The 57,395-nt window shown below is 70.4% G+C and carries 54 protein-coding genes (1 of these 54 running past the window's edge); 22 read left to right on the forward strand and 32 right to left on the reverse strand.

Features of this window, described 5'->3' with window-relative positions; translation table 11 throughout:
* Positions 1-399 precede the first annotated feature (399 nt).
* The 3 genes from Q7W02_14970 to Q7W02_14980 all read right to left on the reverse strand — a co-directional run bounded on the left by Q7W02_14970 (position 400) and on the right by Q7W02_14980 (position 2,222).
* The gene (locus Q7W02_14970) at positions 400-777 is read right to left on the reverse strand and encodes a copper resistance protein CopC (protein MDO8477468.1); all 378 of its coding nucleotides are present in this window, start codon (positions 775-777) and stop codon (positions 400-402) included.
* Positions 771-1,736, reverse strand: a complete 966-nt coding sequence (locus tag Q7W02_14975; protein MDO8477469.1) for a hypothetical protein — start codon at positions 1,734-1,736, stop codon at positions 771-773. Before Q7W02_14975 ends, Q7W02_14970 begins: the two co-directional genes overlap by 7 nt.
* A gap of 90 nt (positions 1,737-1,826) precedes the next feature.
* A complete protein-coding gene (locus Q7W02_14980) occupies positions 1,827-2,222 on the reverse strand; it encodes a hypothetical protein (GenBank protein ID MDO8477470.1) in 396 nt (131 codons plus the stop codon).
* A gap of 98 nt (positions 2,223-2,320) precedes the next feature.
* Between Q7W02_14980 and rimO the strand changes: the two genes are divergently transcribed.
* From rimO to Q7W02_15060, 16 genes are all read left to right on the forward strand, one after another.
* The gene (gene rimO, locus Q7W02_14985) at positions 2,321-3,631 is read left to right on the forward strand and encodes a 30S ribosomal protein S12 methylthiotransferase RimO (protein MDO8477471.1); all 1,311 of its coding nucleotides are present in this window, start codon (positions 2,321-2,323) and stop codon (positions 3,629-3,631) included.
* A 33-nt stretch (positions 3,632-3,664) separates the two neighbouring features.
* Complete coding sequence (locus Q7W02_14990) at positions 3,665-4,099, forward strand: phosphatidylglycerophosphatase A (protein MDO8477472.1); 435 nt, start codon at positions 3,665-3,667, stop codon at positions 4,097-4,099.
* Positions 4,096-5,319, forward strand: a complete 1,224-nt coding sequence (locus Q7W02_14995) for a nicotinamide-nucleotide amidohydrolase family protein (GenBank protein MDO8477473.1) — start codon at positions 4,096-4,098, stop codon at positions 5,317-5,319. The genes Q7W02_14990 and Q7W02_14995 overlap by 4 nt, the downstream gene beginning before the upstream one ends.
* The gene (gene thpR / locus Q7W02_15000; GenBank protein ID MDO8477474.1) at positions 5,319-5,909 is read left to right on the forward strand and encodes an RNA 2',3'-cyclic phosphodiesterase; all 591 of its coding nucleotides are present in this window, start codon (positions 5,319-5,321) and stop codon (positions 5,907-5,909) included. The genes Q7W02_14995 and thpR overlap by 1 nt, the downstream gene beginning before the upstream one ends.
* Positions 5,910-6,065: 156 nt before the next feature.
* Positions 6,066-8,195 (forward strand): recombinase RecA, encoded by a 2,130-nt coding sequence (recA, locus tag Q7W02_15005; protein MDO8477475.1) that lies wholly within the window; start codon positions 6,066-6,068, stop codon positions 8,193-8,195.
* Between the two features lie 8 nt (positions 8,196-8,203).
* Positions 8,204-9,364 (forward strand): type IV pilus twitching motility protein PilT, encoded by a 1,161-nt coding sequence (locus tag Q7W02_15010; GenBank protein MDO8477476.1) that lies wholly within the window; start codon positions 8,204-8,206, stop codon positions 9,362-9,364.
* Positions 9,365-9,366: 2 nt separating this feature from the next.
* The gene (locus Q7W02_15015) at positions 9,367-9,906 is read left to right on the forward strand and encodes a regulatory protein RecX (GenBank protein MDO8477477.1); all 540 of its coding nucleotides are present in this window, start codon (positions 9,367-9,369) and stop codon (positions 9,904-9,906) included.
* 25 nt (positions 9,907-9,931) lie between these two features.
* Entirely contained in the window at positions 9,932-12,613 is a 2,682-nt protein-coding gene (gene alaS / locus Q7W02_15020) for an alanine--tRNA ligase (protein MDO8477478.1), read from the forward strand.
* Between the two features lie 29 nt (positions 12,614-12,642).
* Positions 12,643-13,347 carry a response regulator gene (locus tag Q7W02_15025; GenBank protein MDO8477479.1) on the forward strand — a complete coding sequence of 235 codons (705 nt, stop codon included), beginning with the start codon at positions 12,643-12,645 and terminating at the stop codon, positions 13,345-13,347.
* Between the two features lie 44 nt (positions 13,348-13,391).
* Positions 13,392-14,066, forward strand: a complete 675-nt coding sequence (locus tag Q7W02_15030) for an HAD family hydrolase (GenBank protein MDO8477480.1) — start codon at positions 13,392-13,394, stop codon at positions 14,064-14,066.
* On the forward strand, positions 14,063-14,785 hold the full coding sequence (locus Q7W02_15035) for an NTP transferase domain-containing protein (GenBank protein ID MDO8477481.1): 723 nt from the start codon (positions 14,063-14,065) through the stop codon (positions 14,783-14,785). The genes Q7W02_15030 and Q7W02_15035 overlap by 4 nt, the downstream gene beginning before the upstream one ends.
* A 19-nt stretch (positions 14,786-14,804) precedes the next feature.
* The gene (locus Q7W02_15040) at positions 14,805-15,644 is read left to right on the forward strand and encodes a hypothetical protein (protein ID MDO8477482.1); all 840 of its coding nucleotides are present in this window, start codon (positions 14,805-14,807) and stop codon (positions 15,642-15,644) included.
* Between the two features lie 5 nt (positions 15,645-15,649).
* Positions 15,650-16,984, forward strand: coding sequence for an aspartate aminotransferase family protein (locus Q7W02_15045; GenBank protein ID MDO8477483.1), 1,335 nt, complete (start codon positions 15,650-15,652; stop codon positions 16,982-16,984).
* A gap of 1 nt (position 16,985) precedes the next feature.
* A complete protein-coding gene (locus Q7W02_15050) occupies positions 16,986-18,020 on the forward strand; it encodes a Gfo/Idh/MocA family oxidoreductase (protein MDO8477484.1) in 1,035 nt (344 codons plus the stop codon).
* Positions 18,017-19,099, forward strand: a complete 1,083-nt coding sequence (locus tag Q7W02_15055) for a CDP-alcohol phosphatidyltransferase family protein (GenBank protein ID MDO8477485.1) — start codon at positions 18,017-18,019, stop codon at positions 19,097-19,099. The genes Q7W02_15050 and Q7W02_15055 overlap by 4 nt, the downstream gene beginning before the upstream one ends.
* 3 nt (positions 19,100-19,102) lie before the next feature.
* Complete coding sequence (locus Q7W02_15060) at positions 19,103-20,674, forward strand: CopD family protein (GenBank protein MDO8477486.1); 1,572 nt, start codon at positions 19,103-19,105, stop codon at positions 20,672-20,674.
* A gap of 142 nt (positions 20,675-20,816) precedes the next feature.
* Here Q7W02_15060 and Q7W02_15065 read toward each other — a convergent pair whose 3' ends face one another.
* The 4 genes from Q7W02_15065 to Q7W02_15080 all read right to left on the reverse strand — a co-directional run bounded on the left by Q7W02_15065 (position 20,817) and on the right by Q7W02_15080 (position 24,317).
* The gene (locus Q7W02_15065) at positions 20,817-21,977 is read right to left on the reverse strand and encodes a class I SAM-dependent rRNA methyltransferase (protein MDO8477487.1); all 1,161 of its coding nucleotides are present in this window, start codon (positions 21,975-21,977) and stop codon (positions 20,817-20,819) included.
* Between the two features lie 155 nt (positions 21,978-22,132).
* Positions 22,133-22,906, reverse strand: coding sequence for a class I SAM-dependent methyltransferase (locus tag Q7W02_15070; GenBank protein ID MDO8477488.1), 774 nt, complete (start codon positions 22,904-22,906; stop codon positions 22,133-22,135).
* A gap of 4 nt (positions 22,907-22,910) precedes the next feature.
* Positions 22,911-23,768, reverse strand: coding sequence for an agmatinase (gene speB, locus Q7W02_15075; protein MDO8477489.1), 858 nt, complete (start codon positions 23,766-23,768; stop codon positions 22,911-22,913).
* A 66-nt stretch (positions 23,769-23,834) separates the two neighbouring features.
* Positions 23,835-24,317 (reverse strand): arginine decarboxylase, pyruvoyl-dependent, encoded by a 483-nt coding sequence (locus tag Q7W02_15080; protein ID MDO8477490.1) that lies wholly within the window; start codon positions 24,315-24,317, stop codon positions 23,835-23,837.
* Between the two features lie 314 nt (positions 24,318-24,631).
* Here Q7W02_15080 and speD point away from each other — a divergent pair, with 314 nt between their 5' ends.
* From speD to Q7W02_15095, 3 genes are read left to right on the forward strand one after another with little or no spacing between them, the layout of a single operon-like run.
* Complete coding sequence (gene speD, locus Q7W02_15085) at positions 24,632-25,096, forward strand: adenosylmethionine decarboxylase (protein ID MDO8477491.1); 465 nt, start codon at positions 24,632-24,634, stop codon at positions 25,094-25,096.
* Positions 25,093-26,013: a polyamine aminopropyltransferase gene (speE, locus tag Q7W02_15090; protein ID MDO8477492.1), complete on the forward strand. Its 921-nt coding sequence runs from the start codon at positions 25,093-25,095 to the stop codon at positions 26,011-26,013. The genes speD and speE overlap by 4 nt, the downstream gene beginning before the upstream one ends.
* Positions 26,010-26,591, forward strand: coding sequence for a Maf family protein (locus Q7W02_15095; protein ID MDO8477493.1), 582 nt, complete (start codon positions 26,010-26,012; stop codon positions 26,589-26,591). Before speE ends, Q7W02_15095 begins: the two co-directional genes overlap by 4 nt.
* Here Q7W02_15095 and Q7W02_15100 read toward each other — a convergent pair.
* Entirely contained in the window at positions 26,588-27,661 is a 1,074-nt protein-coding gene (locus Q7W02_15100) for an ABC transporter substrate-binding protein (GenBank protein ID MDO8477494.1), read from the reverse strand. The two genes, Q7W02_15095 and Q7W02_15100, sit on opposite strands and share 4 nt — an antisense overlap.
* 11 nt (positions 27,662-27,672) lie before the next feature.
* On the opposite strand from Q7W02_15100, the gene Q7W02_15105 reads away from it, so the two are divergent.
* The gene (locus Q7W02_15105; GenBank protein MDO8477495.1) at positions 27,673-28,338 is read left to right on the forward strand and encodes an endonuclease III domain-containing protein; all 666 of its coding nucleotides are present in this window, start codon (positions 27,673-27,675) and stop codon (positions 28,336-28,338) included.
* Here Q7W02_15105 and murG read toward each other — a convergent pair.
* From murG to mgtE, 9 genes are all read right to left on the reverse strand, one after another.
* Entirely contained in the window at positions 28,313-29,434 is a 1,122-nt protein-coding gene (murG, locus tag Q7W02_15110; GenBank protein ID MDO8477496.1) for an undecaprenyldiphospho-muramoylpentapeptide beta-N-acetylglucosaminyltransferase, read from the reverse strand. The two genes, Q7W02_15105 and murG, sit on opposite strands and share 26 nt — an antisense overlap.
* A gap of 22 nt (positions 29,435-29,456) precedes the next feature.
* The gene (locus tag Q7W02_15115; GenBank protein MDO8477497.1) at positions 29,457-29,960 is read right to left on the reverse strand and encodes a hypothetical protein; all 504 of its coding nucleotides are present in this window, start codon (positions 29,958-29,960) and stop codon (positions 29,457-29,459) included.
* Between the two features lie 4 nt (positions 29,961-29,964).
* Complete coding sequence (locus Q7W02_15120) at positions 29,965-31,074, reverse strand: D-alanine--D-alanine ligase family protein (GenBank protein ID MDO8477498.1); 1,110 nt, start codon at positions 31,072-31,074, stop codon at positions 29,965-29,967.
* Positions 31,075-31,221: 147 nt separating this feature from the next.
* A complete protein-coding gene (locus tag Q7W02_15125) occupies positions 31,222-32,544 on the reverse strand; it encodes an MFS transporter (protein ID MDO8477499.1) in 1,323 nt (440 codons plus the stop codon).
* Positions 32,541-33,863, reverse strand: coding sequence for a replication-associated recombination protein A (locus Q7W02_15130; protein MDO8477500.1), 1,323 nt, complete (start codon positions 33,861-33,863; stop codon positions 32,541-32,543). The genes Q7W02_15125 and Q7W02_15130 overlap by 4 nt, the downstream gene beginning before the upstream one ends.
* 125 nt (positions 33,864-33,988) lie before the next feature.
* Positions 33,989-34,624: an HAD-IA family hydrolase gene (locus tag Q7W02_15135; protein ID MDO8477501.1), complete on the reverse strand. Its 636-nt coding sequence runs from the start codon at positions 34,622-34,624 to the stop codon at positions 33,989-33,991.
* Between the two features lie 4 nt (positions 34,625-34,628).
* The gene (locus tag Q7W02_15140) at positions 34,629-35,654 is read right to left on the reverse strand and encodes a GntR family transcriptional regulator (GenBank protein MDO8477502.1); all 1,026 of its coding nucleotides are present in this window, start codon (positions 35,652-35,654) and stop codon (positions 34,629-34,631) included.
* Between the two features lie 10 nt (positions 35,655-35,664).
* Positions 35,665-35,874, reverse strand: a complete 210-nt coding sequence (locus Q7W02_15145; protein MDO8477503.1) for a hypothetical protein — start codon at positions 35,872-35,874, stop codon at positions 35,665-35,667.
* Between the two features lie 279 nt (positions 35,875-36,153).
* Entirely contained in the window at positions 36,154-37,500 is a 1,347-nt protein-coding gene (mgtE, locus tag Q7W02_15150; protein ID MDO8477504.1) for a magnesium transporter, read from the reverse strand.
* Positions 37,501-37,606: 106 nt separating this feature from the next.
* Between mgtE and Q7W02_15155 the strand changes: the two genes are divergently transcribed.
* Both Q7W02_15155 and Q7W02_15160 read left to right on the forward strand, forming a co-directional pair.
* Entirely contained in the window at positions 37,607-39,001 is a 1,395-nt protein-coding gene (locus tag Q7W02_15155) for a tetratricopeptide repeat protein (GenBank protein MDO8477505.1), read from the forward strand.
* Positions 38,998-41,976, forward strand: a complete 2,979-nt coding sequence (locus tag Q7W02_15160) for a tetratricopeptide repeat protein (protein ID MDO8477506.1) — start codon at positions 38,998-39,000, stop codon at positions 41,974-41,976. Before Q7W02_15155 ends, Q7W02_15160 begins: the two co-directional genes overlap by 4 nt.
* On the opposite strand, the gene Q7W02_15165 is transcribed toward Q7W02_15160, so the two are convergent.
* From Q7W02_15165 to fusA, 15 genes are all read right to left on the reverse strand, one after another.
* Positions 41,973-42,347 (reverse strand): peroxiredoxin-like family protein, encoded by a 375-nt coding sequence (locus tag Q7W02_15165; GenBank protein ID MDO8477507.1) that lies wholly within the window; start codon positions 42,345-42,347, stop codon positions 41,973-41,975. The two genes, Q7W02_15160 and Q7W02_15165, sit on opposite strands and share 4 nt — an antisense overlap.
* A 27-nt stretch (positions 42,348-42,374) precedes the next feature.
* Positions 42,375-42,503, reverse strand: coding sequence for a hypothetical protein (locus Q7W02_15170; GenBank protein ID MDO8477508.1), 129 nt, complete (start codon positions 42,501-42,503; stop codon positions 42,375-42,377).
* Between the two features lie 221 nt (positions 42,504-42,724).
* Positions 42,725-43,441, reverse strand: a complete 717-nt coding sequence (locus Q7W02_15175; protein MDO8477509.1) for a succinate dehydrogenase/fumarate reductase iron-sulfur subunit — start codon at positions 43,439-43,441, stop codon at positions 42,725-42,727.
* Positions 43,432-43,779, reverse strand: a complete 348-nt coding sequence (locus Q7W02_15180; protein MDO8477510.1) for a succinate dehydrogenase — start codon at positions 43,777-43,779, stop codon at positions 43,432-43,434. The genes Q7W02_15175 and Q7W02_15180 overlap by 10 nt, the downstream gene beginning before the upstream one ends.
* A complete protein-coding gene (locus tag Q7W02_15185; protein ID MDO8477511.1) occupies positions 43,776-45,479 on the reverse strand; it encodes an FAD-binding protein in 1,704 nt (567 codons plus the stop codon). The genes Q7W02_15180 and Q7W02_15185 overlap by 4 nt, the downstream gene beginning before the upstream one ends.
* A gap of 85 nt (positions 45,480-45,564) precedes the next feature.
* Positions 45,565-46,248 carry a TlpA disulfide reductase family protein gene (locus Q7W02_15190; GenBank protein MDO8477512.1) on the reverse strand — a complete coding sequence of 228 codons (684 nt, stop codon included), beginning with the start codon at positions 46,246-46,248 and terminating at the stop codon, positions 45,565-45,567.
* The gene (locus Q7W02_15195) at positions 46,245-46,565 is read right to left on the reverse strand and encodes a thiosulfate oxidation carrier complex protein SoxZ (protein ID MDO8477513.1); all 321 of its coding nucleotides are present in this window, start codon (positions 46,563-46,565) and stop codon (positions 46,245-46,247) included. Before Q7W02_15195 ends, Q7W02_15190 begins: the two co-directional genes overlap by 4 nt.
* Before the next feature lie 5 nt (positions 46,566-46,570).
* Entirely contained in the window at positions 46,571-47,023 is a 453-nt protein-coding gene (locus Q7W02_15200; GenBank protein ID MDO8477514.1) for a thiosulfate oxidation carrier protein SoxY, read from the reverse strand.
* A 92-nt stretch (positions 47,024-47,115) separates the two neighbouring features.
* The gene (locus Q7W02_15205; protein ID MDO8477515.1) at positions 47,116-49,944 is read right to left on the reverse strand and encodes a molybdopterin-dependent oxidoreductase; all 2,829 of its coding nucleotides are present in this window, start codon (positions 49,942-49,944) and stop codon (positions 47,116-47,118) included.
* Between the two features lie 43 nt (positions 49,945-49,987).
* Complete coding sequence (gene nrfD / locus Q7W02_15210) at positions 49,988-51,535, reverse strand: NrfD/PsrC family molybdoenzyme membrane anchor subunit (GenBank protein MDO8477516.1); 1,548 nt, start codon at positions 51,533-51,535, stop codon at positions 49,988-49,990.
* An 18-nt stretch (positions 51,536-51,553) separates the two neighbouring features.
* Positions 51,554-52,336: a sulfite exporter TauE/SafE family protein gene (locus Q7W02_15215; protein MDO8477517.1), complete on the reverse strand. Its 783-nt coding sequence runs from the start codon at positions 52,334-52,336 to the stop codon at positions 51,554-51,556.
* 202 nt (positions 52,337-52,538) lie between these two features.
* Complete coding sequence (locus Q7W02_15220; GenBank protein ID MDO8477518.1) at positions 52,539-53,147, reverse strand: c-type cytochrome; 609 nt, start codon at positions 53,145-53,147, stop codon at positions 52,539-52,541.
* 15 nt (positions 53,148-53,162) lie between these two features.
* Positions 53,163-54,440 carry an FCSD flavin-binding domain-containing protein gene (locus tag Q7W02_15225; GenBank protein ID MDO8477519.1) on the reverse strand — a complete coding sequence of 426 codons (1,278 nt, stop codon included), beginning with the start codon at positions 54,438-54,440 and terminating at the stop codon, positions 53,163-53,165.
* 92 nt (positions 54,441-54,532) lie between these two features.
* Positions 54,533-55,774, reverse strand: coding sequence for a threonine synthase (locus Q7W02_15230; protein MDO8477520.1), 1,242 nt, complete (start codon positions 55,772-55,774; stop codon positions 54,533-54,535).
* Positions 55,770-57,395: the 3' portion of an elongation factor G gene (gene fusA, locus Q7W02_15235; protein ID MDO8477521.1), read on the reverse strand. The gene runs 453 nt beyond the window's last position; the window shows 1,626 of its 2,079 coding nt (coding positions 454-2,079); its start codon lies off the right edge, out of view — the gene reads right to left on this strand; it ends in the stop codon at positions 55,770-55,772. The genes Q7W02_15230 and fusA overlap by 5 nt, the downstream gene beginning before the upstream one ends.

Raw genomic sequence — 57,395 nt, forward strand, 5'->3', positions numbered from 1 at the left:
GGAATCGTCGGGGCTTCGGCTGGAAGAGGTGGAGTACGGCGGGGCTCTATGACTCGCTCGGGTTGTTTGCAGATTACCGAGTGCGGTACCTGAGCCAGGCCTGAAAGTGCTCCCAGCCGATAGGTCGCATAACCCATGACGCGAAACGACCAGGAAAGCCCGGTGCCGGAAATCGGCACGCCGGGTTTGAGGTGGCGGGGGCTGGAAACGGCTTACGGCGAACCTACACGGGCACGAAGCTGGAAACGGTGGACACAGCCAAGGGGAGCCTACGGAGTTTTGCGCCAGTCCTCGACCCTACTCAAGACCGCCAAGGCGCTCAGGCTGGCGATCCCGCAGTCGCTGCTGGGGCGGGCGGATCAGGTGATCGAGTGACTGAACGAATTGGCTGGGCCGCCGCTACCGGCCCTCGCTCACCCGGAAGGTGAAGTCGCCTTCCGTGACGTGGGTGTCCACCGAGAGCACGCGCCACTTGACGCGGTAGGTGCCGGGCGCGAGCGGCTTGAGCGACACCTGGAGCAGGACCGGGCTCGCCGCGTCCACCCGGGCGGGGCCCCGGTCCACGCGGTCACCGGATTGGTTCACCACCTCGAGGGTGCTGAAGGCGGGCTCGAGCGCCTCGGTAAACCACACCCGCACCTGAGACGGCGCCGCCTTGACGGTGCTGCCCACGCGCGGGTCGGCCCGCTCGAGGAAGGCGTGCCCCCACGCCACGCCCGCCCCGAGCAGGAGCGCCGTCAGAGCGACAGCTGCGCCGAGCTCCCTCACGCTCACCATTTGAAGAGCGGCCGCCCGATCGTCGTGGGGAAGAGATCGTCGAGGAAGAAGTGGATCTGCCCGCGGATGCCCACGTTCTTGCCCGTGCGCTCGTTGATCGGCACGACAGCCTCCAGCCCGAGCTGAAAGTACTTGCCCGCCCAGATGATGCCGGGGTTGACCGTGCCCGTGGTCTTGCCGGCGAACCCGCGGTCGAGCGGGTTGTTGATGTCGATCTCGACCAGCGGGATCAGCCGGTTGATGACGGCCGGCAGCCCGATGTCCTTCACGAAGGACTGAAGATACGGCAGGCTGTACATGACGGCGAAGCCCCAGTGTAAGACGTTGGGGTTCTTCTCGATCTCGACCTCGAGATCGCCGTTGTCGTTGATCACGAAGGTCTTGTTGCCGCTGCGGGTCGGCAGGACGCCCTCGACGACGCCGGTGACCGCGAAGGGCCTGAGCCACCGGAGCGCCTCGGGCAGGTCGCCCATGCCCTTGCCGAAGAGGATGGCGGGCTTGAAGACGTCGAAGGATTCGGCGCCGGCCTTCCTCCTGCCCGTACCGCCCGCCTCCCAGCCGAAGGCTACCGAGAGGATCGCCTCGTGGACGGCGCTGGTGAAGAACTGGTACTTGAGCGACACCTCGAGGTTGCCGAAGCCGCTTTCGGTCCTGCGGTTATCCGCGGGGTCGAGGAGGTTCCATTCCCCCTCGAGCGTCAAGCCGAGGTTGGGGAAGATGCGCTTCGAGAACTCGCCCGAGATGTTGGTGAACTGGCTGGACGGTACGTCGCCCTCCCCGGGCTGCTTGAGGTGCAGGAAGGTCGGCAGCGAGAGCTCGTCGGCGACGAAGGGGTCCTCGATCGTGAGCGTGGACGGGAAGAAGCGCTTGCCGGCCAGGCCGTGCGCGGAAGCGAGCGCGGGCCAGGCGCAGAGGGCCAGCGCGGCGGCTAGCGCGGCCGCTAAGTACGGTGATGCCATGGGTTCCTCCAGTCGCTGAAAGGGAGACTCAGCCGCTGCGCCGAGTCGGGCGGCTGACGTCTGCCGGAGGATCCTTGGCGAAGCGGCGGGTTAGCTGGCGAGCGAGCGGAGGGAGGGAGGCGCTCGTCCGGAGCCGGGCTGTCTCCGGGCCAGGCGCGGCTTATCCTGCTGTCTGGGTGCCACCAGCTCGGCCTCGGCCGGCGAGGGGTCCAGGGCGGGGAGCGCTGCCACCTCGGTTGCGGCGAGGTGCAGCGCGGCGGCCGCCACCGGACAGCTCGGGTCGGGCGCGCCGGCGGGCGCCGGGTCTGGCTCGCCGTGTCCCCGGTCGTGTCCCTGATCGTGCGCGCCGTGCGCGTGGGTCTCCACGGGCGCGGGCAGGTGGTGGACCGAGTGGATCGCGCCCACGAAACCGTTGATCCCCAGCACGAGTGCCGTGGTCAGGAGCGCTACGACGCAGGGCCGGGGCGATCGGAGCAGGCCTGACATTGCCGGTACCATACACCTCTAACCCCCGGCGCCAAAACTTGTTCCGTGGAGCGCACGTTGACTCACCATGACGCCCTGTGGGATCATAAAGTCGCGTCATGAAAGTCCATTTCACCACTCTCGGCTGCCCCAAGAACCAGGTCGACTCCGAGCTGATGCTGGGTATGCTAGCCCGGTCCGGCCACGAGATCACGGATACCGCCGAGACGGCCGACTGCCTCGTCGTCAATACCTGCGCCTTCATCGACCGGGCGCGCGAGGAATCGATCCAGACGATTCTCGAGCTGGCGCGCGTGAAAGAGGCGGGCCGCGCGCGGGCGCTCATCGTGACCGGGTGTCTCACCCAGCGCTACGGCGGCGAGATCCTGAGCGAGATCCCCGAGGTCACGGCCATCCTCGGCACATCCGAGCTCGACCGGATCGTGGATCTCGTCAACCAGGCGGATGGCCGGCAGGACTGGGTCACGAGCGCGCCGCCGGGCTATCTCTACGACTCGAAGACTCCGCGGCTGCTGACGTCGAGGGTACCTTACGCGTACGTGAAGATCGCCGAAGGCTGCGACATGGGCTGCACCTTCTGCGCCATCCCCCAATTCCGGGGCGCGCACAGGAGCCGGAAGCTCCCGGACATCGTGGCCGAGGTCGAGGGGCTCTGCAGGCAGGGCATCCAGGAGGCCATCCTCGTTTCCCAGGACACGCTCGCCTATGGCAGGGAGCTGCCCGGAAACGGCGACATCGGCGATTTGCTCCTCGCGCTCTCTGAGACGCGCATGCCGTGGATCAGGCCCATGTACGTCCACCCAGCGCACGTAAACGATCGCCTGGTGGACAAGTGGCGGCGCGCGCGCGTCGTGCCGTATCTCGACATGCCGGTGCAGCACGGCGACGATGCGATCCTCCGGGCCATGCGCCGCGCCGTCACCGCGCGACGGATGAGAGAGATCGTGGCGCAGTTCCGCGAAGCCATCCCGGGCGTCACGATCCGCACGACGGTCCTCGTGGGCTTTCCCGGCGAGACGGACGCCGCTTTCGACAACCTCCTGTCTTTCGTCGAGGACACGGCCTTCGACCGCCTGGGCGTCTTCACCTACTCGGTCGAGGAGGGCACGCCTGCGGCAACCATGCCTGACCAGGTGCCCGCGGACGTGATGGCGGCGCGCGCGCACCAGGTCCAGGACCTTCAGGATAGCCTCGCCTGGGAGCGTCAGAAGGCGCTCTACGGCACGAAGCAGACCGTCCTGGTGGACGGCGCGAGCGCCGATCCCGCCTTCCCCTTCGAGGGGAGGACGGCGGGACAGGCGCCGGAAATCGACGGCGTCGTCTACCTCCGCGATCCCGAGCTCAGCCCCGGACGCTTCGCAGAGGTCCGCATCGTCGAAGTGGACGGCTACGAGCTCGTGGGGGAATAGCCGATCCGCATCGCGGACCGCCTGGCCTTCGTTATCGCCAGCGGCGCGGGCGCGGGCTACTTCCCCGTTGCGCCCGGCACCGCCGGCAGCCTGGTGGCGGCCGTCGGGCTCTGGCTCATCCCGTTCTCCCGCGTCGGCCTCTGGGCCGCGCTGGCGGCGGTCGTCGTCGTCGGGATCTGGGCCTCGCACCGCGTCGAGGCCGTGCTCGAGCGCAAGGATCCCGGCGTGATCGTCATCGACGAGGTGGCGGGTATGATGGTGGCGGTCCTGCTCCTGCCCCGCACCCTCGGTGTCCTCCTCTGCGCATTCCTCCTCTTCCGGCTCTTCGACATCTGGAAGCCCTTCCCGGCGCGCGAGGTCGAGGCCCTGCGCGGCGGCTTCGGCGTCGTGGCGGACGACCTGATCGCGGGCGTCTACGCCCTCGTGCTGATCATGGGCGCGCGGATGCTCTTCGGAGTGCCTCGGTGAGCCCGGCTCATGTGCTCACGGTGGCGGACGGCGCGGCCGACGACAGGGCGGCCCGTGACGTGGCGCGCGCGCTGGCCGCAGCGGGCACCCTGGTCGCGTCGCGCCAGGTGGTGGACCCGAGCGAGGCGGCGCTCGAGCCCGCGCTGCGCGGACCGCTCGAGGGCGGCGGGCTCACGGTCGTGCTCGCAGAGCCCGGTGGCTCGGCGGGTGAGTTGGTGCCCCGCGTGGTCGCGCGCCTCACTGGCGCGCGGCTCGTCCTCAACGAGCGGCGCCTGGCGCTGCTCGAGGCCTCGTTTGCCCAGCGCGGCCAGGCCATGCCGAGGCGGCTCGACAGGCTCGGACTCTTGCCCAAGGGCGCCCTACTTCTGCCGTCGGCGCCCGACGGCTGGGATGGCTGGTCGCTCGCGGGGAAGAACGGAGTCCTCGTCGTCCTGCCCCTGGGCTCTCCACACCTCGGGAGCATGGTGAGCGACTTTCTCAAGGCGCCGGCCGGACTCGAAGCGGCGGAGGCGCTCGTCCAGCGCGTGCTCCTGACGACCGGACTCGAAGCGGCGGATGCCGAGGCGCGCGTCGGTGCATGGCTCGGCAAGGAGGGCGACGTCACGGTCTCCTGCGTGCCCGTCGAGGGCGACGTCCATGTGCGCCTGCTCGGGCGCGGCGCCACTCGCGCGCTGGCCGAGTCCGCGCTGGCGCCGGTCGAGGCCGAGGTGCGCGCGGCGCTCGGCGCCGACTGCTACGGCCGGGACGACGACCTCCTCGAGGAGGTTGTCGGGCGGCTCCTCTTGGAGCGCGCGTGGACCGTGTCGGTCGCCGAGTCGTGCACGGGCGGCCTCCTCGGCCACCGGCTGACCAATATCGCGGGTTCGTCGCGTTACGTCGAGCGCGGGGTCATCGTTTACTCGAACCGCGCCAAGGAAGACCTCCTCGGCGTCCCCGAGCCGCTCCTGCGCGCCCACGGCGCCGTCAGCGCGCCCGTCGCCCAGGCGATGGCGGCGGGCGTCTGCCGCATCTCGGGCTCGCCCTGCGGCTTGGCCGTCACGGGCATCGCCGGCCCGGACGGCGGCAGCGCGGAGAAGCCGGTCGGCACGGTCTACATCGGCTGCGCGACGCCGGCCGGCGTTGAGACGCGCCGCTGTCGCTTCGCCGGCGACCGCGTGGCCATCAAGTGGCAGTCCTCCCAAGCGGCGCTCGACATGCTTCGCCGCCGGCTGGTGCCCTGATGCCGCGCGCCTTCGTCGCCGTCGTGCTGGACGAGCAGACGAGGCGGACCGTCGCTGCGCAGATCGACCGTCTGCGCCCGCTCTCCAAGACCGTCGCCTGGGTGCCGCCCCACAACCTCCACCTGACGCTCCGATTCCTCGGCGACCAGACAGAGGAGCAGCTGGCGGACGTGGTGCCGGCTCTCGAGGAGGCTGCCTCGGGCGTGCCGACCTTCACGCTGAGTCTCAAGGGGTTGGGCGCCTTCCCCGCCCTCGACCATCCGCGCACCCTCTGGGTCGGTGTCTCCGAGGGCGTGCAGGACGTGCAACGGCTGCAGGCCCGCGTGGCCGAGGCGCTCGAGAGGCGGGGCGTCCCGATCGAAGCGCGCGCCTGGCAGGCGCACGTCACCATCGGCCGCGTCACCGACGAGAAGCGCTGGCGGCGCGAGGGCATGCCGGAGCTCCGCTCGGCGGTGGTGCGCGGGGCCGCCACGCCCTTCGGCTCGATGCCCGTCGCCTCGATCGCGCTCATGCGGAGCGACCTCTACACTTCGGGGGCTCGCTACACGGGCATCGCCTCCGTGCCGCTGTCCTCCGAGTACGACGTCTGACTCCCCGCCGCGTATCGCTTTCGGGACATTGACACGCCGGAAGAGCGCGTCAGGATGGATGTGTCGGACGCGCTGATTGACTTTGGGGTCCACGGGCCCCTACAATGATGAAACTGCTCGTCGAATTGGGCGTTTACGCGCCTCGGAGGAGAACCCATGGCTGAAGTAGCGAAGAGCGATCGGCGGCAGGCCCTCGACCTGGCCATCGCGTCCATCGACCGTCAGTTCGGCAAGGGTGCCATCATGCGCCTGGGCCAGGGGGGCGTGTTCGACGAGATCTCGGTCATCCCGACCGGGGCGCTCTCCCTCGACGTCGCGCTCGGCATCGGCGGCATCCCGCGCGGTCGCGTCACCGAGATCTACGGGCCGGAGTCCTCCGGCAAGACGACGCTGGCGCTGCACATCATCGCGGAAGCCCAGCACATGGGCGGCACGGCCGCCTTCATCGACGCCGAGCACGCCCTCGACCCGAAGTACGCCAAGAACCTCGGCGTCAATACCGACGAGCTCCTGATCTCCCAGCCGGACACCGGGGAGCAGGCGCTCGAGATCGCCGAGACGCTCGTGCGCTCGAACGCCGTGGACGCGATCGTGATCGACTCGGTCGCGGCGCTCGTGCCGCGGGCCGAGCTCGACGGCGACATGGGCGACTCGCTGCCGGGCCTGCAGGCGCGGCTCATGTCCCAGGCGCTCCGCAAGCTCACGGCGGCCATCGCGCGCTCCGGCGGCGCCGTGATCTTCATCAACCAGATCCGCGAAAAAATAGGCGTCATGTTCGGCTGTTTCCACTACACGACGCGAGTCGTCCTGGCCGATGGAAGCACGGAGAAGATCGGCAAGCTGGTGAACCAGCGTCGAGCCGTGGAAGTCCTCTCGTACGATTCCGCCACGGGTCGGATCGAGCCGCGCCGCGTGGTGAACTGGTTCGACAACGGCCGTGTCGATCATTTCCTCCAGTTCGAGGTCGAAGGGGGACGGTCCGGTCGCCGCCATTTTGGAGCCACGGAGAGCCACGTCATCTTCACTCCTAACGGACCGACCGCGGCCGCCGATCTGGAGGTTGGTGATGAGGTGCTCGTCTCGGTACGAGACTACGACCTCACGGCCGGCCAGTGGCAGGTGATCCTCGGCGGCAGCTTCGGGGACGGTTCCCTCCGGAAGGTGGGCACGCACGCGGCGTCGTTCCGGGTAGGGCACAGCGAAGCGCAGAAGGACTATCTGCGCTGGAAACACTCGATGCTGGCGCCGTTCTCGAGTCCCATTCGCCGCACGGGCAATGGGTTCGGCTTTGACACGCTGGCAATTCCGGCGCTCGCCGATCTGCGGAGCCACTACTACGGCACCGGCCGCGAGCGTCTCGCTGCCCAGGCCGTTCTCGACCGGCTCGATACGCGGGGGCTGGCCGTTTGGTACGCCGATGACGGGTCATTCATGGGGTCCTATGCCCGCTGGGGCAAGGGCAAAGCCGTGCTCTACAACACGGCCCTCTCAGCGGAATCCCGCGCTCGTGTGGTGGGTCTCTTTGAGCGCCTCGGTATCGGGCACCCCCGCGATGACGGCCGGGGTTTCTGGCTCTCCTCGGAGCAGACCGCCACATTCCACCGGATGATCGCGCCGTATGTGCATCCCTCGATGGACTTCAAGCTCCATCCGAGCGAGCGAGGCCGGTTCGAGTGGCAGCCCGAGCTCGACGGATCCGTGGCGCCCCTGGCGAATCGTGCCCGCTTGCGCGCAGTGCCGGCCCGTATCCTGAAGCGGTACGTCAAGCCCGCAACCCGTTCGACCCACCGCTTCGATCTGGAAATTGAAGGGAATCACACCTACCTCGTGGACGGCGTGGTCGTGCACAACTCGCCCGAGACGACCACGGGAGGCCGGGCTCTCAAGTTCTACTCGTCCATCCGCCTCGACATCCGGCGGCAGGAGGCGATCAAGAACGGCACCGAGTCGATCGGCGTGCACACCAAGGTCAAGGTCGTGAAGAACAAGCTCGCGCCGCCGTTCCGCGAGGCGGAGTTCGACGTCATCTACGGCGAGGGCATCTCCAAGGAAGGTTCCGTCCTCGATGCCGCGGTCGAGCAGAACCTCGTCGAGAAGTCCGGCACCTGGCACACGTACGGGACAGAGCGGATCGGCCAGGGCCGCGAGAACGCCAAGAAGTACCTCAAGGACAACCCCAAGATTCTGGCGGACCTCGAGGTCAAGGTGCGCGCGGCGCTGGGCCTCAAGCCGGTCGGTGGCGGGCCGGCGCCGGTGCGCGCCGAGCCCCAGAAAGCGGCCAAGTAGGAGCGACCATGGACTTCCACCAGCTCCTGAGCGAGTGCGTGAAGCGCAGCGCCTCCGACCTGCACCTCAAGTCTGGCTCGCGCCCCATCGTGCGCGTGCACGGCCACCTCGAGACGCAGGACGACCTTCCGGCGGTGACGCGCGACTTCATGCGCAAGACGGCCATGACGCTGCTGGGCGAGATCCGCTACAACGCGCTGATGGAGGGCGAGGAGATGGACCTCGCCCACAGCGTCCCGAGCGTCGGGCGCTTCCGCATCAACGTCTTCCTCTGCCAGGGCGACGTGCGCGCCGTGCTCCGCCACATCCCCGAGCGCATCCCGCCCTTCGAGGAGCTGCACCTGCCCAAGGTGCTGGAGCGCCTCTGCCTGGAGCGCCGCGGCATGGTGCTGGTCACCGGCATCACCGGTTCCGGCAAGACCACGACGCTCGCGGCCATGCTCGACTTCATGAACCGGACGCGCAACGACCACATCGTCACCATCGAGGACCCGGTCGAGTTCGTCCACGAGGACAAGAAGTGCGTCATCAGCCAGCGCGAGATCGGGCAGGACTCGACGAGCTTCGCGCAGGCGCTGCGCGCCGCCCTCCGCCAGGACCCGGACATTATCCTCGTCGGCGAGATGCGCGACGCCGAGACGATGGAAGTGGCGCTGCACGCCGCGGAGACGGGCCACCTCGTGCTCTCGACCCTCCACACGCTGAACGCGACCGAGACGATCAACCGCATCATCTCGATCTTCCCGCCGCACCAGGAGGACCAGATCCGCGCCCAGCTCTCCGCCGTCATCCAGGGCGTCGTCTCCCAGCGCCTGGTGGTCCGCGCCGACGGCAAGGGGCGCGTGCCGGCGGTCGAGGTGATGATGATGACCGGTCTCATCCGCGAGTCCATCCGCGAGAGGCTCAAGACGCCGCAGATCCCCACCGTCATCGCGGCGGGCCAGGCGCAGTACGGCATGCAGACCTTCGACCAGTCCCTGCTCGGCCTCTACCGCCAGGAGCTCGTGACGTACGAGACGGCGCGGGACGCCGCGACCAACCCCGACGACTTCGATCTCAAGATCAAGGGCATCTTCTCCACCGGTGAGATGACCTGGGACGCGAGCAGCCCCGGCTTCGTGGGCGCCCCCAGCGTCGGCAGGCTGCCGGGCCCCGCCAAGCGGAACTAGCCGTGGCGTCGCGGGGCCGCCGCCCGGCGCGCGGGCCCCGGGAGCGGCGGGAGCTGGACGCGAAGGCCGCCAAGCTGGCGGCCTTCGACCTTCTCGCCCGCAAGTCCTGGAGCGCCCGCGAGCTGACGAGCCGGCTGAAGCGCCGCGGCGCGCCCGACGAGATCGCGCGTGCGGTGGTCGCCGAGCTCTGCTCCCGAGGCTACGTGGACGACGCCTCGTTCGCGCGCTTCTGGGCCGAGTCGCGCGCGCGCGGGCGGCGCGTCGGCAGCCGCCGTCTCCGCCAGGAGCTTCTCCAGAAGGGCATTCCGCGCGACGTGGCCGCCGCGGCGATCGCCGCCGCCTTCGAGGAGGCGCCCGAGGCTCTGCGGTGCCTCGAGGCGGGACGCCGCCGGCTGCCGGCCCTCCTGCGGGCCGGCCTCCCACGGGCGGCGCCGCGGCTGCGCGACTACCTCGTGCGCCGCGGATACCCCCTAGCGGTCGTCATGCGGACGGTCGCGGCGCTCACCGGGACGCGCCCCGACGGAGACGCACCGTCCGACTGACCCCCGGTATAATGACGCCATGGCCATGACCGGTAGCGAGCTCCGCCAGCGCTTCCTGGAGTACTTCAGCCGCCACGGGCACACCGTGGTGCGCTCGTCGCCCCTCGTGCCCGCCCACGACCCGACGCTCCTCTTCACCAACGCCGGGATGGTCCAGTTCAAGAGCGTGTTCCTGGGCGAGGAGCGGCGGGAGTACAAGCGCGCGGCCACCGTGCAGAAGTGCGTGCGGGCGGGCGGCAAACACAACGACCTGGAGAACGTGGGCCGCACGGCCCGGCACCACACCTTCTTCGAGATGCTGGGCAATTTCTCCTTCGGGGACTACTTCAAGGCCGAGGCCGTGGCCTTCTGCTGGGAGCTCCTGACCGGGGAGCTGGGGCTGCCGAAGGACCGGCTCAAGGCGACCGTCTTCACCGACGACGACGACGCGTTCGCGCTGTGGAAGAAAGTCGCCGGCTTGGGCGACGAGCGCATCCTGCGCCTGGGCGAGAAGGACAATTTCTGGGCCATGGGTGACACCGGCCCCTGCGGGCCGTGCTCCGAGGTGCACTTCCACCAGGGCGACCATTTCCCGTGCCCGGAGGAGCAGGCGGGCCGGACATGCCTGGGCCCGGCCTGCGACTGCGACCGCTGGCTCGAGATCTGGAACCTCGTCTTCATGCAGTTCAACCGGGACGCGTCGGGGAAAATGACGCCCCTGCCCAAGCCCTCGATCGACACGGGCATGGGCCTCGAGCGCCTCGCCGCCGTGATGCAGGGCACGCCGTCCAACTACGACACCGACCTCCTGCGCCCGCTGATCACCCGCGTCGAGCGCCTCGCGTCGAAGCGCTACGGCGCAGATGCCGAGCACGACGTCTCGATGCGGGTCATCGCCGACCACGCGCGCGCGGCCACCTTCCTCATCACCGACGGCGTGACGCCGTCGAACGAGTGGCGCGGCTACGTGCTGCGCCGGATCATGCGCCGGGCCATGCGCCACGGCCGCATGCTCGGGCTCGAGCGGCCCTTCCTCTGGGAGGTGACCTCGACCGTGGTGGAGATTCTGGGCGGAGCGTACCCGGAGATCATCGAGGCCCGCGGGCACGTCGCGGATGCCGTGAAGCAGGAGGAGGAGCGCTTCAGCGAGACGCTCGGCCTCGGCACGGCCAAGATCCACGAGTACCTCGAGGCTCATGCCCACGACCCGCGAAAAGTCGCCGACGGGAAGTTTCTCTTCACGCTCTACGACACCCATGGCTTCCCGACCGATCTCGCGCAGGAGGTCTTCCAGGACGCCGGCTGGTCCGTGCCGCCGGAGGCGATGCAGCAGTTCGAGACCGAGATGGAGGCCCAGCGCGAGCGCGCGCGGGCGGGCGCTTCTTTCGGCGCGGCGGCCGCCGACGGGGACGGCACGGTCGAGATCTATCGCCAGCTCTCGGCGCAGATCGGCAAGCCTGAGTTCCTCGGCTACTCCCAGCTGGCGACGCCCGCGCGGATCCTGGCCCTGGTCGGCGAGGGACGGCGGCTCACCGAGGCGGTGCAGGGCCAGGTCGTCGAGGTCATCCTCGACCGCACGCCCGCCTATGCCGAGTCCGGCGGCCAGATGGGCGATACCGGCGCCATCATGGGGCGCGAGGGGCAGGGGTCCATCGAGGACACGTACTACCGGAGCGGCCATCTGATCGTCCACCGCGTCCGCGTCAACCAGGGGAGGTTGAGGGAAAACGAAGAGGTGGCCGTGTCCGTCGAATCGGCCCGGCGCCAGGGTTTGAAACTCCACCACACGGGGACGCACCTGCTCCACGCGGCGCTCAGGAGGGTCCTCGGCACCCACGTGACGCAGGCGGGTTCGCTGGTCGCGCCCGACCACCTGCGCTTCGACTTCTCCCACGGCGGGCCGCTCAAGGACGGCGAGATCGAGAAGGTCGAGGATCTCGTCAACGAGCACGTCCAGGCCAACATCGTCGTCACGCCCGCCGAGATGGATCTCCAGGCCGCGCTCAAGAGCGGGGCCATGGCGCTGTTCGGCGAGAAGTACGGCGACCGCGTGCGCGTCATCCGCATCGGGGATTTCTCCACCGAGCTCTGCGGCGGCACGCACCTCGAGGCCACCGGCCAGATCGGCCTCTTCAAGGTCGTCTCCGAGGGCGCCGTCGCCTCTGGCGTCCGCCGCATCGAGGCGGTGACGGGCGAGGCCGCGCTGAGACATGTAGGCCGGCAGGAGGCGGCGCTGCGCGAGTCGGCAGGCCTCCTCAGGATCCCGCCGCTCGAGCTGCCGCGGCGCCTCCAGAAGCTCCTCGACGAGCAGAAGCAGCTCGAAAAGCAGGTGCAGCAGCTCGAGGCGCGACTCGCGAAGAACAGGGCGCAGGAGCTGGCTCTAGCCGCGAAGACCGTCGCGGGTGTGACCGTGCTGGCGGCGCGCATCGACGGCCTCGACGCCGAAGGGCTGCGCTCGGTCGTGGATACGCTGCGCGAACGCATGGGTCCGGGCGTGATCTGTCTGGGATCCTTGATGGATGGGAAGGTCGCCTTGGTGGCGTCCGTTTCCAAGGACCTGACGAAACGCATTCAGGCCGGGAAGCTCGTGCAGGAGGTGGCGCCGCTCGTCGGCGGCAAGGGCGGTGGTCGGCCTGACCTGGCGCAGGGCGGCGGCACCGATGCCTCACGGCTCGACGAAGCCTTGGCCCTTGTGCCGGCCTTTATCGAGCGCGCGTACAAGGTCTAGCGACGCTGCTGGAGACAGCCAAACACCGCATGGCTGACACGCGCGGGACCATCCTCATCGTGGACGACGAGCCCGCCACGATCGAGCTGCTCTCCGACTACCTCGGCGGCAAGCGGCTTGCCGTCGCCCGCGCGCACAACCTCGACGAGGCGCTGGCTGAGCTCGACCGGGAGCGCCCCAACGCCGTCCTCATCAGCCTGCGCCTGGGCGAGGCCGATGGGCTCGAGGTGCTCCAACGCATCCGGGAGGTCAACGTGCAGGTGGGGCTCCTCGTCATGGCCGAGCAGGAGGACGCGGGCCGCGCCAAGGAGGCGCTCGCGCTCGGGGCCATGGACTACCTCCTCAAGCCCATCGACTTCGACTATCTGAACCGCGCCATCGAGAAGGCCCTGAGCGTCTCGGCGCCGATGATCGACTACGCGGAGACGCCGCCCGAGCCCGCGGCGGCTCTGACGCCGTCCGGTCTGCTTTACGCGCTTGCCCTCGAAGTCTTCCGGGCGACGCGAGCGTTCTCTCCTGAGGCGCGCGCCTCGGTCGGCACCGGGCTCGAGCAGGCGGCGCTCGCCGCCATGCAGCGAGGTGTCGGCGGCGAGAAGGCCGAGGTCATTCGCGCGCTCAACCAGGTGCGCAACATGATCCGCTTCGCGTTTGACCTGGGCGACATCAGCGCCGAGACGGCCGGGCGTCTCGACGAGCACATGGCGCGGGCGCGCCGGTCCGTGGGGCTGTCGTAGCGCCCGGGCGCGCGCAGTCTTCCGTCCCGACTGGAGAGGACCTCGTGAATTCCGCCGTGCTGTTCGACTTCGGGGGCACGCTCGACGCCGACGGCCTGACGTGGAAGGAGCGCTTCCACCGCCTCTTCGAGGCCGAGGGCGTCGCCGTCGAGCCCGCGCGCTTCGATCCCGTCTTCTACGCGGCCGACGATGCCCTCGTCGGCACCGTGCCGGAGTCCTTCTCGCTCGAGGAGACCGTCCGCCGTGTTGCCGACGGCGTGGCGAAAGCGCTTCGACCGAATGTTCCGGCGCTCGGCTCGCGGGTCGCGGCGCGCTTCCTTGCCGACGCCCGGGCCTGCTTCGAGTCGAACGCGCCGATCCTGGAGCGCCTCGCCCGCCGCTACCGCCTCGGCATCGTGTCCAACTTCTATGGCAATCTCGCGACGGTGTGCGATAATGCGCAGGTTCGGCGGTACTTTGGCGTCATCATAGACTCGGCGCGGGTGGGGATCAGCAAGCCGGACCCGCGCATTTTCATGAAAGCTTTAGACGCGCTGGGGATCGAGCCGGGCCGCACGGTCATGGTTGGCGACTCACTGGCCCGCGACATGGCGGGAGCGCGCGCGGCCGGCATGGCCCACATCTGGCTCACGCCGGCCCCAGAGCGGCAGGGACGGCCGTGCTGCCCGGGCGACCGCGTGATCCAGTCGCTGCGCGACCTGGAGGGAATACTGCCGTGACATTGGATCCGGGCCTCTCTGGGTCGCCGGGCCTATCGGGCGGCATCATCGCCGCGGGCGAGGGCAGCCGCCTGAGGCAAGCCGGCTGGGCCGTGCCCAAGCCCATGGTAGAGGTGGCGGGCGTGCCGCTGATCGAGTCGGCGATCCGGAACTTCGTCGCCGCGGGCATCACGCGGCTGTCGATCATCGTCAACGAGCAGGAGCGCGACTGCGCGGCGTGGGTCCGCGGCCGGTTCCCCGAGCTCGACCTCCGGCTGACCGTGAAGACGACCGCCTCGTCGCTCGAGAGCTTCCGCGAGGTCGCCGGCGGTCCCGGCGCGGGGCGCATGCTGGTCTCGACGGTGGACGCCTGGTGCCGCGCGGCGGACTTTCGGCGCTTCGTGGAGGCGGCGCTCCGCCGGCCGCGCGAGGCGACGGTACTGGCGGTGACGCCGCTCGTAGCCGACGAGAAACCGCTGGGAGCGGTCGTGGACGCCCTAGGCCGCATCACCGCGCTCGGCGTCGAGTCGCCCGCGCTCGTGACGGCCGGTGTGTACCTCCTGTCGGAGCGGGTGCGGCGCATCGAGCCGCCCGTCGGCCTCGGCAGGCTGCGGGAGCACCTGGCCTGGCTCCTGGAGTCAGGCGAGCCGATGTACGGGGACGTGATCGAGACCGTCGTGGACGTGGATCGAGCCGAGGACGTGGCGCTGGCCGAAGCGCTGGCGGCGCGGGCCTCGTGAGCGGACCGGGAGGAAGTGCGTGAACGATTCTCATTGCTGGGGCATCTTCCGCGAGGAGGCGCACTCGCCGGGGCGGGAGAGCGACGACACCGAGATCCTGCGCCTGACCGCGAAGGGTCTCGAGGCCAAGGGGTTCCAGGTCGACCTGAAGACGCCTGACGAGCTGGGTGTCGTCACCGACACCAGGCCGCGCGGCATGTTCCTCATGTGCGAGCAGCCCGGGGCGCTCCAGGCGGTCACGGCGCTGGAGGTCTCCGGGGTTCGCGCGGTCAACAGCCCGGCCGCCGTGCTCAACACCTATCGCGAGCGCATGATCGCGCAGTTCGCGGAAGCGCGCGTGCCGTTCATCGCGAGCCGGCTCGTGACGACGTCGGACGAGCGCATCGCCGCGCCGCGGTCGCTGTGGGTCAAGCGCGCCGACGTCCACAACACCCAGGAGGGCGACGTCGTCTATGCCGCGGACGCGGCGGCCGCCGCGCTCGCGCTCGAGGGGCTCGCGGCGCGCGGCATCCCGCGCGCCGTCCTCCAGCCCCACGTGGACGGCGACTTGATTAAGTTCTACGGCATCGGTCCCGGCGGCGGCGCCCACGGCGAGCCGCCCTGGTTCCGGTGGTTCTACCACAAGGACCAGCAGCTCAGCGGCCACGCCTTCGACCAGCGCGCGCTCGCGCGCCTCGTGCGCCAGGCGGCCGGCGCGCTCGGCCTCGAGATCTACGGCGGCGACTGCATCGCGACCGCTTCGGGCGAGCTCGTCCTGATCGACCTCAACGCGTGGCCGAGCTTCGCGCTCTTCCGCGAGGAGGCCGCCTCCGCCATCGCCGCGTACCTCTCGGTGCGCTTCACGGGGAGGCCGCGGTGAGCGGGATGCGCGAGCCCGGGCCGCGGGAGCCAGGGCCGCGATCCAAGGAGATCGTCGAGCGCGAGCGGCGCCACGCCGCCGCCGGCGGGCAGGGCTTCGCGCTCTACGCGGGGCTCGCCATGGCGCGCGGCCAGGGGTGCACGCTCGTGGACGAGGACGGCCAGGAGTACATCGACTTCATCGCGGGCGTCGCCGTGGGCTCCGTCGGTCACTGCCACCCGCACTACGTCGAGGCGCTCAAGAACCAGGTCGAGAAGCTCACCTTCGGCAGCTTCACGACCGAGGCGCGCGCGCGCTTCCTCGAGCTGGTCGCCTCCGTGACGCCCGAGGGGCTGACGCGCATCCAGATGTTCTCGGGCGGCGCTGAGGCTGTCGAGGCGGCGTTGAGACTCGCCAAAGTTGCCACGGGCAAGGACGAGGTCATCGGCTTCTGGGGCGGCTTCCACGGCAAGACCGGCGGCGTGCTGGGTCTCCTCGGCAGCGACTTCAAGCACCACCTGGGTCCCTTCATGCCGGGCCAGTACTCGACGCCGTATGCCGACTGCTACCGCTGCCCGCTCAAGCTCACGTATCCCGACTGCGGCATCGCCTGCGCCGAGTTCGTTGGCGACGTGATCCGCTACCAGACGGGCGGCGAGATCGCGGCCATCATCGTCGAGCCGATGCAGGGCACGGCCGGGAACATCATCCCGCCCGAGGGTTTCCTGCGCGCCATTCAGCAGATCGCCAAGGATGCAGGCGCGCTCCTGATCGCGGACGAGATGATCACGGGCTTTGGGCGAACGGGCCTCATGTGGGGCTCGGAGCACGACCGGGTCGTGCCCGACATCATGACCGTCGGCAAGGGCGTGGGCGGCGGCTTCCCGCTGTCCGCCGTCATCTCCACGGATGACCTGACGAGCCGGAAGCCCTGGTCCAACCCGTCCGCCAGCTCGTCCTCGTACGGCGCCAACCCGCTCGCCTCAGCGGCGGGGCTGGCGGCGCTCGAGATCATTCTCAAGGAAGACCTCGTCAAGAACGCCGACCGCGTGGGCGCCGTCATGCTCACCCGGCTCGAGGCGATGAAGGAGAAGTACCGGTGCGTGGGCGAGGTGCGCGGCCGCGGCCTGATGCTGGGCATGGAGCTGGTCAAGGACCGCCGCACCAAGGAGCCGCTCGGCAAGGACGTGACGCAGGCGCTCTACAAGGAGTGCCTCAGGCGCGGGCTTGCCGCGATGACGTATTCACCGACGGTGCGCATCAACCCGCCGCTGATCATCCGCGAAGAGGCCGCGCTCAACGGGCTCGCCATCCTCGACGAGGCCCTGGGGACGATAGTCAGGGAGCACCGGCTCCAGTAGCATGCTGCGCGGCGCCGTCATCGGGCTCGGCAATGTCGCCATCTACGGGCATCTGCCCGGGTGGCTCGGCCGCCCGGACGTTCGGATCGCGGCCGCCGCCGACTCCCGTCCCGCCCAGCGCGCCCTGTGCGAGGCGCGGCTTCCCGGCGCGCGCTGGTACGACTCGCCCGAAGATCTCCTGGCCGGCGAGCCGCTCGACTTCGTGGACATCTCCACCCCTCCCTCGAGCCACGCGCCCCTTATCGTCAGTGCCCTCGAGCGGGGCCTGCACGTGCTGTGCGAGAAGCCGCTCGTGAGTTCGCCCGCTGATCTGCGCCGCGTCACCCTAGCGGCCCGCTCGGCCGGCCGCGTGCTGCACACCGTGCACAACTGGCACCACGCGCCCATCCTCTCACTGACCGCCGACCTCATCCGCGAGGGCGAGATCGGTCGGGTGCGGCGCATTGTCTGGGAGACGCTGCGGGTGAGACCGGCAGCGGGCGGCAGTATCAACTGGCGGGTGGACCCCGCGGTGGCCGGCGGCGGCGTCCTCACCGACCACGGCTGGCACGTCTTCTACGTCCTGCCGGCCTGGGTCGGCGCGCGGCCGACAAGCGTCGGCGCGCGGCTCGAGACGCGGCGCCACACGGCTTTCGCCGTCGAGGACACGGCGTCGGTGCGGCTCGAGTTTGCCGACGCGAGCGCCGAGATTCTCCTGACCTGGGCCGCGGAGGAGCGGCGCAACCGGGTCGAGGTGGACGGCACGGAGGGGAGGATCGAGCTCCGCGACGACACGCTCGTGCTCACCGGCAAGGGTGGCGAGCGGCGCTGGTCGGGGCTGCCGGCGCTGTCGGACGGCTCGCATCATCCCGATTGGTTCCACAAGGTGGCGGGCCGCTTCATTGGGGCGGTGTCAGGAGGCGAGGGGCACGCGGACACCAACCTCGCGGAGGCGGCGCTCTGCTGCGAGATCGAGTACCTGGCTCGCGAGTCGAGCAGGCGGGGCGGAGCGCAGATACCGCTCAGCCGGGCGCCCCTCGCGGGGTCGCGTCTGTGACGGAGAGCCTTCTCGTGGTCGTGGATGCCGGCGTGGCGCCCGACATCACTCCCGAGACGATGGTGGCGGGGCTGCCGCTCGGGCGGCGCCTCTTGCTCGCCGGGGCGCGCGCGGGACTCGCCTCCGCCCCGTCCTCGGAGCCGGGACGCCGGCGTGTGATCCTCGTACCGTCCAACGTCATCCCGCAGCCGCGGTGGCTGCGGGCCCTGGCCGCCATGCCGCTCCAGCCCGAGACGCTCTGGGTGGATCCCGCGCAGGTCGCCGTGGTGGACACCGACGATCCGAAGCCGGTGCTCGACGCCGCCGGCCGCGCGGCGAGCGCGGCCGAGTGCGTCGCCGCCCTCAAAGGCCGGTTCGCGACGATCGAGGGGACCGCGGATCACAGGGGCCGCTTCGCGGTTCGCACGGCCGGCGACCTGCGCCGCGCCGAGTCGTGGCTGCTGCGCGGTCTCATCAAGGACTCCGAGGGCTTCATGTCCCGCCACGTCGAGCGGCTGGTCTCGCTCGCGCTGACGCGGCGCCTCGTCTGGACCTCGGTCACCCCGAACGCGATGACGCTCGTCTCGCTCGCCATCGGCCTGGCGGCGGCGCCGTTCTTCCTCTCCTCGACCCCCGGCTGGCAGCTCGCGGGCGCGCTCCTCTTCCTCCTGCACTCGATCCTGGACGGCTGCGACGGCGAGATCGCGCGGCTGAAATTCCTCGAATCCGCGGGCGGGGCGGCGCTGGATTTCTGGGGCGACAACAGCGTCCACGTGGCGGTCTTCGGCTGCATGGCTGTCGGCTGGAGCCTCTCCGCGCATTCGCCATGGCCGCTCTGCGTGGGAGCGGTCGCCGTCGCCAGCACGCTCGCCGCCGCGTTCGTCGTCGCGCCCCACATGGTCTCGGCGTTCGCGACGGCGGGGTCGCGCTCGGCGGGGGCCAAGACGGCCGACGCGCTCGCCAACCGCGACTTCATCTACCTGATCGTGGCGTTGTCGGTCTTCGGCAAGGCGGGGTGGTTCATCGTCTTCGTCGCGATCGGCACGCCGATCTTCGTGCTCGTGCGGCTCTGGGCCGACCGGCCGCAGGGGAGAGCCTAGCCCGTGGCCGGGTTCATCGACGTCCTGCTCCGGGGGCTGGCCCTCTGCGGCCAGGCCGCCGCCATCGGAGGCGTGCTGTTCGCGCTGCTCGTCCTCAAGCCCGCCGCGCGCCGGCGCCCCGAGCTCTCCGCGCTGCTGGGCCGCCTCCTGCTCCTCGTCGTCGCGGGCGCAGTCGCCGTCACGGCAGGACAGCTTCTGGCGCTGACGGTCCAGCAGGTGGTGTTGGCGGGCGGGCAGGCGTGGCCCATCCGCGAGGTGCTCGGCACGGCCTACTTCCAGGCGAGCGCGCTCCGCGTGCTGACCTGCATTGCGCTCATCGTGGGCGCGCTTCGGCTCAGGCGGCGCCCCGACGCGCCCGGGTGGTGGCCCGCGATGGTGGCGCTGACCGTGGCGTTGGCCGCCACGGCAGCGGGGATCAGCCATGCGGCCGCGCGCCTCGAGCACGGCGGCGTCTTGTTTCTCCTGGACGCCGTGCACCAGTATGCCGCGTCAGTCTGGGTGGGAGGCCTCATGCATCTCACGGCCATGGCCTACGGGCGCGGCGGCGATGCGTGGCCGGCGCTCCTGCTCAAGCGCTTCTCGTCGATGGCGCTCTGCTCGGTGGTGGCGCTCGTCGCGGGGGGCGTCGGGTTGACGGTCTACTACGTGGACGGCTTCTCGGCTTTCACCGGGACGGCCTACGGCATGATGGTCGGCACCAAGATGACGATCCTGGCGCTCATCCTCGTGCTGGGCGCGCTCAACTTCTTCGTGGTGCGACGGCTGCCGTCGGCCGACCCCGTCTCGCTGCTGCGTCTCCGCCGCTTCGTGGAGGTCGAGCTGGGGCTCGGCGTCACCGTGCTCTTCGCCGCGGCCTCCCTGACGTCGCTGCCGCCCGCTGTGGACGTGGTCAATGACCGCGCCACGTTCGCCGAGGTCGCCCACGTGTTCACGCCCCGCGTGCCGTCCTTTACCTCGTCCAAGCTCGAGGACATGCCGCTGACCGACCGCGAGGCCCCGCGGACCGACGCGGACCGGCAGTGGAGCGAGTACAACCACCACGTGGCCGGGCTGATCGTCCTGATCATGGGCATCCTCGCCATCCTCTACCGCACGGGCTGGGCGCCGTGGGCGCGGCACTGGCCGCTCGTCTTCTTCGCGCTGGCGGCTTTCCTGCTGGTGCGCAACGATCCGGGCTCCTGGCCATTGGGTCCGCAAGGTTTCTGGGCGGGCATGCTCTTCACGGAGGTGCTCCAGCACCGGATCTTCGTGCTTCTCGTGCTGGGCTTCGGCACCTTCGAGTGGATGGTGCGCACGGGGCGTATCCGCTCGCCCCGCGCCGCCCTGGTCTTCCCCATCCTCTGCTCGGTGGGCGGCGCCCTTCTCCTCACGCACTCTCACGCCTCGCTGAACCTCAAGGCGGAGTACCTGATCGAAGTAACGCACATGCCCCTGGGCGGGATCGCCATGCTCGTGGGCTGGGGGCGCTGGCTCGAGCTGCGGCTCCAGCCCGGGGAGACGGCCCTGCCCGGGCGCGTCTGGTCGATCGGCTTGGCGATGGTCGGCGTGCTTCTTCTGCTTTACCGCGAGAGCTAGCCGGCCGCCGATAAGGGCCCATCTGCTTCGTTGGCGCCCTCGGCCGCAGGCTCAACGTAGCAGGGCTACGCCTCGCCTGCGACCTTCGAGCGCCGCCTCGCATCTGGACCCTTCTCGACGCCCTCCACCTCGGACAAAGACTTCAGACCGCTTCGAGGAGTAGTCCCTTCAGGTAGCGGGATTCTGGGACGGTCAATAGGACGGGGTGGTCGCGGCTCTGGGACAGCGTGCGCAGCACCCGCACGTTGACGCCCGCATCGCCGGCGGCCTCGCGGCAGATCTCCTCGAAGAGCCCCGGCGTGATGTGGTGCGAGCAGGAGAAGGTCGCCAGCACCCCGCCGGGCTCGAGCAGCCTGAGACCCCGGATGTTGATCTCCTTGTAGCCGCGCGCCGCCGCCTCGATCGCGTCCTTCCGACGCGTGAAGGGCGGAGGATCGAGGACGACCACGCCGAAGCGCTCGCCTGCCGCCTCGAGACCCCGCAGGAGGTCGAAGGCATTGCCCTCCCTGAGCTCCGCCCGGGCCGTCGCGCCGTTCAGCTCCAGATTCCGTCGCGCCAGCGCGAGAGCGGCGGCCGACGAATCGAGCAGGAGCGCCTGGGTAGCGCCCGAGCGAAGCGCGTGGCAGGCGAAGCCGCCCGAGAAGCAGAAGGCGTCGAGCACGCGCCGCCCGTCGGCATGCCGAGCTACGAGGGCGCGGTTCTCGGCCTGGTCGAGGTAGAGGCCGGTCTTGTGGCCCGCGCCGGGGGTGACGCCGAAGCGGCAGTCACCCTCGGTGACCACGAGCTCTTGCCCTGCCGGATCCTGGCGGGCGTCGAAGCCCTCGAGGTGTGCCGCCGTCGGCTCGTCGAGCCGGTGGATGCTCCCGTCGGGGAATTGCCGCCAAAGGGCTGCCAAGATCCAGCCCTCCGCCTTGAACATCCCGAGCGTCAGGCACTGGACCACGCTCACGGGGCCGTAACGGTCCACCACGAGACCGGGCAGCCCGTCCGCCTCGCTCCAGCAGAGGCGATAGGCATCGGAGACCAGGCCTGCCGTCCGGCGGTACTCCCAGGCGGCCTCGAGCCGGCGCCTGAAGAACGCGGCGTCAATGGCCTCGTCACGCCTCGTGAGGAGGCGACAGCAGAGCGACGGGCGGGGATTGTAGAAGCCCTGGCCGAGGTAGCGGCCGCCGGCATCCACCACCTCGACGGCCTCGCCGGCCTGCGAGAAGCCCTTGAGGTCGGCGACCTGCGTCCGGTAGATCCAGGGGTGGCCGGCGTTGACTCGATGCTCGGCGCCGCGCTTGAGAATGAGCCTGGCCATAGTGGTCTAGACGCTCCCCCTCACTGTTTCAGCCCTCGCCTCACCGCTCGAGGCGAGCGTTTCAGCTCGAACTCCGGCCCTCTCCCCCAGAGGGAGCGAGGGTTTCAATTCTCCCTCTCCCCGCTGGGGAGAGGGCCGGGGTGAGGGGAAACTCCTCAGAGCTTTCTCAGGACGACGACCATCAGGAGCGGGTGGTGGGCCCGGTCGAGCTTGAGGTGGGGCCTGAAGCCGTAGAACCATTCGACCAGGTCAAAGCCTCCCGCCAATGCGACCAGCGCCCGGAGCTCCTGCGGAAAGACCATGCGGGAGGCGTGACGCTGGCGGTAGACGTGCCGGCGGCCGTCCTCGTGCGCCTCGAGCTCCATGTCCTCGTAGAACGTCTGGGTCACCGGGTTGAGGTCTTTGAGGGCCTCGAATGTCGCGCGCACCGTCGCCCGCCCGCGCCGCCTCGTCCAGGACCAGCGCCGCGCCGGGTCGGTCCACGACGAGCACATGTAGCGGTCGAAGACGTAGAGTCCGCCCTTGCGGACGGCCTTGGCCACGCAGCGGAGATGGGCCAGGATGGCCTCGTTCGTGAGCAGGTGCCCTTGCGAGTCCTGCATGCAGATGGCGGCGTCCACGGGGCGGGGCAGCGTGAAGCGGGTCATGTCCGCCACGTGGAGACCTACGTCGAGGCCCTCCTCCGCCGCCCGCTCCCGGAGGAAGGCGATATTCTCGGGCGACAGGTCGAGGCCCGACATGCGGTAGCCGCGCCGGCCGAGCCTGATCAGGTGCGGGCCCGTGCCGCAGGCGATGTCGAGCACGGTCTTCACGGGGCGCCTCGCATAGCGGCGGAAGCAGTGGGCGAGGAAGTCCACCTCCTGCTTCCGGTTCATGTCGAACGCGATCTCGTAGTAGCGCGGCGCCGAGTACTGACCCTTCTGGCTCACGGCCTCATTTTCCCCACCAGGTGAGAATCGCCTCGCGGAGAATCCAGGAGGCGGTGATGCCCGTCCGCCCCGACGGGTCAAAGACGTGGGCGACCTCCATGAGATCGGTGCCCACGACCGTGCAGGGCTCGAGCAGCCGGACGATCTCGACCAGCTCAGAGGCCCTGAGCCCGCAGGGCTCGGGAGCGCCTGTCCCGGGCGCCTCCGATGGGTCGAGCACGTCCACGTCTATCGTGACGTAGAGCGGGTGCCGGCTGAGCTCGGGCACGAGGCTTCGGACGGCCTCGACCGGGTGGATGGCGTGCGCCGGGTAGAGGTGCGGCGCCCGGCGCCGGTACTCCTCGCGGGCACCCGTCCGCATGCCCACCTGGTAGACCCGCTCGGGCTCGACGACGTCCATCACGCGGGCCATGGCTGAGGCGTAATTGTAGCGCTCGCCGAGGAACTCTTCTCTCAAGTCGGGATGGGCGTCCAGCTGGAGGATGCGAAGGTCGGGGATGGCCGGAGCCAGGATCTCGATCACGGGCAAGGTCGCCGTGTGGTCGCCGCCCAGCATGACGGGCAGGAGGCCCGGCCGCCAGAAGCCGCGCACCTCCTCGCGGGCCCTCTGCAGCTGCTCCCGGGGGCTCCCAGAGCCCAGCTCGCAATCTCCCAGGTCGGCCATGCCGAGATCTTCCAGATCCCGATCGAGGGCGGGCGAGTAGGTCTCGATGGAGTCCGAGGCGATCCTGAGATCCCGGGGGCCGTGGTCGGCGCCGGTGCGGAGGTTGACGGAGCCTTCGAAGGGGATGCCGAAGAGGACGATACGGGCGTCCGGGTAGGGCGCCCGGCACGCGATGAAGCGTGGGTCGGCTGGCGTCACGTGGGTAGCTCGCCTCGGACGGCGGGGCCCCAGCCCCGCGACGTCCTGCAGTTCGCAGTTCCCGAACTAAACGACGTCGTCGTCGGAGAGCAGCGTCACGGCCGCCAGGGCGCAGCCCGTGCGCTCGACGCGGTGCTCGACGGCGCAGACCTTCATGTCGCGGATCGTCCAGCCGCGGCTCTTGAACGACTCCTCCAGCATGTGGACGATGGCCCGTTCGGCCTCTTCCCGGGTGGCCTTGTCGTGAAATTCCATGATCACGCCGTTGGCCTTGGGGTCGGCGGGGCGGGCCCAGCCGACCGCGGCGGCGACCACTTCGCCGGGCACTTCGCTGGTCATGGCGGCGTAGGCCGTGGGCACGACCGCGCCGGGCCGGAGCCGGGGCAGGTCCACAATCGCGGCCTCGGGCGGCAGGATGGAGGAGACCTTCACGAGGTTGATGTTGCCGATGCCCGCCGCCAGGAGGGCGTTGTCGAAGGCGTTGAGCGGGGTCGTTCCCTCAGCGCTTCCGGACGTCGTGGCTGCCTTGGTCACCGGTTTCCAGCCCATTTCTCCTCCTCGCCTCCTTGGTTGAAGTGAAACGCCGCGGAAATTTTTCTTCGCCCATGTTAGCGAGTCGGGAGTGGAACGCAAGAGAAAAGTGGCCGCCGGCCGGCTTCCGATCGCTCGGCCGGCGGCTCCACGGCGGCTCATCCCGCCGCTTGACGACCGCCGATCGGGCCCGCGGCGGGCGCCTCGGCCTCGCCGACAGCCTCCGGAGAGGGCATTTTTTCCTTGCAATGCTAAAAACATGGCCCTACATTCAGAAAAATCGCATTCGCAGGTTTTTCGCGAGCGAGAAACGAACGGAGAGGAGAAAAAGAGTGCAAGCACTGGGGCGACACCTGCTGCTCGAGCTGTTCGACTGCGACGCGGAAGCGCTTAACAGCCTTGAGACCGTGAAGGCGTCCATGGTGGAGGCGGCGAAGCGCGCCCAGGCCACCATCGTCGACGTCGTCTTTCACGAGTTCAACCCGTTCGGCATCAGCGGTGTTGTCGTGATCGCCGAGTCGCACCTCGCCATCCACACGTGGCCCGAGTACCGCTTCGCTGCGGTGGACATCTTCTCCTGCGGCGACGTGCTCCAGCCCCAGACGGCGGCCAACTACCTGGTCGAGCAGTTCGGGGCCTGCCGGGCCTCCGTCGTCGAGCTCCAGCGCGGCATCTTTCTCCAGGCCTCACCCATGCCCCACAAGCCGGCCGGCGCCAAGATGCCAGTCGCCAAGGTGCCAGTCGCCAAGATGCCAGTCGCCAAGGTGCCAGGCGCCAAGGTGCCAGTGGGAGGATGAGCGGTCCCCCGCAGTACAAGTGGTTCTTCGAGAGCACCACGCCGGTTGAAGGCCACATGCACGCCATCGCCCGCACCATCGCCACCCGCCAGACCAAGTTCCAGTTCATGGAGATCTTCGAGACTCACTCCTACGGCAAGGTCCTGGTCCTCGACGGCCGCATCCAGTCGAGCCAGCACGACGAGTTCATCTACCACGAGATCCTGGTCCAGCCGGGCCTCCTGGCACACCCAAAGCCGGTCCGCGCCATGGTCATCGGCGGGGGCGAGGGCGCCACGGTCAGGGAGATCCTGCGGCATCCGAGCATCAGCGACTGCCTCATGGTGGATATCGACGGCGAGGTGGTCGAGGAGTGTAAGAAGCACCTGCCCGAGATGCACCAGGGCGCCTTCGAGGACTCGCGCACCCGGGTGCTCCACGAGGACGCCCGGGCCTACCTTGAGAAGACCAAGGAGCGCTTCGACCTGATCGTGGTGGACTTGCCGGAGCCGCTCGGGGAGGGCCCGGCCTGCCTGCTCTTCACGACCGAGTTCTACACCCTGATCCGCGACCGGCTGACGGACAACGGGATCATGACCATGCAGGCGGGCATGACCAAGATCAACGAGCTGTTCTTCTACGGCGCCGTCAACCGGACCCTCCGCGAGGTGTTCCAGGTCGTCGCGCCGTACCAGGGCTTCATCTCCTGCTTCGGGACTCCCTGGGGCTTCATCCTGGCCTCCAAGGGCACCGACCCGCGCAAGCAGACGGCTCGCGAAATCGACGGGCTGATTTCTTCGCGGATGAACCCAGATACTCTCGGCTACTGGAACGGGGCCGCGCACCTGCACTCATTCAACCTGCCCAAGTTCCTGACCAATGCCCTGGCCAAGAACGACCGGGTCATTACGGACAAGAACCCCCTGATCGTCAGCTGAGCAGCAAGCCAGCCCTCGTCCTCGCCTCTGCCTCGCCCCGCCGTCAGGATCTCCTCGCGGGGCTCGGCATCCCGTTCACCGTGCAGCCGAGCCGTATCGCCGAGGTCCATCCGCCGGGGCCGGCGGAGGCGGCAGTGGCCGCCGTCGCGCTGGACAAGGCGCGCGCCGTCGCGCGCGAGTGGACGGGCGGCCCGGCGGTTGTCCTGGGTGCCGACACCGAGGTGGTCTTGGACGGCCGCTACCTGGGCAAGCCCCGCGATACAGCCGACGCCGCCCGCATGCTCCGGGAGCTCAGCGGCCGCACCCACGAGGTTGTCACCGGCCTTGCCCTCGTCGATGCGCCGTCGGGCCGAGAGGAGACTCTCGCCGTGACGACGCGGGTGACCATGATCGACGCCGGCGCCGAGGAGATCGCGGCCTACGTGGCGACCGGCGAGCCGCTCGACAAGGCCGGCGCCTATGCCGTCCAAGGGCTCGGTGCCCGGCTCGTGGCCCGCGTGGACGGCTGCTTCACCAACGTGGTCGGCCTGCCGGTCGAGACGACGCGGCGGCTGTTGAAGCGGTGGGGGCTCGTCTAGCGGGGCGGCGGCTCTCCCGCAACCGTGGCCCGCTCGAGCGGGCCGGTGCGGAGCAGGGGAGACCACCGGAACCAGGGCAGCTTGACGGCGGCGGGCATCTCGACGCGCTCGCGGGCCTGGCGAAGGCTCGCCTTGAGCATGTCTTCCGTGACCCGCCCACGGGGCAGATAGATCTGCCGCGCGCCGGCCACGCGCAGTGCGAAGTCGCCGGGCTGGCCGATCACCGACGCCGGCAGGCCGGCGGCGAGCGTCTCCGCGGGGGCGTCGCTGACGCGGGCCACTGCGCGGAGGAGTGCCTTGGCCAGGGCGACGAGATCCTGCTCTCCGACTGCGGCGTCGGCACGGAGGAAGAGGGCGGCGTGGACCGTCTCGGCACCGAGCCAGCGGGCCGCGTCGGATCGGGTCCGCAGATCCACAAGTATGGAGACTGCGTTTTTCTCAGCCCTCGGCTCGCCTTCGGCTGCGCCTCGAACTGCGCTCTTCTCAGCCCTCGGCTCGCCTCCGGCTGCGCCTCGAACTTCCACGTCTTCTACCAAGCGGGTGACCCAGGGGTCGGCCATGACGGCGGCCGCCACCTCACCCTGCTCGAGCGCGCCGGCGAGCGCACGGTTGGAGAAGCTCCTGAGCGGCACATGGTAGATCCTGACGCCCGCGCGCGCGAGAATGGTCGCGAGCATCGCCTGCTCGGGCGTGCCGACGCCGGGCAGGCCCACGGGCTGGCCGCGCAGGTCGCGGGGAGAGCGGACGGTCTCCTTGTGGCCCGGAGAGACGAGGATCGCGACAGGCGGCGCCGCCGTCAGGCCGAAGAGGAGCGGCGGCGGGGCGCCCTTGACATGTCCCAGGCGATAGGCCGCGTCGAGCGAGGTGGCGGCGATATCGGCGCGGCCCCGGGCCATCGCCTGCGCGGCGTCGCTCTCCGAGCGCTCGATCGTGAGCGTCACCTCGAGCTTCTCCTGGGCGAAGTATCCTTCCGACTGGGCGACGAAGAGCGGCAGGTACTCTGGCGAGGTTGCCGGTCCCGCCACAGCGATGGTGATCGCGGCCCAGAGTCCCAATCCCGCTGCCGTCATCAAGCCTCCCCGTGAGCCTGCGCCACCGTCTCCTGCGCGTCTATACAGCACTGCACGCCCGCTACGGCCCTCAGGACTGGTGGCCGGCCCGGAGCCGCTTCGAAGTCGCCGTGGGTGCCGTCCTGACCCAGCATACCGCTTGGCCTGGCGTCGAGCGGGCCATACACAATCTCCGCGCCGCGCGGAGGCTCGGGCCCCGGCGGCTGGCCCGGCTGGCGCTACCGCGGCTCGGACGGCTCATCCGCCCAGCGGGGACTTGGCGTCTCAAGGCGCGGCGTCTCCACGCGCTCGCGGTCTTTTTCCTGGCGCGAGCCGGCGGGCGCCTCGACCGGCTGCGCGGGGCGCCTCTCGAGACCCTGAGAGCCCAGCTCCTCGCGGTGCCCGGCATCGGCCCCGAGACAGCCGGCGCCATACTGCTCTACGCCCTGGGGCGGCCGGTCTTCGTCGCCGACGCCTACACGCGCCGCGTGCTCTCGCGCCACCGGATGGTGCCCGCCGACATCGGCTACGATGAGCTCAGGCGTTTCCTCGAGGGGCACCTGCCCGGCGACCCGGCGCTCTTCAACGAGCTCCACGCGCTCCTGGTGGCCGTCGCCAAGTCTCACTGCCGCGCGCGGCCCCGATGCGAGGGCTGCCCGCTGCGCTTCGACCTCAGGGGGCGGCGACCTCGCGGATGAGCCGGGCCAGGCGTTGGGCGGCGTCGGGGACGGCGAGCGTCCGGGCGCGCGCGCCCATCGCCTCGAGGGCCGCGCGATCCGCCAGGAGGCGCGTGAGCGTGTCCACGAGGCGCTCTACCGTGAGATCGCCCTGCGGAAGGACCACGGCGCCCCCCGCGGCCTCCACGAGCCCGGCGTTGGCCGTCTGCTCGTCACCGCTCGCCCCCGGAAGCGGGATGAAGACGGCCGGCACGCCGAGACTGCAGCACTCGATGACGGTGCCCGCCCCGCTGCGCCCCACGAGCAGGGTCGTCGCCGCGTAGACGTCGCGGAGCTCGGCGCCGATGTATGTTCTCACGGCGTAGCGCGGCCGGATCGCAGGCGGCAGGGCGCGGGCCCGATCCTGGAGCCAGGAGTGATCGCCGGTCTCGGCGTTGTCACCGCACTGGTGGAGGATCTGGCAGATCGCGAGAAGCCGCGGCAGCGCCTCGCCCACCACGCGGTTGATCCGGTGAGAGCCTTGGGCGCCGCCCGTGATGTAGACCAGCGGCCTAGCCGCGTCGAAGCCGAAGTGCCCGAGCGCGGCCTCGCGGCTGCCTCCCAGGATTTCCTCTCTCACGGGATTGCCCGTCAGGACGACCCGGTCCGTCGGGAATCCGCTGCCCAACCCAGGAGAGGACACGGCGAAGGACACGGCGATCCGGGCGGCGAAGCGCGCCGTCAAGCGATTGGCGAGGCCGGGGACGGCCGTCTGCTCGTGGACCACGATGGGGATGCCGAGAACGCGGGCCGCGAGCGCGGGCGGCACGCTGACGAAGCCGCCCAAGGAGAAAAGAACCGCGGGTCTCAGGCTCCGCAGGAGCCTCCAGGACTGGATCAGGCCCGCGGGCACGCGCACGAGGAGATCGCTCGCGTTGCGCCGGTCCCAGTAGCGGCGGAGCTTGCCCGTCGAGATGGGATGGAAGGGCAGGCCCGCCTCGGGCACGCGCCGCGCCTCGACGCCATCGTGGCTGCCGATCCAGTGGACCTCTGCGCCGTCCCGGACGAGCGCCGCCGCCACCGCCAGCCCCGCGCTCGTGTGCCCGCCGGTGCCGCCGCCGGCGATGACGACGCGCACGCCGATCAGCAGCCCTGGCCCATCAGCAGCCCTGGCCCAAGGACGGGCTCGACGGCGGCGGGCCGCCCGAGGCGTCGCAGCGTGTGATGCTGCCGTCCGGCGTGGCGAAGAGGGAGGCGGAGAGTCCCTTGGCGTTGCCGCCGACACCCGCGACGGAGACCTGGCCGACGGGTACGGACCCCGCGGCGCTCGTGCTGAGGTGGGCGACGGTGATCTGCCAGCGTCCGTCGGCGCTCTGGCCCGTCGGTCCGACGCCGGCGTTCCCGGCGACTTCGGCGAACGAGCATGAGCGGCCGGCCAGGCCCTTGGCTTGCGCGCAGAGGGTCAGCGCCACGATGGTGCGGGTGAGCAGCCCCTGGGCCTCGGCGAGCCGCGCGCCCTGGTCCGGACGGACGCTTTCCCCGGAAAGGTCCCGCGTGAGCGGCCCGACGGTCGCCTGGAAGTACCCCTGGAGGATCACCCCCGTGAGAGCGCTGACGATCAGGAGAGAGATCAGGACGGAGATGAGGCCGAAGCCGCGCTGCATGCGCTCACCGGCGCTCGAGGGCGAGATCGATCAGGCGGGAGATCAGCTCGGTGTAGGAGATGCCCGAGGCCTCCCAGAGCTTGGGGTAGGCGCTCGTCGCGGTGAAGCCGGGCAGGGTGTTGATCTCGTTGACGAGCACGCCCGCCTCCCCCTCGATGAAGAAGTCCACGCGCGCGAGCCCCGCGCAGTCGATGGCCTTGAACGCGCGGATCGCCAGCTCGCGCACCCGCGCCGTCACCTCGGGGCCGAGCGGCGCCGGCACCTTGAAGGTCGTGTGGCCGGCACCGTACTTGGTCTCGTAGTCGTACCACTCGCGAGCAAAGCAGACCTGGCCCGGGACGGATGCCTGCGGCTCGTCGTTGCCCAGCACGGCGACCTCGACCTCTCGCCCCTGCACGGCGCGCTCGACCAGCACGCGGCGGTCGTGTCCGGCGGCCAGGGCCAGCGCGGCGGCCAGGTCCTCCGGCGCCTTGACCTTGCTGATGCCGACGCTCGAGCCGAGGTTGGCGGGTTTGACGAAGCAGGGGAATCCGATGGTTTCAGCGACGGCGCGCTCGATCGCGGCGGGGTCGCGCCGCCATTCGTGGCGCTTCACGACGAGATAGTCCACGACCGGCAGACCATGGGCGCGGAACATGTCCTTCATCGCGGCCTTGTCCATGCCGATGGCCGAGGCGAGCACGGCCGCGCCCACGTACGGCAGCCCCGCCAGCTCGAGCAGGCCCTGGATCGTGCCGTCCTCGCCGCGGGGGCCGTGGAGCATGATCCAGACCACGTCGAGCCGCTCACGGAGGCCCGGCGGCAGGCCCTCGCTCGACTCGACGCGCTGGAGCGCCGTCGAGGACGCCGCGCCGCCCGCGCGGACCGCGAGCTCCTGCTTGACCGACGCCTCGGGGCCGCCTTCGCCGAGCGCCTTGCCCGCGGCCTCCTGGGCGAGCGCCCGCAGCGGGTCGCCGCCCACGAGCCAGCGCCCCTCGCGCGTGATGCCGATCGGCACCGGCTCGAAGCGCTCGCGGTCCATGGCGGCCATCACGGACGCCGCGCCGGCGAGCGACACCTCGTGCTCGCCCGATTCGCCGCCGAAGACCACGCCCACGCGGAGCTTCTTCGCCATCGCCCTACTCTAACAGAGGGTCGCTAGATGGCCACGCAGGCTGTCGAGAAGGGGTCAGATGCGAGGCGGCGCCCGAAGATCGCAGGCGAGGCGTACTCTCTGTACGTCGAGCCTGCGGTCAAGGGCGCCAACGAAGCAGATGGCCCCTTATCGGCAGCCTGCGCGCGTGAACTCCTTGAAGCGCACCGTGAGCGGTCCCAGCAGCGCCACGGCGCCGAGGAGCCCGAAGCCCCAGATCCACTTGGACTCGGCCGAGGCGCCCCAGCGCGGCGCCCAGTCGAGCACGAATCCCACGGCCCATGGTGACAGCGCGCCGGCCGTGAAGCCCACCGTGGACTGGAGCGCCATGGTTCGCCCGAGATAGGTCGACTCGGCCGCATCGGCGATGCCGGTCGAGACGATGGCCGACTCGGACGTGATGAGCACGCCGTAGAGGAGCCCGAGCGCGACGAGGGTGGAGAACGGCCAGGCGAGACCCCAGCCGATCGCGAACGAGCACGCCGCCGAGAGCAGCATGAGCACGCTGATCGGCCGCGCGCGGCCGAAGCGATCGGAGACCAGGCCCGTGAAGGGATGGGGCAGGGCGCCGATGGCCAGCACGGCCGAGGCCGCGAGCGCGGCCCGCTGGTTGGCCTCGGCCAGGGCCGCTCCCGAGGCGACGAGGCTCGCGGTGAAGAAGGGGACGATCCAGCCGCGCATGCCCATGAGCTCGAAGGTGTGCGCACCGTAGGCCGTGATGAGCCGCATGGCGGGGCGGTTCTTGAGGACAGGGCCCAGCCGCTCTCTATTGGTGCTGGCGGCGCCTGGCCTCCCGCTCGAGGGAACGGGCTTGGGCGCAGCCGCCATCCCACGGGGCAGGACGAACCAGCCGATCAGCCCTGCCAGGAGCGGCCCCGCCGCCGTCAGCGCGAAGGCCCAGCGCCAGCCCCACAGCCCATTGGCCCAGCCCGTCAGCAGGAGCGACACGGATGTGCCAAGGGTGAAGCTGCCGATATAGCAGCCCATGGCGAAGCCGCGCCGGCCTTCAGCGAAGCGCTCGGCGACCATGCGCATGCCCGGCATGTACGTGCCGGCGAGCCCGAGCCCGACGGCGCCGCGCAGGAGGATGGCCGAGAGGAACCCCTGCGCCCAGAACGCGAAGGCCAGGCTGGCCGCGGCCGTCCAGAACGCGCTCCAGAGATAGATGCGGCGCGGCGGCATGTAGTCGGTCAGGGTCGCGAGGATCATGACCGCGCCGATATAGCCGAACTGGTAGAAGGAGACGATCAGTCCCGCCTCGCTATTGCTGAGCCCCCAGTCCTTCTGGAGGATGGGCAGGAGCGCCGAGAAGTTGGAGAAGACCAGCAGTGTCCCGAGCTCGGAGGCGCAGATGGCGGCGAGCCAGGCGCGGTCGCTGTAGGTGAACCGGCCGCGGGCGCTGTAGGTGAACCGGCCGCGGGCGCTGTAGGCGAGTCGGCCGCGGGCGCTCACCGCTTGCCCTGCTGCTCCCGCCACTTCCTCCACGCCTCGAGGCGCGCTGCCAACTCCTTCTCGAGCCCGCGGTCCACGGGCCGGTAATAGACGCGGCCGCGCAGCGCCTCGGGCAGATGTTCCTGGCTCACGCGCGCCTCCGCTGCGTCGTGCGCGTACTGGTAGCCCTTGCCGTATCCCTGGTTCGCCATGAGCCCGGTCGGGGCGTTGCGGAGGTGTAGCGGCACGGGCTCGGCGGGCTTGTCCTGGATGTCCTGGCGGACCTGGTTCCACGCGGCGTAGACGGCGTTCGACTTGGGCGCGAGCGCCAGGTAGCAGGCCGCCTGCGCGAGCGCGAGGTCACCCTCGGGCGAGCCCAGGAAGTGATAGGCCTCCTTGGCGTCGAGCGCCAGGCGCAGCGCCTGCGGGTCCGCGTTGCCCACGTCCTCGGAGGCGAAGCGCACGAGGCGCCGCGCGACGTAGAGCGCGTCCTCACCGGCCTCCAGCATGCGCCCGAGCCAGTAGAGCGCGCCGTCGGGGTCGGAGTCGCGCAGCGACTTGTGCAGGGCCGAGATCAGGTTGTAGTGCTCCTCGCCCGACTTGTCGTAGAGGAGCGCCTTCTTCTGGACGGCGTCGCGGATCGCGCCTTCCGTCACCGCGCCCGCGTGCAGCGTCACCGTCAGCTCGAGGATGTTCAGCGCGCCTCGCGCGTCGCCGTCCGAGAGGCGCGCGATCAGCCTCAGCGCGTCGGTATCGGCAGCGGCGGCCGTCCCGCCGAGCCCGCGCTCGGGATCGCGCAGCGCGCGCTCGAGGATGGCCACGATGTCCTCCTCCGACAGCGGCTGGAGCACGTAGACGCGGCAGCGCGAGAGGAGCGCGGCGTTGACTTCGAAGGACGGGTTCTCCGTGGTGGCGCCGATGAGGATGAGCGTGCCCTTCTCGACGTGGGGCAGGAAGGCGTCCTGCTGGCTCTTGTTGAAGCGGTGGATCTCGTCCACGAAGAGGATGGTGCGCTTGCCGCCGCGCGCCCGGTCCGCCTCGGCCTCGGCCACGACCTGCCGGATCTCCTTGACGCCCGCCAGCACCGCCGAGAAGAGCACGAAGCGCGCGCCCGCGACGTGCGCCATGAGCGACGCAAGCGTCGTTTTGCCGGTGCCCGGCGGGCCCCAGAGGATCATGGAGTGAAGCTGCCCCTCTTCGAGCGCGCGGCGGAGGACCTTGCCCGGGCCGATCAGGTGCTGCTGGCCCACGACCTCGTCGAGGGTGCGCGGTCGGATGCGATCCGCGAGCGGAGCGGGGGCGGCGGGCGTGGCGGACGGCGGGGGATCGAAGAGATCCACGGCGGGAGTATACCCCGCAGTGCGAGCCGAAACGCCCGCCTCGGGCGGTGAGGCGAGGGCTGAGAGGCAGTGCGAGCCGAAACGCTCGCCTCGGGCGGTGAGGCGAGGGCTGAGAGAGTGGGGGGCTACGCCAGCGCAGCGGGGAGATCGAGGAGCGAGGTGATGCGGGCCGTGACGCTGACGCCGCGGCGGTCGAGCTCGGCCGGGTCCGCGCGGTAGGCGATGAAGGGAATGCCGCCGGCCTGGGCGGCGAGCCCGTCCACCCAGGCGTCGCCCACCATCACCATGTGGGGCGCCGCGGGCCAGCGTAGGCGGACCACGCGGAGGCCGTCGGGATCCGGCTTAAGCGCGGTGACGTCGTCGCGGGTCACGACCAGGTCCAGGTGAGGCAGCAGGTCGAAGCGCGCGAGGACGAAGTCGGCGACCACGCGGTCGTTGTTGGTCCAGATCGCGGTGGCGAAGCCCAGTTGCCTCATGGCGCGGAGCGCCTCGTCGGCGAAGGGCTCCAGCACCGCCTGCTCCATGGCGTGCCGCTCGTGGCGTTGGGGAATGGCGAGGATCTCCGCCTCGAGATGGGGGGCCTCGCTTCGCACGAAGGCGAACAGCTCGGGCCCCGACCAGCGCAGCTCGCGCCGGGGCAGGGGCAGGCCCCGCTCGCGCACGAATGCTTCCATCTCGCGCCCCACCGCCTTGAGATCGAGCGGCGAGCTGACGAGGGTGTGGTCAAGGTCGAAGACGCAGACGGGAGGGCTCTGCGTCACCGCCTCAGCCGCCGTGCGCAGTCCCGCGGTCGGGCTGCCCGCGGTCGGGCTGGTTGAGGAGATCGCGTAGGAGCTCGATGCCGCCGCTGTCCAGCGTACGGTCGGCCACGATCAGCTCGACATCCTTGGGCAGGCTCTCCCGGATGCGGGCCGCGGCTTGCTCGGAGCAGACGACGGTGCGCGTGCGCTCCAGCATGCGGTCCAGCGACCAGCTGTCGTCCGTGGAAGCGAGTACCGGGGTGACGTGCATGAGCCCCGCCGACTGCACGGAGCGCAGGAGGTTCTGGCCGCCGCTCGCGGTCGTGCAGACCAGTCCCACGGTGGAGCCCTCGGGCAGCTCGGTCAGCCGCAGGAGCGTCTTGATGCTTGCCTCGGCCAGCAGGGCCACGGTAGGCGGGCCGTCCGGCGGCATGACGCGCCTCACCTCGTGGATGTGAAAGAAGGTCGTGATCACGACCCGGTAACCCTTGAGGAAGCCGGGATCACGGGCGGCTTTCGCCTCGAACTCGTCCACCAGCATCCGGTCGACCTGGAGCGGCAGCTCCGCCTCGAGCTCGTCTCGGTAGCGCGCCAGCTCCGCGTCGTTGCACTCGACCAGGATGGCGCGGCGGCGCGCTACCTTGCCCGCGCGGCCCGCCGGCGCGCTCGAGGCCAGCGCGGCCAGGAATTCGTCCTGTGTGAAGCCGAGCCGCCGCACGCGCTCGAGGCTCTCGCCGACCAGGCGCTGGAGGCTGTGCGCCGCGCGCCCCTCCCGCGTCGGGCGGTCGGCCACGAAGGTGCCGCGTCCCTGCTGCCCCTCGACATAGCCGTCGCGCTCGAGGTCGGCGAGGGCGCGGGCGACCGTGTTGGGATTGATGCGGAGGAAGCCCGCCAGCTGGCGCACCGTGGGCAGCTGCATGCCCGGCTTGAGCGCGCCCGTGGAGATCAGGTGGCGGATCTGGGTCATGAGCTGCACGTGCACGGGCACGGCGCTCTTGCGGTTGACCCGGAGCCCCGAGGGTGGCGCTATGCGTGACGACTCACGCGCCATGAATGTGGTGCTAGACCGTGGCGCGTCGCGGCCCGGTGGCGCTCTTGACAGCCTGTCCCGCGAGGGACCGGCCCACCCGGATCAGCGCCAGCCCCAGGGCCACCCGCAGGGGAACGGGGGTCGGGCGCGTGGAGCCCATCAGTCTCGCCTGGGTCGCCATGGCCCGCGCCTCTGCCAGCCGGTCTTTCCCGATCTGCTCAGCCAGGTAGTAGTTGATCACGTCCGTCCTCCTTTCGGGCCTCTCTGCCCGTCTTGCGGTCTCCGTAATAGTGTATTGGTACATTGATACACTATTAACCGGCCACACGCAACTCCCGGCGACATAGCTGGGCGGGCCCGAAAACACCCCCGCTCGCAGGCGGCTCAAAAAGGTCCAGATGCGAGGCGGCGCCCGCCGGCCGCACGCGAGGCGTACTCCTGTACGTTGAGCGTGCGGCCGAGGGCGCCCCCACAGTCTTCATGCTAAATGGCGCAGATGGGCCTTTTTCAGCCGCCTGCACTAGACGAGCCAGCGGAGGAGGAGGGTGGCGAGAGAGAGGAAGATCGTGACGCCGAGAACGTCCTGGAAGGCGGTCTCGAACGGGCCGGCCGTGAGGGCGGGGTCGAAGCCCAGCCGCTTGGACAGCATGGGGATCGCCGTCCCCGCGCAGCCCGAGAGATTGACCGAGACGAACATGGAGGTGGCGACCACGAACCCGAAGGTGAAGGAGTGCCACAAGAGCCCGATCGAGCCGACCACCACGGCGCAGACAGCCCCGAGGATGGCGGACGTCTGGGCCTGCCTCCAGAGCGGCTCCCACCACCGGCTGAGCTGGACCTGTCCCGTCGCCAAGCCCCGCACGACCATCGTTACCGACTGGAGGCCCGTATTGCCGGAGATCGCCTGGATCACCGGCATAAAGGACGCCAGGAGGATGACCTTGCCGAGGGTCTGGTCGAAGTAGTGGATGACCACGCCCGCCAGCATCTCGATCAGCAGCGTCAGCAGCACCCAGGGCAGGCGCAGCATGGCGACCTGGCGCGGGGAGCGGCGCTCGAGCTCGGCGGCATCCGAGCCGGCCATGCGGAAGATGTCTTCCGATGCTTCCTCCTGGACCACGTCCATGACGTCGTCCACGGTGATGGTGCCCACCAGCCGGTTCTGGTCGTCCACGACCGGGACGGTCACGAGGTCGTACTTCACGACGACCCGCGCGACCTCTTCCTTGTCCATCGTCGCGTTGACGCTCACGACCTCCTCCGCTTCGAGGATGCCGAGGATGAGGCTGCGCGGGTCGGCGAGAAGGAGGCGCCGGAGCGGCACCCGCCCGATGAGGTGCTGGTGATCGTCCACCGCGTACACGCCGAAGGGGCGCTCCTCGGTGACGGTCTTCCTGATGTGCTGGATGGCCTCCTCGACGGTCGACGTCTCGCGGATTGCCACGACGTCCTGGGACATGAGGCGCCCCGCCGAGTCTTCGGGATACTCGAGGATCTCCTGGATCTCTTCCGACTTCTCCTCTTCCATGAGGTCCAGGATCTTTTCCGCATGCTCGCTCGAGAGCTCGTCCACGACGTCGGCCGCGTGCTCCGCCGGCATCCGGTCGAGGATCATCGACACCTCGACGTCGTCCAGGGCGCGCACGAGCTCGAGCAGCGTGGCGTCGTCGAGCTCGGACAGGACGTCGCCGGCCTGGTCCTGCCGGAGCGAGCGGAAGATCGTCGCGCGGTCGGCGAGCGGCAGCTGCTGGAGCACGTGGGCGATGTCGGCCGCGTGGGCTTCGACGAGCGCCTGAGTTGCGCGAACGTCGTCGCGGTTCTGGAGCAGCTCTTCGGCTGCGCGTAGCAGGCGCTCGCTCGTGTCCATGGTGTGATCTCCGGAGTCGATTGTACCGGGCTGCCCGCGTTGCCGCGACGGAATATCCATCAGTAGAGGCCGGGCCGGGGCACCGTGGTAGCCTGACGGTATCCGTATGGTGCACCTCCGCGCGTTCTCCGGCTTGCTCCTCGCGGGACTCGTAGCCGTCTCCGCCGGGCCCGCGCTGGCCCTCGACGAGGCCGAGCGCCTCATGCTGGTCGGCGAGAAGTCCTACGAGGACGGGCTCTACGCGCTCTCCCGCCGCACGCTCGAGCGCTTTCTCGAGCGCTTCCCCGGTGACAAGCGGGCTGGCGAGGCGATGCTCCTCCTGGGCAAGGCCCGGCTCTCCCAGGGGTCTCTCGAGGCCGCGCTCGACGCCTTCAGGAAGACGGAGGGGTTCTCGCCCGTTCCCGGGAAGCCCCAGGAAGCGCGCTTCTGGGAGGCCGAGACGCTGTACCGGCTGAAGCGCTTCACCGACGCGCGCGCGGCCTATGCCCGCGTCATCTCGGCCGAGCCTGCCTCGCCGCTCCTCCCCGACGCCCTCTACTCGATCGGCTGGACCGACCTCGAGCTCAAGCGCCGGGATGCGGCCGTGATCGAGTTCGGACGGCTCGTCAAGGAATTTCCCGATCACGCGGCGGGGCCCTCGGCCGCCATCCAGCTCGCCCGCGCCCTCATCGAGACGAAGCACGCCGACGAGGCCGTGGCGGTGCTCGAGCCGTTCCCGGCGAAGTACCCGGAGCACCGGCTGGTGCCGGAGGCGCGCTACTACCTGGCGCGCGCCCGGCTGGCGGCGGGCGACATGGACAAGGGCGTGGCCGAGCTCCGGGCCTTCGCGCGGGCCAACCCGGGGCACGAGCTGGCGCTCTCCGCGCGCCGCGTAGCGCTCGACACCCAGATCAAGGCCGGCAAGAAGAAGGAGCTCGCCGAGGAGTACGCGGCGCTGATGGGCCAGAAGCCTCCGGCGCCCGAAGGCCTCTACGACGCGGGCACCATCGCGGCGGCCCTCGACCGCCCGCGCGACGCAGACGCCGCGTGGGCGCGGCTCAGGAAAGAATTCCCGGAGCACGTCTTGACCGCCCGCGCCTCGCTGGAGCAGGCTCAGACGGCGTTCGGCAAGAAGAACTTCAAGGACGCCGCGACGCTGGGGCGCGCCGCCGCCAAGAGCCCCGAGGACGCCGTGCGGGGCGAGGCGCTCCTTGTCGTCGGCGAGAGCGAGATGAAGCTACGGCACCCCGCCCAGGCGCTCCCGGCCTTCCAGGCCGCTGCGGACACGCCCGGGCTCGAGCCCGCGCTCCACTTCCGCGCGCTGGCAGGCAGCGGGCTCGCCCACGAGGACCAGAAGCAGTGGACGCAGGCCGCGAAGTACTACGAAGACGTCGCGGAGAAGAGCCCGGACAAGACGCTGGCCAACTGGGCCAAGACGCGCCGCGCGGCGATCGCGGCCCACCTCAAGCCGGCGCCCAAGCCGGCGCCCAAGCCGGCGCCCAAGACGGACAAGAAGCGATGACCCGCCCGCTCCTCTCGGCCGCGCTCCTGCTTCTCTCCGTTGCCCCGGCTGCCGCCGTCGAGCCCGCGTTCAAGCTGCCGCCGCCAGACCTGGCCGAGGTCCTGCCGCTGGTCTCGCCGGCGCTGGACAAGCCGGCGCTTCCGGGCTCGCTCGCGGCGTATCCACCCTCGCCCCAACCCGTGCCGCCGCTGCCGCGGGCCCGCGTGGAGACCGACCTCGCGGTCCAGCCCGTGGCGGCCGCGCCGCCGCCGCGCTTCCTCGCGTGCAACCCGCTCGGCACCGTGCTCGGCGTCGTCTCCGAGCTCGTCGAATGCGGCCGCGCGCGCTTCCAGCGCGGCGAGTTCGAAGACGCGCGCGAAGCGCTCGACGGCGCCGCCAAGCGCGCGACCGAGGCGCCCCTGCTTCGAGAGGCGCGCTACTGGCTGGGCGAGACTTTGATCCGGCTCGGCCAGCCCGACCAGGCGGCGCAGGCGATGCTCCTCGTGGTCCAGGGCGACCCGCGCTCGGACGTGGGGTTTCACGCCGCGCTCAAGTATGGCTGGCTGTCGCTGATGGCGGGCGATCCGGCGCGGGGGCTCGCGACGCTGGACGCGCTCGTCAAGAGCGGTCCGCCTCCGGACCTCGTCCCCTGGGCGCAGCACGGCCGCGCCGTGGCGCTGTACGGTCTCGGGCGCTACGCCGAAGCGCGCGAGGTCTGGACCCGCCTCCTCGGCCGGACCCTGCCCGCGCCGGTGGCAGGAGAGGCGCCCTTCTGGCTCGGCGACACGCTGGGGCGGCTCGGCGAGTACAAGGAGGCCGTCGCGCGGCTCAAGACCTTTACCGGCGGCGGCCCGCGCCTCCAGATCGACACGGCGCTCCTGCGCCTCGCCTGGTGGAGCCGCGCGGCAGGTGAGCCGCTCGCGGCCGTGCAGACCTACCGCGGGGTGATGTCGGCGTATCCGAAGATGCCCGAGATCCTCTGGGCGAGGGCCGGGCTCGCGCTGGCCCTCCTCGACCTCGACGACTATGCAGCCGCCCTCGCCGAAGCGCGCACGCTCGACGCCGCCGACAAGGCGGGCGCGCTCGGCCTGCCTGTACTCCTGGCAGTGGATCGTTGGGCGACTTCGAGCCGCCGCGCCGACGACGCGCGGGCGCTCGAGCAGGAGCTCCTCGGACGCACCCTCGAGCCCGCCACGCGCGCCTACGTCCTCCTGCTGGCCGGCGAGGTCGAGCGCGACGCCGGCCAGATGTCGGAGGCCCGCGGCCGCTTCGAGCTCGTCCTGGCGCGTCCCGGGGCGCCGGCGCTCGGCTGGTACGCGGGGCTGCGCCTGGCGCAGACGGATCTCGAGAGCCGCGAGATCGCCCAGGCGCGGACGCGCATCGACGCGCTCCTCAACGAGCCGCTGACGGCCGAGCTCCGCGGCGCGGCCCTCGCGCTCGGCGGCGAGGCCGCCTACGCCGGTCGCGCCTGGGACGAGGCCGCGGCGCGCTACAGCCGGTTTCTCGCCGAGTTCCCGACCTCGCCGCAGGCGCCCTCGGTCCTGCTGGCGCTAGGCTGGGCGGAGTTCCGCCGCGGGCGTCTCGAGGCGGCGCGCGACACCTGGACGCGCTTCGCCACGATTAACCGCGCCGATCCGCGGGCGCCCGCCGCGCTCCTTCTGGCGGCGGAGCTCGCGGCGCGCTCGGGCGACACCGCGGGCGCCCGCGCGCTGCTCGACGGGCTCGTCACGCGCTACCCGGAAGGCGAGTACGCGGACATTGCGCGGCTCAACCGGTCGATCCTCGCCATCCGCGCCGGCCGGGCCCCGACTGTCCTCGCCGATCTCACGGAGCTGATCCGCCGCGCGCCGCTGTCTCCCTACGTCGGGCGGATGAGGCTCGCGCGCGGCGTGGTCCTCGTGACGACCGGCAAGGCCGCGGAGGCCGCGCGCGAGTTCAAGAGCGCGCAGGGGCAGGGCGAGGGCGCGTCGGCGAACCTGGGGCTCGGGCGCGTCGCTTTCGATCTCGGGCAGTGGGACGAGGCCGAGCGGGAATTCGTCGAGGCGCGCGACACGGGGGCGGGCGCCGTCGCGGCTGCGGCCGAGTACGGCATGGCCGCCGTGTTGTGGAACCAGGGCAAGAGCGACGACTTCAAGCGCTTCGCCCAGGCGCTCCTCGCGCGGCCGGCCGATCCGGCGATCACGCCCTACGTGCTCGCGGCCGTGGCGGCGCTGGCGGCCGACGAGGGGCGGTGGAAGGACGCGCGCACGCTCGCGATGCGCGCGGTCAACGAGTTCCCGACGAGCGATGCCGCGCCGACGGCGCTGTCGCTCGTAGGCACGGCGGCCGCGCGCGCGGGGGAGTGGCCGGTGGCGAGCGAGAGCTTCCAGCTCCTGACCGGCCGCTACCCCGGCTACAAGACCGGACGCGAGGCGCGGCACGGCTACGCCGAGGCGGGCTATAGAACTGGCGCCCACGCGGAGGCGAGCGCGAGGCTCCAGGAGTTCATCGACGCATCGCCGAGGGACCCCGAGCTGCCGCGCGCGCTCGTACTGCTGGGCCGTACCCGCGAGGCGGCCGGCGACGGGGCTGGGGCGCTCGACGTCTACACGCGCGTGGAGCGCGAGTTCCATGCCTTCCAGGGCGCGGCGCTTCTCGGCAACGCCAGGGTGCTCCTGCTCGCCGGAAACTGGGACGAGGCGCGGCCGCTCCTCGAGCGCGCGGTGGAGGCGGGGGATGGGGGGGTGGCTGCCGAGGCGGCGTACCGCCTCGGTGAAGGGCTCCGGGGCGCGGGCCGTCACCAGCAGGCCGTCGACTCGTACATGATGGCGGCCTACGTCGCGCCCGACACGCCGCTCGCGCGCCGCGCGCTCCTCGGCGCCGGGCAGTCGTTCACCGCGCTCAAGCAGCCCGACTCGGCGATCATCGTGTACAAGAAGCTGCTGGCGGGGAAGGGCGTCGAGCCGGACGTGGCCGACGCCGCGAAGAAGGGGCTGAAAGCTCTCGGGGTCAACTAATCGAGGGCGGCCACGACGTCGGACATCGGTGCGTGGTCACCCGCAAAGCGGTCCCGCCACTCGTAGCGCACGCGATCCGCCGGCCCCAGCACGAACACGCCGCCCTGCTGCACCGGATCCCCCCGCCGCGCGCCCTGCCTGAAGCCCTTCGCGAACGCCCGCAGACCCTTCACGAAGCTCCCGGGATGGAAGGTCCTGCCCCAGCCATAGGCGAGGCCGGCCGCGCGGAAGGCCTCCAGCGACGGGTCCGCGTAGAGCGGGCCCGCGTAGCCCGTGACTTCACGGAAACCCTTCAGGTACTCGGGCTTTCCCGGCCCGACGACGACGAGCGCGGCGCCCCGCCGGACTATCGAGGGCTCGGCGGCGGCCAGGTCAGCGACCTGCTGACGACAGAAGATTCAGCCGAAGTGGCGGACGAAGGCGAGGACGGCCTGCTGGTCGGCCCAGGAGCCGCCGAGCGTGACGGCGCGACCCTCGGCGTCGAGGACCGTGAGGCGCGCGAGCCGCGATGCCACAGTGTCGGACATGGCGCGATTCTACCCGCTTCCGGGTACTGGGCCAATTTGCTTTGCCAGATTTACTCAGCCCTTGCCTCACGGCGGGGCCGCTCAGCTCGAACCTCCACGTTCTCGGTCGCCAGCGACGCTCAACGTACACCCACGTACGCCTCGCGTGACTGGCTCCCTCGGGCCTCGTCTGGCTCGCAACCTGGCCCAGTACCGGACGACGGCGCCGCCGCGCGGGAGGATTAGCGGGGGCCGATACCGAATAGTCGGAGCACGGCACGGCGCCTGAGCGCCAGGATCGAGTCCGTGGGCGAGATCTCCATGGGACAGACGGCGGTGCAGTTGGCCTGGCCGTGACAGCGCGTCAACACGTCCTCGGCGAGCACCGCCTGGCTGCGATCGGCATGAGCCCCGTCGCGGCTGTCCCGCTGGAGCGTGAAGACGCGGTTCAGCGCCGCGGGCCCGGGGAAGCGCGGGTCGTGGCTGACCATGGTGCAGGCCGAGACGCACATGCCGCAGCCGATGCACTCGATCGCGGCGTCGATGGCGCGCCGCTCGCGCGTGCGCGAGCCGATCAGGGCGAACCCGTCGCCGTCCATCGCCCGGCGGCCGGGGACGAAGACCGCCTTCATCTCCAGCATCTTGTTCTTGATCGGAGCCATGTCGACGACGAGGTCGCGGATCAAGGGGAACTGGTACAGCGGCCGGACGGTCACCGGCCCGCGGTCGAGATTCGAGAGCAAGGTCCGGCAGGCCCAGCGCTCGCGGCCGTTGACGACCATGGCGCAGGAGCCGCACATGCCCACGCGGCAGGCGTAGCGAAAGGCGAGCGTCGCATCGGAGTTTCGCTGGAGCTCGACCAGCGCGTCGAGGACCGTCATGCCCTGGAGGGCCTTGACCCAGTACTTCTGCAGGCGCTCGCGCGAGCCCGGGCTCCAGCGGAAGACCTTCAGTACCATCGCCACCTCCAGATGGCCGCGAAGGCCGCCACGCCGACCAGGAGCGCCAGCAGGAAGAGCAGCCGGTGCCAGCGCGCCGGCAGGCCGAAGTCGAGGAGGATGGCGCGCACGCCAAGCAGGCCGTGGAAGAGCACGAGGGCGAGGAGCGCCGCCTGGACGGGGCGCGCGAAGGGGTTCTTCAGGTGCGCCGCGATCACCGCCACGAGGCCGATGGCCGCGACGCGCTGGAGCAGCCACGCCCACATGCCCACCTTGGTGTCCCGCCACGCCTCGGCGGAGCCCATGCGGCGCGTGAGCATCTTCCGGTCACGGACCGGCTCGGCGCGCCGCGCGCTCAATCCCCGACCTCAACGCCTGTCGGCTGGCGCTCGCCGTCGGGCGCGAGGCGCGTGAGCCGCGTCGGCTCTTTCCAGACGCGCAAGCCCGCCGTGTCGCCGCCGGCGACGTGGATGTTGTACAGCTCGGCGCCGGTGTCCGGGTGGTCGCGGCGGAAGTGCGAGCCGCGGCTCTCCTCGCGCTCGAGCGCGCTGCGCGCGATGAGCCAGGCGGCTGCGACCTGGTTCTGGAGGTTGAGCCAGTCCTGCCACGCGAGGTTGTAGGTCGTCCCGCCCGGCACGGCCGCCCTTGGCGCGCGCTGGCCGATGTCCTCGATCTCGCGGAGCGCCGCCTTGAGGCCCGAGGCCTGACGCACGAGGCCCACCTGCTCCCACATGACGTCGCGCAGCCGCTGCTGGAGCGCGTAGAGACCCTCGCCGCCCTCACCGCGCCCGAGGGGTTCGACTATGCGGGCCGCCGGCGCCTCGACGTCCGGCGTGGACAACCGCGGCAGGGACCGGCCCACGACCCACTCCGCCATCACGTCGCCCGCGATCCCGCCGAAGACGGTCGAGTCGGCCACGCCATTGCCCCCCAGCCGATTCGCGCCGTGGACGCCACCCGCATCCTCGCCGGCGGCGAAGAGTCCCTCAATGGCGGTCCGGCACGAGGCGTCGATGACCACCCCGCCCATCATGAAGTGCGCCGTCGGGCCCACTTCGACCGGCTCGCGGGCCAGATCCCGACCGAAGTCGCGGCAGCGCTTGACCATGCCCCGGAAGTTGGTCTCGACGAGCTTCGCGCCAAGGTGAGACACATCGATCCACACGCCGCCGTTCGGGCTGCCGAGGCCCTCCTGCACCTCGGTGAAGCAGGCGCGCGCGACGAGGTCGCGCGTGGAGCGCTCCATGCGCCCCGGATCGTAGCGCGACATGAAGCGCTCGCCCTTGCCGTTGAGGAGCCTGCCCCCCGCCCCCCGGAGCCCCTCTTCGAGCAGCGCGCCGGTCATGAGCGAGTTCGGCACGACGAGGCCCGTGGGATGGAACTGCACCATCTCCATGTCCTTAACGGGGGCGCCGGCGCGCAGCGCCAGCGCGATGCCGTCTGCGGCCTTGTCCGCCGAGCAGGCGATGACGCGGTACATCGTCGGCCCGCCGCCCATCGCGAGCAGCGTGGCGCGGCTGCGCACCGCGGTGAAGCTCCCGCGGCGGATGTCGAGCACGAGCGCCCCGCCGACGCGGCCGGCGCCGTCGCTGAGCAGCTCGACCGCCCGGTGTTCCTCCAGCGCGCGAATGGAAGGGCGAATCCACACCTGCTCGGTCAGCCGGTTCATGATCTCGATGCCGGTCAGATCTCCCTTGTGGATGGTCCGGTCGTGCGTCTGGCCGGCGAAGGGCTTCTGGTGGATGCGGCCGTCGGGGTGGCGGTCGAAGAAGCAGCCGTAGCGGCTCTCGAGCTCCAGCACGCGCCCGGGCGCCTCGGTGACGAGCGTCCAGACGAGCTCCTGGTCGTTGATCCAGCCGCCGCCCGCAAGGGTATCGAGGAGGTGCGCGTCGAGAGAGTCGGGGGAGGCGAGTACGGCGTTGTAGCCGCCCTGGACCATCCGCGTGCAGCCCGCGCGGCCGAGCAACCCCTTGACGACGACGGTCACCGACAGGTGCGGCGAGCGGTCCGCGGCGTGCAGGGCGGCGCAGAGCCCGGCGCCGCCGGCGCCCAGGATCAAAAGATCGGTCTCGAGGATGTCGATGGCGCGCTCCGCGGTGACTATAGCCCCGGGCCGGGTCCGGGCGCAATCCGACGAGGCGCCCTCAGCGGGCGGGCGCCTTGAGCAGGTAGTCGAGGAGCTCGCGGGTCGGGCCCTCTGCCCACGAGCGGGTGCCCGTCACGCGGCCGACCAGCTTGTGATCGCGGCCGATCAGGTAGAGCGTGGGCACCACTTTGACCTTGTAGATGTCGGTCACGCCGCCGTCTCCGTCGAGGAGGAAGACCGGCGAGAGCCCACGGCTCTTCACCCAGGGCGCGACCGCTTCCGACGTCTCCTTCGTGGTGACGGCCAGCACCGTAAAGCGGCGCGGGAGAAGCTCGCGCTGGAGCTTGTCGATGGTCAACGACAGCTCGTCCGAGGCGTAGGGCGACGTCGTGCTCCAGAAGTAGAGCAGGACCACCTGCCCCGCGAAGTCGGAGAGGGCCACGCGCTTGCCGTCGGCGCGCAGCAGGGTGAAGGAGGGCGGGTCCTTGCCGACGAGCGGGAAGAGCCGGGCCGCCTCGACCAGCCGGTCGAGCTCGGTCTTATCCCTCAGCTTGTTCCGGTCCCGCTCCCGCTTGTAGAGGTCGTATTGCCACGGCTGCATCCTCTTCTCTATCGCGCGCTCCCGGGCCTCCTCGCGCTCTCGCTCCTCCTCCGTGTCCACCTGCCCCTGCGCCGGGGGGAGCCAAGCGACCAGGAGTACCAACAGGATCGCGAGTGCGCCCGCGCGGCGGGATGCGCTCACGCCGGCTTGACCTCGGCCGAGCCCTCGAAGCGCGATCCGTGGCTGTCGAAGAACGTGACCTTGAGCGGCCCGGGCTCGGTGACCCTGAACGCGAAGCCGAACGACGGGTTCTCGCCGATCGAGGTCGAGGTGTCGAACTCCGCGATGTCGCGGCCGAGGTAGTTGACGACGATGCGGTTGACGAAGCGGTAGTTCCTGTCCACCGACTTCCCGTCCTTGCGCTCGACGCGCTCGTTGGGGTGGATCAGGAGCGCCCGCGCCCGCGCGACCGACCCGCGCGCGACCGAGTCCGGCACCCTGATCTTCACCTGCCCCATGGTGCTCACGCGGCGCACCCCGCGACGACCACGCGGACGCTCCGCTTGACCATGAGGAGCGCGCCGTCCTGCATCTCCGCCACGGCGCGCACGTCTCCGGTGTCGGCCAGCCGGAGGTTGGCGGCCACGTACGCCTGGCCGCACGCCGGCGTGAGGCTGAACTTCGCGTTGAGCGGCCGCGGGTTCTTGTCGGACATGACGTAGATGGTCTTGACGTAGCTCTGCGGCGTCATCGGCGACTTGACCTCGACCGACATGGCCACGTTGCCGCCGTCTTCCGCGATGAGCGGCAACTCGAGCGTGATGACCTGGGATCCGTCCTTGATCGGGCGGCTCCCGAACAGCCGCTGCATGGTTTTCTCGACGGGCTCCTCGGGGGCAAGGTTGGCGAGGAAGCCTTGAGCGCGCGCCTTGGCGTGAGGCCAAGCGGCGGCAAGCGCCGCCGCGGCGGCCCCCATGAACACTTCTCTCCTGGTCACCCCCTGCCGAGCCATGGCTCCCCGCTTAACCATGGCTCCATGATGCCGCGCTTCACGACCAAGTCAAAGGCTCACGGCTCGAGGCGGTAGGTCGAGGCATCGGGCCTGAAGGCCCGCGGCAGCCAGAGGGGGCGCCTGAGCCCGCCGGGTCCCGGCGCCGGCCGCGCCATGGCGAGCCACTCGCGGTAGACCTGATGCGCCCGGTTGGTGTCCACGACGACGTCGCCGTAGCGGTCCTCGGGCCCCGGGCGGACGACGCGCACCTTCTGGTGCCAGCAGTGCTGGCCGCTGACGGGGTCCGGATGCACCGGGAACGTCAGGTTCTGGTGGACGCCCGGGTCCTCCCACCAGACGCGCGACGAGTCGGGGTCAGCGCTCTCGAACGGCCTCACGCCGTGGATGTGGCGGAGCCGCCACTGCCCTTCGCCCAGCCGCTGCATGTCCACGAGGGCCGTGGACCAGCGCTCGCCGCCCGCGTCCTCCTGGAGCCGCCAGCGGCCGAGGTGATGCGAGCAGGCGACGACGCCGGGCCGGATCGACTCGGTCACCCAGACCTTGTCCACGAAGTGGCCGATCTCCGTCTCCACCTTCAGGAGATCTCCCGTGCGGACGCCGAGCCGCGATGCGTCCCCGGGACTGAGCCACAGCGGGTTGGTATGCGAGATCTCGTAGAGCCACTTGGCATTGCCCGAGCGCGAGTGGATCAGGGTCGGGAGCCTGAAGGTCGGCAGGAGCAGCATCTCACCGCGGGCCGGGTCGATCTGGGACCAGTGCACGTGGCCTTTCGCGTAGGTCGGCACCGCGTGCTCCGGCCACTTCCAGTCCTTGAGCGTCTTCGAATAGAACTCGAGCTTTCGCGAGGGCGTGGGGAACCCCGCGCGGAGCTGCCCGTCGACTTCGACACCCACGGCGCTCCCGCCCTTGACCGCCACGCGCGTGACGGGGTCCACCGCGGCCCCTAGGCACTCCGCGGGGGAGAGCGGGGTCTCGTGGGTGCGGTAGACGTGATCTTCGATGAGGAACGCGCCGTACTTGCGCATGTACTCGAGCGGAGTCAGGCCCTGCCGCGCCGCGGCCTCAGGCAGCCCGGGGACGCTGTGCTCGAAGATCCACCGGTAGAGCTCCTCGATCCTGAGCTTCTCGCCCGCGCGGTACGGGGACTCGAAGAACTTCCTGATGCCGAGCGTCCCGTCGGGATCGATGCGCCACGACAGCTCGATCAAGAACTCGTCCTCCTCCCACACCTGCCCCAGCCCCACGGCCTCGTGGGCCTGCCAGGTCAGGTCGAACTTCTTGCCCTGCCGCTCGAGGGCCACGCGCAGGACGGGCTGGCGGAAGCCGATCCAGCGCGCCGCGTGGGTCTCCTGGCTCATGAGGTCGTGGCGCTCCGAGGCGTGCCCCATCGGCAGCACGTAGTCGGCGAACCACGCGGTCTCGCTCCAGATGGGCGTAAGACAGGCGTGCCGCTCGACCTTGGCCTCGTCCGTCAGCATCTCGATCCACGACATGCCGTCGGGGTTGGTCCAGACGGGGTTGTAGACACGCGTGAAGTACATGGCGAGCTTGCCGCGGCCTTCGCGGAGGAAGTGCGGCAGGAGGAAGCTCATCTCGAAGAAGGCCAGCGGGTACTCGCGCGGCATCAGGAGCTCGCTCCACACTTTCGCGGGGGGCGGCATCATCGGCGGCGCCGGCACGGCCTTGTTCCAGGCGCTGGGCGCGGTGCCGCCGGGAACCGCGACGGCGCCCATCAGCACCACCACCAGCTCCAGGGCGCGCGCGACTTCCCAGCCATGGAGGTTGCCCGCCGCGGCGTTCCGCCACACGTGACTCGAGAGCGCGCCGCCCGAGCGGCCGATCTCCCGCGCCACTTCCTCGATGCGCGCCGCGGGGACACCGCTCTCGGCCTCTGCGAACTCCGGCGTGTACGTCGCGTAGATCTCGCCCAGCGCCCGCTCGAATTCTTCGAAGGCGACCGGCACGCCCGGCCGCTCGTGGCGCAGGTACTCCTCCCAGTTGACCCAGCGGCGGACGAACTCGCGGTCCCAGGTGCCGTCACGCAGCAGGACGTGGACGAAGGCCAGGAGCATCGCGGCCTCGGTCCCCGGCCAGGGCGACAGCCAGTAGTCCGCCATCGATGCGGTGTTGGACAGACGCGTGTCCACCACGCAAACCTTGGCGCCCGCCATCTTGCCCTCGATGATCCGCTGGGCGTGCGGATTGAAGTAGTGCCCCGCCTCGAGGTGGGAGGACAGGAGGAGGATGAAGCGCGCGCGGCTGTGATCGGGCGAGGGCCGGTCGAACCCGTGCCAGAAAGCGTAGCCGGCACGCGCCCCCGCCGAGCAGACGTTGGTGTGGCTGTTGTGCCCGTCGATGCCCCAGGCGTGGAAGACGCGCTGGAGGTAGACGAGCTCGTGCCCCGGGCGGCCCAGGTGATACATGATCTCCTTCTGCCTGCCCTCGACGAGCGCCTTGCGGATCCGACCGGCAATGTCGTCCAGCACCTCGTCCCAGCTGACGCGCTCCCACTTGCCTTCCCCGCGCTTCCCGGCGCGCTTCAGCGGGTAGAGGATGCGCTCCGGATCCTGCACCTGGTTGAGCGTGGCCGGGCCCTTGGCGCAGTTGCGGCCGCGGCTGCCCGGGTGCTCGGGGTTGCCCTCGAACTTCTGGATCTTGAGCGTCTGCTTGTCCACGTAGGCGAGGAGCCCGCAGCCCGCCTCGCAGTTGAAGCAGATGGTGGGGATGAGCGAGTAGCGCCGCGGCACGCGCTTCGGCCACGCTTTCGAGTCGTACTCCTCCCAGTCGTCCCACCGATCGACGGGCGGAAAGGGGCTGAGCCCGGGCGCCGGCGGGTCGAGGTCGCGGGCGTGCGGGTGAAGCGGGTCGGCTGACTTGTCGGTCATTGAGTCCTCAAGAGAGTGGGGATCCTCACGAGAGTGGGCGTCCTCACGAAAGGGGCAGCGCTTGGCCGGCGCGCACCCAGATGTCTTCCCAGAGCCAGAGGCCGAAAAGACCGAGCACGGTCGCCGCGACGGCCGCCCATGGCTGCGGCGAGAGCACGAGCAGGACGAGCGGCACGGCGGTGCCGCCCACCACGATGCCCCACCAGAAGCGGACGCGGTACGGGCCCCGCGTGATCAGCCGCGCGGCGCGGGCGGCATCCTGGGTGGCATGCGCCGTGAAGGCCTCGGCGAAGAGCACGACGCCGTTCAGGGCGAGCGAGAACCAGAGCGCCATGCGGAGCCCCTCGGCCACGCGCGGATCGTGGCTGATGGCGAGCGCGGCGAGCAGGAGGCCCGCGCAGCCGGCCGTGACAGCGGCCACGAGGAGATGGGGCAGCACGAGCGGGCTCTGCCAGAAGTCGCGCCCCTCGGCCTGGCCGAAGAGGAAGGCGCTGTAGCCGGCCGACGCCGTGGCCACGAGCAGCACGGGCCAGCCCAGGGCGAAGAACGCCATGTAGCTCTGCGTCCAGCCCGCGACGAGCCAAGCGACGCCCAGGAGACCGTGCGCCGTCAAAATCCACCCGCCCCAGACCAGCCAGGAGCGCCAGTTCGGCTTCAAGAGGAGATAGAGGAATCGCTCCGGGCGCTTGAGGTCGAGGACGAGAAGCGCGGTCGTCAGCGCGAGGAAGACGAGGCTGATGAGCGGCGCCGCGAGACCCGCCACGGGTCCCGCAAAGGACAGCCCGGCGATCGCGGTGATCGCCGCGACGAGAAGCGCACCCGCCGCGACCGACTTGGTCCAGAGATACGTCGAGACCTTCCACCCCCAGGGCCGCTCCGGATGCGCCACGTCGTACACTGTCCGCGCCATGCCGAGCAGGTCCACGCCTTCACCGGCGACGGCTGCAGCCCGGCCGGCGACGTTGGGCCCGCCCGGCACCGGGATGCGGCTCGCCTCGGCGAACATATAGCGGTCACCGGCCTCCTGCATGGCCGGCCTCAGCGCGGCTTCGTCGGCGCCGATATAGAAGAGCTTGGGCTGCGTCCCCTGCTCCGGCTTGCGCACCGCCACCTGCTGCGTGGCGACCAGACGCGCGATCCCCGAGTTGGGGTCGTCCAGGTCGCCCGGGACGATGGCCTGCACCGGGCACACGATGACGCACGCCGGCTCGAGCCCGACCTCGACCCGGTGCGCGCAGTAGTGGCACTTGGCCGCCGTCTGCGTCTCCGGGTCGATGTAGAGCGCGTCGTACGGGCAGGCCTGCATGCACGACTTGCAGCCGATGCAGCGGTCACCGTCGAAGTCCACGATGCCGTCGGGGCGCCGGTAGAGCGCGACGGTCGGGCAGATCGTCACGCACGGGGCGTTGTCGCAGTGGTTGCACCGCATGACGGAGAAGTAGCGCCGCGTGTCGGGGAACGTGCCCTTCTCGATGTACTTGACCCAGGTGCGGTTGACGCCGAGGGGCACCTGGTTCTCTTCCTTGCACGCCACCGTGCAGGCGTGACACCCGATACATTTCCGCTGGTCGATCACGAAGCCGTAGCGCAAGCGAGTCTCCCGTGAACCCTAGTGCAGAACGTCGATCCAGACGCGCAGGGCCGCCAGCGCGATGACGGCGCCGAGTATTACACGCAGGACGCCCACGGGAGCGCGCCTGCTGAGATGCGCGCCGAGGCTCGCGCCCGGCAATGAGCCCGCCACGACGGCGACGGCCGCGATGAAAGGGACCTGGCCCGTCGCGAGCTTGCCCACGAACCCCAAGCACGCGCCGGCGCCGACCATCACGAGCGAGGTGCCGATGCTGAGCCGCACCGGGAGCCGCATGACGCCCACGAGCGCGGGCATCAGGAGAAACGCCCCGCCGGCGCCGACCAAGCCCGAGAAGACGCCGACCACTCCCGGGATCGCGACGGCCTCGGCCCGGTTGAACAGCATGGTCTCCGCGCGCGCGCCCGGCGCGGCGACGATAGGCGGGATGAACATGAGCAGCAGCGCCGCTGTGGCCATCAGGGCGAAGACGAGGAGCAGCACGCGCCCCCCGACGTAGTGTGCTCCAACCGCTCCCGCCAGCGAGCCCGCGGCCATGGCCGACCCGCCCCAGAGGGCCAGGCGGCGGTGCACCATGGCGCCGCGGCCGTGGGTCCATGCGCCCATCACGGAGGCCGCCAGCACCTGCGCCATGGTCACGCCCGCCACCAGCTTGATGTCGAGGCTGCCCACGGCGAGGAGCGGCGGGACATAGAAGAGGAGCGGGATCATCACGATGGCCCCGCCCACGCCGACCAGTCCCGACGCGAACGCGCCCACGAAGCCCAGCGCGGCCAGCGTCAGGATGAAGACCGCGCTCATGCGGAAGCGCCAGGGTCCGGTTGCGACATGGGCAGCATGATACCTCGACCGCCCCCCGCGCCGATGGCCCGCGTCGATGACGGTCCCGCAGGCCCCGAGTGCGAAGCCTACAGGCAGCAGCCAGAGGGGTTCGGGCATGAGTCGCCGAAAGCTCGGCGGCCCATTCTGCCACGGCGTCCCCGGGCGGGCGCCGGATTCCGGGCTAGCGGAGGCTCGAGTAGTACGCGGCCAGATCGGCGAACTGGCCGTCCGGGATGATCTTCATCAGCGCCTTCTTGGCCGCGAGCAGCGGTTCGCCCGGGTCCCGCGTGTCCACCTTGAAGAGCACCATCTGCTGCGCGAGGTAGCCGGGCGGCTGTCCGGCGAGTCCCGGGATCAGCCGCGCGGGATCACCCTTGCCGTCCGGCCCGTGGCAGATCACGCACTGGGCCGCAACCGTCTTGCCTCTCGCGGCGGCTTCGGCCGAAGAGCGAATGGGCGTGGGCACGCGCTTCTGCGCGGCGAAGTACGCCGCGATCTGGTTCAGCCCGAGGAACTGGATCTCCTTGGCGTAGGGCTCCATCTCGGGCGACGGGCGCTTGCCGGCGGCGTAGTTCTCGATCTGCCGCTTGAAGTAGGCCGGGTCGAGCCCGGAGATGATCGGCATCATGTTGGAGCCGCTGTTGCCGTTGGCACCGTGGCAGGCCGCGCACGTGATGACCTTCGCGAAGCCCGGGTCGTCGAGCGGGCCGGCGGCGCAGGCCGCGCCGGGCCCGGCCGCGAGTACGAAAACTGCCGCCGCGAGGGCGGCCGCGAAGCGTGAGGTCGTCATGATCGCCGTCCCCCTCTACGACAGCATGTCGGCCCAGATGCTCTGCCGCCAGCCCTCTGCACGCTGGGCGACGGAGACGCTCTGGGCGGGCGTGAGCTTCTGCTCGATCTGGACCACCTTGCCGTTCTCGATCTTGTAGGAATTCACCACCGCGATGGCTTCGCGGTCGCTGACCCAGCTGTAGCAGGTGTTGCCTGGAGGCATGAGCGGCACGGCTTGCCCGTTGAGCAGGCTCACGATGCTGAGCGCCGCCGCCTTGCCCATGTTGTTGGCGACGTTTCCGGACTTCGGCACGGGCAGTCCGATGGTCGCGTCGCCGACCACGTGGATGTTCTTCTGCTTCACCGACTCGTACGTGACGTGGTCCACCTCGCACCAGCGCTTGTCGGCGCCGACGAGGTCCGCCTGGACGGCAATCGTGCCCGCGCGCTGGGGCGGGATCAGGTTGAGCACGTCGTACTTGACGCGGTCGAACTCGGTGCGGACTTCGCGCGTCGAGGTATCGACGCCGATCACCTTCTGCGAGGCGCGGTAGTCGATGTTCGGGTACGCCTGCCACGCCGCGCGGAAGAGCGCGGTCTTCGACACGATGTTCTGGTTGGCGTCGAGCACGATCACCTTGCTCTTCGGCTTGTGCTGCTTGAGGTACCACGCGACCTGGCAGATGCGCTCGTAGGGGCCCGGCGGGCAGCGGAAGGCGACGGGAGGCACCGTCAGGACGAAGACGCCGCCGTCCGGCATGGACTGGATCTGCGCCGCCAGCTGCACCGTCTGCGGCCCCGCCTTCCACGCGTGGAGCACCGTGTCCTTGGCGGCCGCGAGCCCCTCGATCTGCTCCCACTGGAAGTCGATGCCGGGCGAGACGACGAGACGGTCGTAGGCGAGGTAGCCTTGGCCGATGCGGACCCTCTTGGTGTCGGGCTCGATGGCGGTCGCTGACTCGTGGATGATCTTGACGCCGCGGGCCCGGAGCCCCGCGTAGGAAAGCGTCAGGCTCTCGATGGTCCGCTGCCCGCTCAACACGAGATTGCTGAACGGGCAGGAGACGAACTCGCGGTTGGGCTCGAGCAGCACCACTTCGATCGACGGGTCGGCGATCCGGATGTATCTGGCCGCGGTGGACCCGCCCCAGCCGCCGCCGATCACCACCACCCTGCGACCGCTCTTTGGCGCGATGTCGCCCGTCATGGTACTGGCGCAGCCCGAGAGTCCAAGACCAGCGCCCAAGCCCAACCTGACACCGACACCCACACCCGAGGAGCGGAGGAAATCTCTGCGCGTCAGCCCGCTCATAGACCCCGCCTCCTTCATTGATTGGCTCGTTTATCGACCGGAATACGGAGAAATGTACTAAGCCATTTGCATCATGTCAACAGCGTTTTTGGCTAGAGGCCGAGGGCCTTCCTGACACGGGCGAGGACCTGCGCCTCGTCGCCTTCAAGGTGCACCGGAGCCGGCAGCGCCGGCGGCGAGTTCTTGATCCCCGCGCCCGTGAGCACGATGACGATGCGCGAGCCCGCATCCACCTCGCCGGTCTCCTTCATCTGGCAGAGCGCGGCGAGCGCGGCGGCGGCTTCGGGCGCCGTCCAGATGCCCTCGACGCGCGCCAGGAGCTTCTGCGCCTCCACGATCTCCTGCTCGCTCACGGCGCGCGCGTGGCCGCCCGTATCGCGCATGATCTTGAGCATCTGGCGCCCCGCGAAGGGGCCCGGCACGCGAAGGCCGGGCGCGTCGGTGACGGGGTTCTCCCAGAGCGTCGTCGTCTCGGCCTTGTCGTCCCACGCCTTCACGAGCGGGGCGCACCCTTCGGCCTGGACCGCGACGAAACGGGGCTGAGCGGCCTTGATCCAGCCCATGGCCGCCAGCTCCTCGTAGGCCTTCCAGATCCCGACCAGACCCGTCCCGCCGCCCGTCGGGTACATGAGGAGATCCGGCATCTGCCAGCCGAGCTGCTCGGCCAACTCGAGCCCCATCGTCTTCTTGCCCTCGAGGCGATAGGGCTCCTTCAGCGTGGCCAGATCGAACCAGCCGATCTTGGACGCGATGCCGGCGATCAACTTGCCCGCCGTCGCGATCGAGCCGTCGACCGTGAAGACGTAGGCGCCCGCGATGATCGCCTCCGCGATGGCGGCCTCGGCCGTGCCGCGCGGGACGACCACGACCACCGGGATCCCACCGCGCGCCCCGTAGACCGCCGCGGCGCCGCCCGCGTTGCCCGCCGACGGGATCATCAGCCCCTTGACGCCGAGCGTGCGCGCCTTGGTGAGCGCCATGCCGAGGCCGCGCGCCTTGAACGAGCCCGTCGGGTTCTGGCCTTCGTCTTTCGCCCAAACGTGGCGCAGGCCCAGGTGCGCGCTCAGGCGCGGGAGCGGGATCAACGGCGTGCCGCCCTCGCCGAGAGTGATCGGTTCCTCGCCGTCGTCGAGCGGCGTCAACTCGCGGAAGCGGTACATCCCGGGCGCGCGCCGCAGGAGGTCGTCCTTCGTGACAGCGGCGGCGACCTTGGGCAGGTCGTAGCGCACGGCCAGCATCTGGCCGCAGCCTTGGCAGACGGTGAGGAGGCGGCCGGCCTCGTGGCGCCGGCCGCAGACAGTGCACTCGATGTGGGTGACGAAGGACGGGCTAATGGGCCTTCTCTTTCTCTGCCTTCGCGGCGGCGACGACTTTCTCCGCGAGGTGGGCCGGGACTTCTTCGTAGTGCGAGAAGTCCATGGAGTAGCCGCCGCGCCCGCCGGTCATGGAGCGGAGCGAGGACTCGTACGTCAGCATTTCGGCCATGGGCGCCTGTGCGCGGACGGACACGACTTCGCCGTCGGGCTCCATGCCCACGATGCGCCCGCGGCGGCCGTTCAGGTCACCGATGACGTCGCCCGCGTGGTCGGACGGCGCCGTCACCTCGACGTGCATGATGGGCTCGAGGAGGATCGGGTGCGCCTCCATGAAGCCCTTCTGCAGGCCCATCGAGGCCGCGATCTGGAAGGCCATGTCCGAGGAATCCACGTCGTGGTAGGAGCCGTCGTAGAGCGAGACCTTGAGGTCCACGATGGGGTAGCCGGCGAAGATGCCGCGCTTCAGGCAGTCGCGGACGCCTTTCTCCACCGACGGGATGAAGTTACGCGGCACGGACCCGCCGAAGATATCGTCCACGAACTCGAAGCCGCCGCCGCGCTGGAGCGGCTCGACCTTGAGCCACACGTCGCCGTACTGCCCGCGGCCACCCGTCTGCTTCTTGTACTTGCCCTGGACTTCGGCGCGCCCCTTGACGGTCTCCTTGTAAGGGATGCGCGGCGGCAGGAGGCTCACGTCCACGTTGTACTTGCGCTTCATCCGCTCGACGACCGTCTCGACGTGCAGCTGCCCCATGCCGGAGACGAGCAGCTGCTTCGTCTCGGGGTCGAAGTGGTGGTGGAGCGTCGGGTCCTCCTCCGTCATCCGGTGGAGCGCCGTCGAGATCTTGTCCTCGTCGCCGCGCGTCTTGGGCTGGATCGCGAAGGAGATGGAGGGCTCCGGGAAGGCGATGCCCGGCAGGACGACCGGGTGCGCCTCGTCGCAGAGCGTGTCGCCCGTCAGCGTGTCTTTCAGCTTCGCGACGACGCCGATCTCCCCGGGCCCCAGCGCCTCGACGGGCTTCTGCGTCTTGCCCATGAGCCACCCGATATGCCCGATGCGCTCCTTGGCCCCGCGCGTGGAGTTGAGCACCTGGCTGTCGGCCTTGAAGGTGCCGGAGTACACGCGGAAGAGCGAGAGCTTGCCCACGTGCGGGTCCGCGATGGTCTTGAAGACAACGGCCGCGAGCGGAGCCTTGGGATCGGGCGCCAGCGTGACGGCCTGCTTGGTGCGCGGGTCGATGCCCTCGACCGGGCCGGCCTCGGCGGGCGACGGGAACTCCTTGACGATCAGGTCCATCAGCGGCTGGACGCCGATGCCCTTGGCGGCGGAGGCGGCCATGACGGGCACGAGGCTCCCCTGCCCGATGGCCTTGCCGAGGGCCTTGACCATCTCCTCCTCGCCAATGCTGCCCTCTTCGAGATACTTGGCGAGAAGGTCGTCGTCGGTCTCGGCCACGGCCTCCATGAGCTTCTCGCGCCACGCCTTAGCGTCGTCCATCGCCTCGCCGGGGATCTCGGCTTCCTTCGGCTTGCCGTCGGCCGTAAGGAGCGCCTTCATCGCGACCAGGTCCACCACGCCCTTGAGGCCCGCCTCGGACCCGATCGGCAGCTGGAGCGGGCAGAGCCGGCCCTTCAAGCG

The organism is Candidatus Rokuibacteriota bacterium (genome assembly GCA_030647435.1).
In the GTDB taxonomy this organism is placed as follows: domain Bacteria; phylum Methylomirabilota; class Methylomirabilia; order Rokubacteriales; family CSP1-6; genus AR37.

Excerpts from the sequence above, each read along its gene's own strand:
- Q7W02_14970 (MDO8477468.1), bottom strand. The coding sequence starts at position 777 with ATGGTGAGCGTGAGGGAGCTCGGCGCAGCTGTCGCTCTGACGGCGCTC.
- Q7W02_14975 (MDO8477469.1), bottom strand. The coding sequence starts at position 1,736 with ATGGCATCACCGTACTTAGCGGCCGCGCTAGCCGCCGCGCTGGCCCTC.
- Q7W02_14980 (MDO8477470.1), bottom strand. The coding sequence starts at position 2,222 with ATGTCAGGCCTGCTCCGATCGCCCCGGCCCTGCGTCGTAGCGCTCCTG.
- rimO (MDO8477471.1), top strand. The coding sequence starts at position 2,321 with ATGAAAGTCCATTTCACCACTCTCGGCTGCCCCAAGAACCAGGTCGAC.
- thpR (MDO8477474.1), top strand. The coding sequence starts at position 5,319 with ATGCCGCGCGCCTTCGTCGCCGTCGTGCTGGACGAGCAGACGAGGCGG.
- recA (MDO8477475.1), top strand. The coding sequence starts at position 6,066 with ATGGCTGAAGTAGCGAAGAGCGATCGGCGGCAGGCCCTCGACCTGGCC.
- Q7W02_15010 (MDO8477476.1), top strand. The coding sequence starts at position 8,204 with ATGGACTTCCACCAGCTCCTGAGCGAGTGCGTGAAGCGCAGCGCCTCC.
- alaS (MDO8477478.1), top strand. The coding sequence starts at position 9,932 with ATGACCGGTAGCGAGCTCCGCCAGCGCTTCCTGGAGTACTTCAGCCGC.
- Q7W02_15025 (MDO8477479.1), top strand. The coding sequence starts at position 12,643 with ATGGCTGACACGCGCGGGACCATCCTCATCGTGGACGACGAGCCCGCC.
- Q7W02_15045 (MDO8477483.1), top strand. The coding sequence starts at position 15,650 with ATGCGCGAGCCCGGGCCGCGGGAGCCAGGGCCGCGATCCAAGGAGATC.
- Q7W02_15050 (MDO8477484.1), top strand. The coding sequence starts at position 16,986 with ATGCTGCGCGGCGCCGTCATCGGGCTCGGCAATGTCGCCATCTACGGG.
- Q7W02_15065 (MDO8477487.1), bottom strand. The coding sequence starts at position 21,977 with ATGGCCAGGCTCATTCTCAAGCGCGGCGCCGAGCATCGAGTCAACGCC.
- Q7W02_15080 (MDO8477490.1), bottom strand. The coding sequence starts at position 24,317 with ATGGGCTGGAAACCGGTGACCAAGGCAGCCACGACGTCCGGAAGCGCT.
- speE (MDO8477492.1), top strand. The coding sequence starts at position 25,093 with ATGAGCGGTCCCCCGCAGTACAAGTGGTTCTTCGAGAGCACCACGCCG.
- Q7W02_15100 (MDO8477494.1), bottom strand. The coding sequence starts at position 27,661 with ATGACGGCAGCGGGATTGGGACTCTGGGCCGCGATCACCATCGCTGTG.
- Q7W02_15115 (MDO8477497.1), bottom strand. The coding sequence starts at position 29,960 with ATGCAGCGCGGCTTCGGCCTCATCTCCGTCCTGATCTCTCTCCTGATC.
- Q7W02_15120 (MDO8477498.1), bottom strand. The coding sequence starts at position 31,074 with ATGGCGAAGAAGCTCCGCGTGGGCGTGGTCTTCGGCGGCGAATCGGGC.
- Q7W02_15140 (MDO8477502.1), bottom strand. The coding sequence starts at position 35,654 with ATGGCGCGTGAGTCGTCACGCATAGCGCCACCCTCGGGGCTCCGGGTC.
- mgtE (MDO8477504.1), bottom strand. The coding sequence starts at position 37,500 with ATGGACACGAGCGAGCGCCTGCTACGCGCAGCCGAAGAGCTGCTCCAG.
- Q7W02_15155 (MDO8477505.1), top strand. The coding sequence starts at position 37,607 with ATGGTGCACCTCCGCGCGTTCTCCGGCTTGCTCCTCGCGGGACTCGTA.
- Q7W02_15160 (MDO8477506.1), top strand. The coding sequence starts at position 38,998 with ATGACCCGCCCGCTCCTCTCGGCCGCGCTCCTGCTTCTCTCCGTTGCC.
- Q7W02_15170 (MDO8477508.1), bottom strand. The coding sequence starts at position 42,503 with ATGTCCGACACTGTGGCATCGCGGCTCGCGCGCCTCACGGTCCTCGAC.
- Q7W02_15175 (MDO8477509.1), bottom strand. The coding sequence starts at position 43,441 with ATGGTACTGAAGGTCTTCCGCTGGAGCCCGGGCTCGCGCGAGCGCCTG.
- Q7W02_15195 (MDO8477513.1), bottom strand. The coding sequence starts at position 46,565 with ATGGGGCAGGTGAAGATCAGGGTGCCGGACTCGGTCGCGCGCGGGTCG.
- Q7W02_15200 (MDO8477514.1), bottom strand. The coding sequence starts at position 47,023 with ATGGGGGCCGCCGCGGCGGCGCTTGCCGCCGCTTGGCCTCACGCCAAG.
- Q7W02_15205 (MDO8477515.1), bottom strand. The coding sequence starts at position 49,944 with ATGACCGACAAGTCAGCCGACCCGCTTCACCCGCACGCCCGCGACCTC.
- Q7W02_15215 (MDO8477517.1), bottom strand. The coding sequence starts at position 52,336 with ATGAGCGCGGTCTTCATCCTGACGCTGGCCGCGCTGGGCTTCGTGGGC.
- Q7W02_15220 (MDO8477518.1), bottom strand. The coding sequence starts at position 53,147 with ATGACGACCTCACGCTTCGCGGCCGCCCTCGCGGCGGCAGTTTTCGTA.
- Q7W02_15225 (MDO8477519.1), bottom strand. The coding sequence starts at position 54,440 with ATGAGCGGGCTGACGCGCAGAGATTTCCTCCGCTCCTCGGGTGTGGGT.